This is a genomic window from Leucogemmata humicola (assembly GCF_055379415.1).
Window position 1 is genome coordinate 917,170 of the sequence record NZ_AP040875.1, and the last position, 57,671, is coordinate 974,840.

Below are 57,671 nucleotides of genomic sequence, written 5' to 3' on the forward strand. Positions count from 1 at the left end.
ATTCGCGTCGACAACGAAGACCTGGCCGTTCTTCACCGCCGGGAGCTCCGACCACCCCTCGCGCTGTGACAGGAGTGGAAGCTGCTTCAGCGCATCGGCGACGCCGAAGCCGCAGGGCGCAACGACGATCGTCTCTGGCGCTGCGGCGATGACGTCGTCCCACGATACGCGCACCGATTCGCCGGCCGGACGTGCGAGCGGATCGACGCCGCCAGCGAGCGCGATCATCTCCGGAACCCAGTGTCCTGCGCAGTAGATCGGATCGACCCACTCGGCAAAGAACACCCGTGGACGGCGAGTCGTTTGCGCGACCAACTGCGCCACGGCGTTGATACGTCGCTCTGCGTCGGCGACGATGGCGTCCGCGATGTCGCGTGAACCGCTCGCGTCCCCGAGCGTGCGTAAATCGCGCCAGACGTCGGCTAGCACACGCGGCGCGAAGTACATGACCTCTGGAGACCGAGCGAGCGATCCGAGCAGGCGTGTCACGTCGTTGCCCGACGGTGCGCACACCTGACAGAGATCCTGCGTGAGGATCAAGTCCGGATCGAGCGAACGGAGAAGGGCTTCGTCGACGGCGTAGAGGCTTTCGCTGGCGTGCAGGTGACTGCTGACAGCGACGTCGATGTCACTCGGTGTGAGCGCCGCGAGCTCGAGCGCGGGGCGGACGACGGCGGGCTTGGTGCGGGCGACAGCAGGAAAGTCGCACTCGTGCGAGACTGCAACGAGCTGCGCCTCGAGGCCGAGGGCGCAGGCCATTTCCGTCGCGGCGGGTAGGAAGGAAACGATGCGCCGCGACGGGACGTGCGTCACGCGCGCTACTCCGTCACGAACGCCGTGTAGCCCTCGTCGGCGATGGCTTCTTCGATTTCGTCGACGCTCGTCTGGTTCGGGTCGAAGTCGAGCGTTGCCGTACCAATGCCAACGTCGCTGACCTTCACGCCGGGGGTGTGCTCCAAGCGTCCACGGACCGCGCGCAGGCAGTGCTCGCAGGTCATGCCTTCAATCGTCAGAGAAAGGTGCTCCATCGCCATTTCGGTTGGGGGTTCCGAAAGCTAGCCGTCAGCGTAAGAGAATGTGCAGCGCGACGTTGAAGTAGATGATGAGGCCAGTGAAGTCGACGAACGTGGCTATGAACGGCGCCGACGCGCTCGCGGGGTCGAAGCCCAATCGACGGAAGATGAACGGCAGCATCGATCCGACGAGCGTTCCGAAGATCACCACGCCGAGGAGTGAGACCGCGACGGTCAGCGCCAGGAGATGATGCAGACCTGGGTGGAACACTTTCACGCCATTGACGATGCTGGTGTTGTAGTCGTGGCCGATGAATTGAACTCCGTGGTCCGCCAGGGTCTGCCAGAGTTCGATTCGGACGAATCCGATCAAGGCGAGGATCAAGCCGAGCGTGATGCCAGTCGCCAACTCGCGTCCAGCCACGCGCCACCAATCGCGGAGCGTGACCTCACGCAGGGCAAGCGCACGAATGAGAAGCGAGGTGCCCTGCGATCCCGAGTTACCACCGGAGCTGATGATCAGCGGAAGGAATAGGGCGAGCAGCGTCTGCCGGTCGATTTCCGCCTGATAGACGCCGAGCACCGTTGCCGTGAGCATTTCGCCAAGAAAGAGCGCGCTGAGCCAACCCGCGCGCTTCTTGATCATGTTCCAGAAAGAGATGGTGGAGTACGGCTCATCGAGCGCCTCCATACCGCCCAACTTCTGGACGTCTTCTGTCTGCTCTTCCTGAATGGCGTCGATGACGTCGTCGACCGTGATGACGCCCATGACGTGCCCGGACTCGCTGACCACCGGCACGGCGACCATGTCGTAATTGGCGATCACGCGCGCGACTTCTTCACGGTCGGCGCTCGTGCTGACGCTTACGACTTCGGTCCACGCGATATCGCCGATTCTGGCACCCGGCGGTGCCGCGAGCAGCTCGCGCAGCGACATAACGCCGGCCACGCGACCCTGAGAATCGGTCGTGTAGATCGCGTACATCGCCTCCTTCTTTCCCGATCGAGCGACCGCTCGCACGTTCTCGAGCGCCGCTTCTACGGTCATTTCTGCCGACACCGAGACAAACTCGGTGGTCATTAGACCACCGGCAGTATCCGCGTCGTACGCGAGCAGCTTCTCGGTCTCGAGTCGCGCCTCGGCAGGAATCTCGGAGAGAATCTCCTCGACGCGGACGTCGCTGATCTCCTCGAGCGTGTCGGCGCGATCGTCCGGCGTCATCTCCGAGACGAGCTCGGCGGCCTGGCGCGGGGTGACCGACTCGAGGAACTCGGTCCTCAGCTCTTCGTCGAGGTACTCGAGTACGTCGGCAGCACGAGCAGGCCCGAGCGCCGCGAGGAACTTCTGCAGCTGGTCTGGCTCGAGGAGCTCGGCGACACCAGCGAGATCGGCCGGGTGGACCTCCTCCGTTTCGACGGGGATGTCCGACGGCGACTCATCGAGGAGCGCGATAATGTCGGGCGCGAGCAGAGTCGCGACCGGACGGTCCTCCGGATTTCGCTGCGATGGAGTCATTGGCCTTGTAATCACCGGTGCGCGCGGCGTCAACATACCCAAGCCAAGTGCGTCGAGACAACCCTGAAGCGAGCGAAAATCGCACAAGATTCCGACGTGTTACGCGTGGTAAATTTCTAGTCTCACCCAACCTTTCAGAGCGCTGGACTGTCTCAGGTTCGGAGCGCGCGATCGAGGACTCATCGCGCCCCGCCGGATGTGGTTTGCGCCGGCCGACGTACCGCTTCACCCACCCGCCCACAGATGTCTGTCGTTGTTCGTGGTTTTCTCGCCACGGCGCTCATAGCGCCGGCGATGCTGCTTGCCCAATCCGAGCGTGCGTCCGCGCACTCGAGCATCTCGATCGTTCCCGACGTGCGATCGACCGCGACGGTTGCCGTCGCAGCTCGCGCCATCAAAGCGCCCGTCATCGACGGTAAGGGCGACGACGTTGTGTGGGCGAGCGCCCAGATCATCGACGGTTTCCGCATGTTCGATCCCGCGGAGAATGGAGATCCGCGCTACCGCACCGAGGCGCGCGTGGCGTACGACGCACACAACCTGTATGTGCTCGTCCGCGCGTTCGATCCGCATCCCGATAGCATCGTGGCTCTGCTCAGCCGACGGGACGTGCGTACGCAGTCTGACTGGATCAAGATCATCATCGATGGCTACCACGATCGGCGAACGGGCGTGGAGCTTTCGGTGAATCCCGCGGGTGTGAAGCGCGATTTCGCGATTCTCAACGACGGTGAAGAAGACGACTCCTGGGACGGGGTGTGGGACGTTGGCACCCGCATCGACTCGGCGGGTTGGGTCGCTGAGTTCCGCGTGCCGCTCAATCAGCTACGCTACGGGAGTGGCGAGCGACACACCTTTGGCTTCGGTATTTGGCGCGATGTGGCTCGGTACAACGAGCGCTACGCGTGGCCGATGTACTCGCGGTCCAAGAATGGACTCGCCTCACAGCTCGGTGATCTCGGCGGTATCGATGGTATCGCGGCGCCGCGCCGGCTCGAGCTCTCTCCATATACGGTCGCGAAGACCTACAACGCGCCAACGGCCAACGGTTTCGCGCAGCGAAGCCAGTCGACGATGGGCGCCGACCTCAAATACGGCATCACATCCAACCTCACGCTCGACGCCACGGTGAATCCGGACTTCGGCCAGGTTGAGGCCGATCCGTCGGTCGTGAACTTGTCGGCGTTCGAGACGTTCTTTCCCGAGAAGCGACCGTTCTTTCTCGAGGGGCAGGGACTGTTCCGCTTTGACGTGAACTGCAACGACGGCGCGTGCTCGGGCCTGTTCTACTCGCGACGCATTGGCCGCGGACCGCAGCTCTCCAGCACGTACGACGATCCGTCGAACGCAACGTCGTCGACAATTCTTGGCGCGACCAAGCTCACGGGTCGCCTTAGCAACGGCATCTCGGTCGGATTGCTCGATGCGGTGACGCAGCGCGAAACGGCGCCGGGCCGCGAGACGATCGAGCCGCAGACGAACTATTTCGTCGGCCGCCTGCAGCGCGATTTCCGTCAGGGCGCGAGCGGCATCGGTGCGATGATCACCAGCGTGCATCGCAATCTCGATGGGTGGACGTCGGACTACCTGCGATCGAACGCGCTCGCGGGTGGTCTCGATTTCCGTCACCAGTTTCACGACCGCAACTTCCAGGTCACGGCGTACGTGGCGGGAAGTCAGGTTCAGGGCTCAGCGAAGTCGATTGCGCAAACGCAATTGAGTTCAGTGCACAACTATCAGCGTCCCGACGACGGCATCGCTTTCGATTCGACGCGAACGAGCCTTGGCGGATATTCGGCACAGGTGGCGCTGTCGAAGCGTGGCGGAGGTTCGACGCTGTTCAGCACGAGCCTCCAGATGTTGTCGCCTGGCTTCGAGATCAACGACGTTGGTTTCCTCTCTCGCGCTAACTCGAAGAGTCAGTCGCTGTGGTTCCAGTATCACGAGAACACGCCGCGCGGCATCTATCGCTACTGGAACTACAACATCAACCAGTGGTCGAACTACACCTGGAACAACACGCGCACTGATCTCGGCGGAAACGTCAACGCGCACATGCAGTTCAAGAACAGCATGTGGCTTCACGCAGGCGAGGGTGTGAACGCGGGTGCACCGTCGTACTGCGATGATTGCACGCGCGGCGGACCCGCGTTGCGCCAGGAACGATCGACCTGGGGCTGGGCGTCGATCGAGGGCGACCCGCGACACACGCTGGTTCCGTATTTCAACGCCAACTGGATGGCCGGCGACAGAGGTCGTTCGCACAGTTGGGGTGTTGGACCCGCTGCCGACTTCCGAGTCACGAGCCGAGTGACTGGAAGCGTGTCGTACAACGTAGGTCGCAGCGTGAATGCCACGCAGCCAAACGGGAATTATGGCGACGTGAGTTCCGACACGACGCACTACACCGTCGCACGTCTCGATCAAACGACGAAGTCGATGACTGTTCGCATCGGCGTGACGGCGACGCCGAACCTTTCGCTACAGCTATACGCTGCGCCGTTCGCGACGCGCGGCAACTTCAGCGATTGGCTACAGGTGGCCAATGCACGCGCCGAGCGTTGGAGCGATCGGTACACGCCGTACGACGGTGGTGATCCGGGTGCGTTCGACTTCAAGCAGTATCGCTCGAACACGGTTGTTCGCTGGGAGTATCGTCCGGGTTCGACACTGTATTTCGTGTGGGCGCAGGAGCGAACGCTGAGTCTCGACGGTACCGACGCGCGCGCCGCCGTCGCTGACCTCGGGCAGCTGAAGTCCGCGCACCCTGCGAATGTCTTTCTCGTGAAGGGCTCCTACTGGCTGTCGTACTGAGGTAGTGGAGAGGGAAGTGGGCAGCGCCGCTTCCCTATTCCCGCGTCGCCCTGCCATCTTCGCTGCATGACTCTTGATTCCTTTTCGCTCGCCGGCCGCGTCGCGGTGGTCACGGGCGGGTATGGTGTGATTGGCGGATGCATTGCATCCGCCCTCGCTGAATCCAAGGCGCGTGTGGTCATCCTCGGCCGTCGTCGAGAGGTGGCTGAGGCGAAGGCGCAGGAGATTCGACAGGCTGGCGGCGACGCGCTCGTCGCGGTTGGCGATGTGCTCGACGAGGCGCAGATGCGTGCGGCGCGCGACGAGATCCTCGCTGCGTGCGGCCACGTCGACATCCTGTTCAACGGTGCTGGCGGCAACGTTGGTCGAGCGCGCAACGATACCAAGCCGATCTTCGATGTCCCGATCGATGCGTTCGACGAGGTGCTGAAGCTCAACCTGCACGGAACGCTGATCCCGTCGCTGGTCTTCGGCGAGTCGATGGCGGCGCGCGGGTCGGGGTCGATCATCAATGTTTCGTCGATGGCGGCCACGCAACACCTCAGCGGCGTACTCGGCTACTCGGTCGCCAAGGCCGGCATCGACAGTCTCACGAAGTGGCTCGCCGTCGAAATGGCGCGGAAGCATTCTGGCGGCGTGCGTGTGAACGCGATCGCTCCGGGCTTCTTCGTGTCCGAGCAGAATCGCCACGTGCTCGTCAAACCGGACGGCAGTCCAACGGACCGCGCGCGCACGATCATGGGTAAGACTCCAATGGGCCGGTTCGGAAATCCGGACGAGCTGATCGGCGCCGTGCGTTGGTTGTCGAGCGACGCGGCGTCTTTCGTGACCGGAGCGATCATTCCGATCGATGGCGGGTTTAGCGCGTTTAGCGGAGTCTAAAGATGGGCACAGCAGCGGGTAGCGCCGAACGAACGCGCTTCGATCCGTCGAGCGGCGCGGGGCCGCGGTCGGGATATCGATGGACGATTCTCGCGCTGCTCTTCTTCGCGACGACGATCAACTACCTCGATCGCCAGGTATTCGGCCTTCTCGCGCCAACGCTGCAGCGAGATCTCGGGTGGAGCGAAGTGGACTACGGGAACATGGTTTCCTGGTTCAGCTTCACCTACGCGATCGGAATGCTCGGCATGGGTCGGTTGCTCGATCGGATCGGAACGCGCCGCGGCTTCGCGTTGGCGATCGTGGCGTGGAGTGCCGCTGCGATGGGTCACGCGCTCGCGCGATCTGCCGCGGCGTTCTCGTTTGCCCGAGCCAGCCTTGGCCTTGGAGAGTCGGGAAACTTTCCGGCGTCGATCAAGACAGTTGCCGAGTGGTTTCCAAATAGCGAACGGGCCCTCGCGGTCGGCATCTTCAACGCGGGTAGCAACGTTGGCGCCGTGCTCGCGCCAATCCTCGTTCCGTTCATCGCACTGCGATGGGGATGGCAGTGGGCATTCATCGCTACCGGAGCGGTCGGATTCATCTGGCTGATCTTCTGGCTGGCGGTATATCGCGAGCCAGCTGAGCACCCGAAGGTATCAGCGGCGGAGCTCGACCTGATTCGCGGTGATCGCGTCGTCGAACCACCGAGAATGCCGTGGGTGCAACTGCTGCGCTATCGGCAGACGTGGGCGTTCTTACTTGCGAAATCGCTCACCGATCCGGTGTGGCTCTTCTATTTGTTCTGGCTTCCAAAATTTCTCGACGCTGGTTGGGGCGTGAAGCTCGCCGGCGTCGCGGCCCCGCTCGTTGCGATTTATGTATTTGCCGATACTGGATCCGTCGCGGGCGGCTGGTTCTCGAGCACGCTGATCAAGCGCGGCTGGAGTGTGAACAAAGCGCGAAAAACGGCGATGCTCGTTGCCGCGCTATTGATCGTTCCCACACTCTTTGCGCCGAGCGTGAGTAGCATGTGGGGCGCGGTCGCGTTGGTGAGCGTGGCGGCGGCGGCGCATCAATGGTGGTCGGCGAATCTCTTTACGAGCGTCAGCGACATGTTTCCGCGGAACGCCGTGGGTTCGGTGACCGGCATCGGAGGATTCGCGGGCGCCATGGCGGGGGCAATTTTCCAGCGATCGACTGGCTCCATTCTCCAGGCGACGGGCGGAAACTACGGCGTCATTTTCGCGATTTGCGGTGTGGCGTATGTAGGAGCGTGGGCGATCTTTCAGGGCCTCGTACCCAGGATGGACCGGGTAAGGGATTGACGCTCTAGAGCTTAGGGCAGGTGGGCGGCGTTCGCGCAATGCGCGGGTGCCGCTTTGATTTTGGATACGAGCGCCAAACCCCAGCTCAAGAGTTCTTGACAGCCTCACCAGGCCGCCACACCTTCTCTAAGTGATAAGGTCAATTTATCTCGTTGTATCATCATGAAGATCACCGACATCCGCGCGACCCCGGTCACCGTCCCCCTCGAAGCTCCTTTGCGACACGCAAATGGGTGCCATTGGGGTCGTTTTGTCCGCACAATCATTGAAGTCGAGACCGACGAGGGCCTGATCGGCCTCGGCGAGATGGGTGGTGGCGGCGAAACAGCGGTTGCAACCGTTCAAGGGCTCAAGTCCTACCTCCTCGGACATGACCCGGCGCAGCTCGAAAAGATGCGCTTTCTGATCGCCAATCCGACCGCGTCGCTCTACAACAATCGCACGCAGATTCTCGCCGCGTTGGAGTTTGCCTGCCTCGACATTCTCGGTCAGAAATGGGGCGTTCCGGTTCACGACATCCTCGGTGGAAAAATCCGGGATCGCGTGCCTTTCGCGTCCTATTTGTTTTTTCGCTATGCAAATCCGCGTGACGGGTCCGGCGAGGTTCGGACCTGCGACCAGCTCGTCGCTCACGCGCTCGATTTAAAGAAGACCTATGGCTTCGCGTCGCACAAACTGAAGGGCGGTGTCTTCGCGCCGGCGTACGAACTCGAATGCTATCGTGCTATCGCCGAGGCGCTGCCGGGCGACAGTCTTCGCTTCGATCCGAATGGCGTGTGGTCGACCGAGCAGGCGATCTGGTTCGGCCAGCAGATCGAGGGATTGAACAACGATTATCTCGAGGATCCGGTGTTCGGATTGCACGGCATGCGTCGCACGCGTGAGAAAGTGCGAATGCCGTTGGCGACGAACACGGTGGTCGTGGGTTTCGAACAGCTGGCCGCGAACATTCTGCAGACCGGTGTCGATGTCATTCTGCTCGACACGACCTTCTGGGGCGGCATTCGTCCCTGCGTGAAGGCCGCCGGAATCTGCGAAGCGTTCCAGCTTGGTGTTGCGGTGCACTCGTCGGGTGAATTGGGCATTCAGCTCGCGACGATGCTGCACCTCGGCGCTGTGTTGCCGAATCTCTCATTCTCGGCCGATGCGCACTATCACCATCTGACCGACGACGTGATCGTTGGCGGGAAGATGCACTACTGCGGTGGAACGATCGCTGTGCCCACGGCACCTGGACTCGGCATCAAGCTCGATCGCGATCGTATGGGAGAATATCACGAGCTGTTTCTGCGGCTCGGTGGATATCCGTACGATCAGGATCCGCTCCGGCCGGGTTGGACGCCCACCATTCCGAATCAGTCGTGGGCCGATCCGAGCGACGCGCGCACGCCGGCGATTCCGTTCTAGGACTGTGACGTTCGAGGAGTAGGACGCGATGATGCGCACCAGACTGATTCGAGCGTGCATGCTGTGTGCGCTCGTCGCATGGGCCGCGCCGGCGACTGAGTCTGCGGCCCGTTCGGCCGCTCCAGTCGAAGACGGGTACGACCTGTGGCTGCGCTATCGCCAGCTCGCGAACGGCGCGCGGCTCACCGAATATCGGTCGACGCTCGCGCGTATCGTTGTCGACGCAACTTCGCCGTCGATCGACGCAGCGCGCGACGAGTTGACGCGCGGTCTTCGCGGCCTGCTCGGCGCGGCGATTCCGGTCGACAAGAGTGTAACGTCGAACGGCGCCATCGTTCTCGGGACTCCGAAGTCGTCTGCCATCGTTGCATCGCTCAAGCTCGACGCGGCACTAAAGAGCGCCGGCGCCGAGGGTTTCGTGCTTCGCTCCGTGACGGTCAATGGCAAACACGCCACTGTGATCGCCGCGAACACTGACATTGGCGTTCTGTATGGTGCGTTCGATCTGCTGCGTCGAGTGCAGACGTTGCAGAGCGTCGCGAACCTTGCGGTCACGAGTGCGCCGCGCATTCAGGTGCGCATGCTCGATCACTGGGACAATCTCAATCGCACCGTCGAGCGCGGATATGCGGGGCAGTCGCTGTGGGACTGGCCGCATCTGCCCGACTCGCTGCCTGAGCGCTATCGCGACTACGCGCGCGCCAACGCTTCGATCGGCATCAACGGAACGGCGCTCACGAACGTCAACGCGAATGCGAAGTTTCTGACGCCAGAGTATCTGACGAAGGTTGCGGCGCTCGCTGGCGTCTTTCGTCCGTATGGTGTGAAGGTCTATCTCACTGCACGCTTCAGCGCGCCGATCGAGATCGGCGGTCTCAAGACGGCTGATCCACTCGACTCGGCCGTACGCGTGTGGTGGAAGCACAAGACCGACGAGATCTACAAGTACGTGCCCGACTTCGGTGGCTTCGTGGTGAAGGCGAACTCCGAAGGTCAACCGGGGCCACAGGACTACAAGCGCACGCACGCTGACGGCGCGAACATGCTGGCCGATGCGGTGGCTCCGCATGGCGGCGTCGTGATGTGGCGTGCGTTCGTGTACAGCAACGAAGTGCCGACCGATCGCGTGCGTCAGGCGTATGACGAGTTCAAGCCGCTCGACGGACAGTTCCGCGAGAATGTGTTCGTTCAGGTGAAGAACGGTGCGCTCGACTTTCAGCCGCGCGAGCCGTTCCATCCGCTCTTTGGTGCAATGCCAAAGACGCCGGTGATGGCGGAATTCCAGATCACTAAAGAATATCTTGGGCAGGATACACATCTCGTGTATCTGGCGCCGTTGTTCAAGGAAGTCCTCGACGCCGACACGTATTCAAACGGCAAGGGGTCGACAGTCGGGAAAGTGCTCGACGGCACGCTACAGAAGCAGACGCGAACCGGAATTGCCGGAGTCGCGAACGTCGGCACGGATCGCAACTGGACGGGTTCGCAGTTCAACCAAGCGAACTGGTATGCGTATGGCCGTCTGGCGTGGGATCACGATCTCACGTCGGCCGGCATCGCTGACGAGTGGATTCGGCGGACGTTCACGAACAACGACGCCGCGGTCGCATCGATCCGAAAGATGATGCTCACGTCGCGCGAAGCCGTCGTGAACTACATGACGCCACTCGGCCTCGCGCACATCATGGCAACGGGGCACCACTATGGTCCCGGGCCGTGGGTGAGCAACGCCGGTCGTCCCGACTGGTCGCCAACGTATTACCATCGCGCCGACACGCTCGGCATTGGGTTCGATCGAACCGCGACGGGGAGCAATGCGGCTGCGCAGTACTTTCCGCCCGTGCGCGATCGCTTTGCGGGCGACGCGGCTCCTGATTCGGTCCTCCTCTGGTTCCACCGTGTTGGCTGGAATCAGAAGCTCAAGAGCGGCAAGACGCTGTGGGAGGAACTCGCGCGCCACTACTACGCCGGTGTCGATTCCGTTCGATCGATGCGTCGCACGTGGGACGGTGTAAGAGGCTCGGTCGATAGTGCGCGCTTTGCCGATGTACAGGGCTTCCTGACGATCCAGGAGAAGGAAGCGATTTGGTGGCGCGATGCGGCCCTGCAGTATTTCCAGACGTACTCGAGACAGCCGATCCCGTCGGACTTGGAGCGGCCTGCACATCCGTTGGAGTTCTATCGCGCCTTGAGATGTCCGCCGGTCCTACCAAAACCGCGCTGTGAGGCGGTGTACTAGGCAGCGTGGTATTCGAAGGGCTGAAGTGTCTTTATCAAACTCGTAGTGGCCTCCAAGCCACGACACACTAGAGCACTAGGAAACTCGAAACATGGCAACGTCCGACGCATACACCCCGAAGCCCGAACACCACTTTACCTTCGGCCTGTGGACGGTCGGCAATCCCGGGCGCGATCCATTCGGCGATCCGGTGCGTCCGCCGATCTCGCCCAACGAAATCGTCCACAAGCTCGGCGAGCTCGGCGCCTATGGCGTGAACCTCCACGACAACGATCTCATTCCGCGCGACGCGACCACCGCTGAGCGTGACAAGATCGTCCGAGAGTTCAAGCAGGCGCTGAAGGACTCTGGCGTCCGCGTGCCGATGGCGACGACGAACTTGTTCGGCGATCCGGTCTTCCGCGATGGCGCGTTCACGAGTAACGACGCGCGCGTTCGCTCGTATGCGTTACAGAAGACGATGCGTTCGATGGACCTCGGCGTGGAGCTTGGCGCTGACACGTACGTGTTCTGGGGCGGCCGTGAGGGCGCCGAAACGAACGCCGGTAAGAACGTCGTCGAAGCGATGAAGTGGTTCCGCGACGCGCTCAACTTCCTGTGCGAGTATTCGATCTCGCAGGGCTACAAGCTCAAGTTTGCGATTGAACCGAAGCCGAACGAGCCGCGCGGCGACATCTTCCTTCCGACGATCGGTCACGCGCTCGCACTCATCTACACTCTCGATCATCCGGAAATGGTTGGATTGAATCCGGAAGTCGCGCACGACACTATCGCCGGACTCGATTTCTCGCACGGCGTTGCACAGGCGCTCGAGGCGGGCAAGCTGTTCCACATCGACCTCAATGGTCAGAAGCCGGGCCGCTACGATCAGGACCATCGCTTTGGCAGCGAGGACGTGAAGGGTTCATTCTTTCTCGTCAAACTGCTCGAGGACTCGAAGTGGCCAGGCATGCGCCACTTCGACAGCCACGCGTATCGCACCGAAGATCAAAAGGGTGTGTGGGATTTTGCCGCCGGCAGCATGCGCACCTATCTCATCTTCAAGGAGAAGGCCGCGCAGTTCAACGCGGACAAGGAGATTCAGGCACTGTTGGCCGAGCTCAATGCGCGTGGTGCGGAGCCGGGCAAGCGCGTGAAGTTCACCGCCGACGGAGCGAAGGAGCTGAAGGAGCGTTCGTTCGATCTCCCCGCCATTCGCGCGCAGGGATACGCGTATGAGCGTCTCGATCAGCTGACGATGGAGCTAATCCTCGGAGTCCGCTGACGTGATGGAGTCCTGTTTCCTCGGCATCGATGTCGGGACGAGCGGCGTCAAAGCGATTCTCGTCAGCCAGAACGGCGAGGTCGAAGCGAGCGCGGTAACCGCGCTGCAGATGTCGACGCCGCACCCCGGGTGGGCGGAGCAGGATCCCGAAGCGTGGTGGCAGGCGACGCTCGCGTCGATTCGCACGCTGCTCAGCGCAAAGCCGGGCGTACGCGTGTCGTCGATTGGAATTTCAGGGCAGATGCACTCGTCGGTGTTTCTCGACGCGAAGGGCAGTGTCATTCGCCCGGCGCTGTTGTGGTGCGATGGACGCACGACCGCTGAGTGTCAGGAGATCACAAAGCGCGTAGGCGGCGAGAGCCGTCTGCGCGATCTCGCATCGAATCCAGCGCTCGAAGGGTTCACACTGCCCAAGGTGCTCTGGCTCCGCAATCATGAGCCCGGTGCGTTTGCACGTTTGTCGACGGTGATGTTGGCGAAGGATTTCATTCGCTATCGGCTTACCAACGTCCTCGCGACGGAGCCATCTGACGCATCAGCGACGCTGATGTATGACACCGCGCACCTGCGTTGGAGCACGGAGATTCTCGATGCGGTCGGTCTGCCGCATTCGATCGTGCCCGATGTCGGTGGTTCGTCAGAAGTCCTCGGGAAGGTGACTGTCGAGGCGGCGGGACTCACGGGATTGCAGGTGGGGACGCCGGTCGTTGGCGGCGGCGCGGACAACGCGTGCGGCGCCGCGGGTGTTGGCGCGGTGGTGCCAGGTGAAGCGGTGACGAGTTGGGGAACGTCGGGCACTGTGCTCGCGCCAACCGCCGATCCGCGTGTCGATCCCGGGCTTCGTGCGCACACCTTCTGTCACGTCGCACCTGGCATGTGGTACCTCATGGGCGTCGTGCTGTCAGCCGGCGGCGCGTTTGCCTGGTACCGCGATCAATTGGCGCGCGACCTCGTGAGCACCGGCGAAGCAAACGAGCGACTCAACGCCGAGGCGGCGTCGATTCCGCCGGGCGCCGAAGGGGTGACGTTCCTTCCGTATCTCCAGGGCGAACGCACGCCGCATCGTGATGCATCGATGCGCGGCGCGCTGCTCGGCCTGAGTCTCGCCCACTCGCGCGCACATCTCACACGCGCGGTGATCGAAGGCGTGTGCTTCGCGCTGCGTGATTCAGTCCAGATTCTGGCCGAGTTGGGACTGTCGCCGCGGGCCATGCTGCTTACCGGTGGCGGCGCGCGCAGTCCGTTCGTTCGACGTCTGCAATCCGAGATCTTCGGCGTACCGGTGTGCACCGTGGACCGAGAAGAGGGGCCGGCCTATGGCGCGGCGCTACTCGGCGCTGTTGGTATCGGAGCTTTCTCCGATCTGGCGTCAGCGGCGCGGGCGACGCTCACGCGCGGCGCGCTCGAGGTCCCCGATCCTGCTGTCCACGCCGAATACGAAAAGCACTATCAGCGCTTTCGCGGGTCTTATGGTGCGGCGCGTCAGGTTGCAACTTCGTGATCTGACGTTCCACGCAAAATCTGCCCCGCCTCGCTTTTCGCTGAATGCGCGACGCTATCCGAAAGATCGTTGGTTCTCAGGAGACGGGACTGGTCGTCGTGCTGGCGATCGTCGCTATCTCGCTGACGCTGCTCGCCGGTTCGCACGTCGACCGCGCGACGGGAGCATCGGTCAACAACTTCTGGAATTCGCACACGCTCATTCAGACCGCGACGGATGCGAGCTTTTTCGCCGTCATGGCGATTGGCGCGACCGTCGTGATCATCTCCGGCGGCATCGACCTGTCGGTTGGATCGATCTATGCGCTGAGTGGAGTGTCGATGGCACTCATGCTCCGGTCCATGGGGTCGATGAGCGGCGCTGCGTCCACGGCGGTGGGATTGTTGGTCGCGTTAGGCGTTGGCCTGGCGTGCGGTCTGTTGAACGGTGCATTGGTCGTTGGCCTTCGCGTGCACCCGTTCATCGTCACGCTCGGTACGATGTGGATGCTGCGCGGTATCGCGTTCGTTGCCACGCGCGCCGAGAGCATTTCGGTGCCGCCGTCGGTCACTGCGGTGACGAAGGCGTCGCTGGGTTTGGGCGGCGGTCTGTATCCCGTGCCAATGCTGGCAATGCTGGCTGTGACGGTGCTCGGCGGGATCTATCTCACGCGAACAGTCATGGGTCGCCACATCTTTGCTTTTGGCGGAAATCTCGAGGCGAGTCGGTTTGCCGGGTTGCCGCTGTCGCGGATTCAGTTGGGCGTCTTTGCGGTTTCCGGGCTCACCGCAGGTTTCTCGGCATTTCTTGGCGCGAGTTTCTACGGCTCGGCGTCGTCGGGCGATGCACAGGGTTATGAGTTATACGTGATCGCGTCGGCCGTAGTCGGCGGCGCGAGCTTGATTGGAGGAAAGGGCAGTGCCCTGGGCGCGACGCTCGGCGCACTGCTCATCGTGCTGATCCGTCAGTCGATTCGCACGCTGCACTTCGACCAGAACTACGAATGGATCGTGATTGGCTGTGCGATCATCATTGCGGTTGTCGTGGATCAATGGAGTACGCGTCTTACCGCACGGCGGCTCGCGTCAGCGGCATCGGCGACGCGATTGGCGACCTGACTTCGAGGGAGAGGAGAGAATTCTGATGACCAAGACTGGGACCTGGATGCGCGTCGCGGCTGTGACGTTGGCCCTCGTGGCGTGCAGTAAGGGCGAAACGGCGAAGACCGACACCGGCGCTCCGAAGCAGGCGGGCGCCGCGACGGGCAAGAACAAGATCAACATTGCGGTGATCGCCAAGAGCTCGACGAATCCCGTGTTCCTCGCCGCGCGTACCGGCGCCGAAGCCGCGGCCAAGGAGCTCTCCGAGAAGAACGGAATTCAGGTCACCGTTTCGTGGCTCACACCGCCGCAGGAAGACGGGCAGGTGCAGGCGCAGCGCATTCAGCAGGCCGTGAATGATGGCGCCGACGCGATCCTCATTTCGTGCTCCGACGCCGGCAAGGTGACGGGCGCGATCAACGACGCGGTCGATCGCGGCGTGGCCGTGATGACGTTCGACTCGGACGCGCCGCAGTCGAAGCGATTCGCCTACTATGGAGTAGACGACATCAAGACCGGTCAGCAGACAATGGCCGAGCTGGCGACGCTGATGGGCGGCAAGGGCAAGGTTGCGATTCTCGCCGGCAATCAGAACGCACCGAATCTGCAGCACCGTGTTCAGGGCGCGAAGGACGAAGCCGCGAAGCACCCTGGGATGACAATCATTGGTGTGTTCAACAACATCGAGACGCCACAGGACGCTGCCGCAGAAGTGATCCGCGTGAATAACGCGTATCCGGACATTCAAGGTTGGGCGATGATCGGCGGATGGCCGCTGTTCACGAGCACGCTGCTCACCGATCTCAATCCGAACAAGATGAAGGTTGCTTCGGTCGACGCGCTTCCCGAGCAACTCCCCTACGTGGACAAAGGCGTGGTGCCGGTGCTCCTGGCGCAATCGGTGTATCTGTGGGGCGACATCGGCGTTCGCACGATCGTAGACAAGCTGCACTTCAATAAGGAAGTGCCGCAGATCATTCCGATGGAACTCGTGAAGGTCACCAAGGCGAACCTCAATGACTGGGGCAAGCAGCTCAAGACGTGGGGTTTCACGAACGTCGATCCGAAGTATCTGAAGTAGTTCCGAGAGCGAATGGCCGAACCCGCGGTCCGATTCGAGCGCATCACGAAGCGTTTTCCCGGCGTGCAGGCGTTGAGCGATGTATCGCTCACGATTGCCGCCGGTTCGTGTCATGCGCTCTGCGGCGAGAACGGCGCTGGAAAGAGCACGCTCGGTAAGATTCTCGCCGGCGTCTACACGCCGGACGACGGCACTCTGTACATCGATGGGAAGCCAACGCGCTTCGAAGGGCCGCGCGATGCGCTGGCGGCCGGCGTCGGGATGGTCCATCAGGAACTCGCCTTTTGCGAGAACCTCACCGTCGCCGAGAATCTGTGTCTTGGCGCGATTCCCACTCGACGCGGTTTAGTCGATCACGCCGCGATGGACGCGCGCGCGACCGCGATGCTCGCCGAAATCGGTGCGGAGCTCGACGTCACGCGTCGGCTCGGAGAGCTGCCCATCGCGCAGCAGCAGGTGGTGCAGATTGCGGTGGCTGTTGGCGGTGGCGCGCGGATCATCGTGTTCGACGAGCCGACAAGTAGTCTCAGTCAGCACGAAACGGATCGGTTGTACACGCTGATTGATCGGCTCAAGGCGCGCGGCGTGACGTGCATCTACATCTCGCATCGGATGCCCGAGGTCTATCGGCTGTGCGACACGATCAGTGTGCTGCGCGATGGACGGCACGTCGCTACGAAGGCGGCGAGCGAACTGTCGGAGGGCGAGCTCGTGCATCTCATGATCGGACGTCCGATCACCGAGTATTTGCCGCGACACGTGGACGTGGCGTCGAGTGAAGAGATGCTGCGGATCGAAGGGCTGTCGCTCAACGAGCGCTTCGAGGACGTATCATTTTCGCTGCGCGCCGGCGAGGTCGTTGGGCTCGCGGGTCTCGTAGGCGCAGGGCGGTCGGACGTTGCCGCGAGCATTTTCGGTGTCGAGCCAGCGACGTCGGGCAAGATCTTTGTGCGTGGACACGAAGTGCGTATCAACGGGCCGCGCGACGCGATTCGTCTCGAGATCGGGCTCGTGCCAGAGGACCGGAAGCGTCAGGGACTGGTCCAATCGGAAAGCGGCCGTCGAAATACGTCGCTGCCTTTGCTCGAGCGTCTATCGACGCTGAAATGGGTTCGTCAGGGCGAAGAGCGAGAGCTCGTTCGTGAGCATTTTCATATGCTCCGTGTGCGGACACCGAGCATCGAAACGCCGGTTGCTGGTTTATCGGGTGGCAATCAACAGAAGGTCGTGCTGGCGCGTTGGCTTGCGGCGCGCGCCAAGATTCTGATTCTCGACGAGCCCACGCGTGGCGTCGACGTCGGAGCCAAGGGCGAAATCCACGCCTTGATTGGCGATCTGGCCGCGCGCGGTGCGGCCGTCCTGCTGATCTCGAGCGAATTGCCCGAGCTCCTGAGCCTATCGACCCGCATTCTCGTGCTCCGCGCCGGGCGACTCGTCGGCGAGGTGCCCGGCGCGTCGGCAACTCAGGACGGGTTGCTGCGGCTCATGGCCGGACTGCCGAATCGATGAAGTCGACCTCGGATCGGCCTGCGAATGAACTATCCGCGACCACTGCGCACAGTGGCAGCGTCGCCGAGGCCGCGCCTCGAGAAGCCGCTCCGCGTCGAGTGCACCGGCTGTTCGCGGCGCGCGAATTCGGCGTGCTCGTCGCACTCCTGACGCTCTGCGTCGCGCTCTCATTCGCGAGTCCGTATTTCTTCACCCTGCGCAACATCTTCAATGTTCTGCAGGGGATGAGCACGATCGGAATCATGGCAGTCGGCATGACGATGGTGCTCATTTCTGGAGGCCTCGACCTTTCCGTCGGTTCGGTCCTCGCGGTTGGCGCAGTGCTCAGCGCGCGCCTCATGACGTATTCCGGACTCAATCCGTGGTTGGCCGTTGCCATCGGTCTCGCAGCCGGAGTCGCGATAGGGTTCGTGAATGGCATCCTCGTCACGCGCGCCAAGATCGTCCCGTTCATCGCCACGCTCGGGACACTCAGCATCGCTCGCGGATTGACGTTCGTGCTTGCGACGGGTGGTGCGAACTCGGTCGCCAGCAACGTTCCCATGCGCGATCCAGGCGTCGCTTATCTCGGCGCCGGCTATATCGGTCCCGTGCCTGTTCCCGTGCTGTTGATGTTGGTACTCGTTGCGGCCGCCGCCGCGTTGCTCGGCAACACGGTGCTCGGCAGGCAGATCTACGCCGTGGGCAGCAATCCGCGCGCGGCGCGACTCTCAGGTGTTTCGGTCGAACGAGTGCAGCTGATCACGTATCTCGTCGCTGGTGGTCTCAGTGCGCTGGCGGGTGTCGTCACGACCGGACTCCTGGCCACGGCGTCGACGAATCTCGGACAGGGTGTCGAGCTCGACGTCATCGCTGCGGCAGTCATCGGTGGCACGAGCCTCAGTGGCGGCGAGGGCAGCGTCGTAGGAACGCTGATCGGCGCGGCAATCATGGCCGTCGTCCGCAACGCCTTCGTACTGCTCGGTCTTCCGCTGCACCTCCAAGTCATGATCATCGGCGTGGTCATTCTCCTTGCTGTCGGCCTCGATCGGCGCCGGCGATGAGCACTCTCACATCACACGTTCCTCGAGCCGTCATGTCACGCGTTCAACGTTCGTTTGCGATCGCTCCCCTCGTGTTGTGTCTGTTCGGTAGCGCGTGCAAGAAGGAAGGCGCGCCCGACAACGCGAAGCCGTCAGGGCGCCCGGCGAACGCGCCGGCATTTACGTCGTCAGGAACTGTCGCCGATGAAGGCACGGTGACGCCGGTTGCGCAAAAAGCCGCCAAACCGCTGCGCATCGTGGTGCTCGGGATGGAGAACAGCCCGTTCTGGATTCCGGTGAAGGCCGGCGTCGAGCGAGCGGGCCGAGAGCTCGCACCGATGGGTGCGACCGTGGAATGGATCGTCCCGGGAGAAGTGCACACCGCGGACGTGTTCGGGCGCGGAATCGATGGAGCGCTCGCAAAACAGTACGATGCGATCGCAACGATCGCAGGCGACGCTGGCGTCGCGGCGTACATCGATCGCGCATCACAGGCCGGAGTTGCCGTCGCGACGTTCAACTCGGAAACAGAGACCCCGAATTCGCGCCTGTTCTTCGTTGGCGCGGACAGCTATGCGCAGGGCCAGGCTGCGGGTGAGTTGATGTGCAAACTCGTTGGGCCAGCCGGAAAGGTCGGCGTCATCACTGGCTTCCTTGCGGTCGAGGCGCACCAGGCGCGTGTGAAAGGATTTGAGGACGCGCTCAAGAAGGGTTGCCCGCAATCGTCAGTCGTCGGCATGGTCGAGAATCAAGACAAGGCGGAAAACGCCTATCAGCAGGCGAAGGACTTCATGACGGCCCATGCGGATCTGGGCGGCATCATCGCGATCGCCGGATCACCGTTTGGTGCCGCGCGTGCCGTCGAGGAAGCGAAGAAGGCAGGGAAGGTGCATCTAGTGACGTTCGATGCGGTCGACGAGACGCTCGACTACGTCAACAAGGGCGTGATCGACGCAACGATCGGCCAGGATCCAGACGCGCAGGGACACGATCCGGTGATCCGCCTCTACAACTATCTCGCCGCCGGACAGTTGCCGCCGTATGGCCGGCTGCTCACCCGCGCCGAAATGATCACGAAGGAGAACTCGGCGAAGTTTAGAATCAAGCCGAAATGATCCAGGCCGTGGCCGCGCCGCTGTTCTCTGCGGAGAACGTGCACAAACGCTACGGCGGTGTGCACGCGTTGCGCGGTGTGCACCTCGACGTTTGCTCCGGCGAGATTCACGCGCTGGTCGGTGAGAACGGCGCGGGCAAGAGTACGATCATCAACATCCTCGCCGGTGCGGCGAAGCGCGATGAGGGTCGTATCCTCTTGGACGGTCGCGAGGTCGACTTCCACTCGCCGGCAGAATCACAGGCAGCCGGCATCGCCGTCATTCATCAGGAACTGGCGACGCTCCCGACGTTGAGCATCGCCGAGAACGTTTGTATGGGGCGGATGCCGACGAAGGGCATGTGGCTCGATCGTCGGGCGATGAACGCTCGTGCGCGCTCGCTACTCGATGCCGTCGGACTCGACGTCGATCCGGGAGTTGTCATGCGCGAGCTCAGTCTCTCGCAACAGCAGCTCGTCGAGATCGCGAGAGCGCTTGGAGCGGGTGCGCGGCTACTCGTCATGGACGAGCCGACGGCGTCGCTCACCGAGCACGAGGCGTTGCGGTTGCATGCGCTCGTACGCCGGCTTCGCGAACAGGGAACGGCGATTCTGTTCGTGTCGCACCGGCTGTCGGAAGTCTTCGCCATCGCAGATCGCATCACGGTGTTTCGCGATGGAGCGCACGTCGCAACGATGGCTGTTGAGTCAACGACGCTCGAGCGTGTCGTGGAGCTGATGGTTGGTCGCGCGATGCCGGTCGATTCGTTGCGTGCTCTTGTGAACGAGAGCGGTCCTGTCGTTTTGGAGGTGCGCGATCTGAGGCGACACACTGCGACGGGTCGCGGGCCGCGCCTCGACCGGGTGAGCCTGACAGTGCGTCGTGGAGAGATAGTTGGACTCGCCGGACTCGTCGGGGCCGGACGCTCGGAGTTGGCGCGCGCGATCTTCGGTGAGGACTCGTTCGACGAAGGCGACGTGCTGCTCAACGGAACGCCGACGCACTTCCGTTCGCCCAGCGAGGCGCTGCGTGCCGGAATCGCGATGGTGCCTGAGGATCGAAAGGGACTCGCGCTGTTTCTCGAGCAGTCCGTTCGTTCGAACATCTCGATGGCAGTTCTTCCGTGGTTACGCACGCGCCGGATCATTTCGCGCCGCGCCGAGCGCACGTTGGCGAATGACTATGTGGGTCGGCTTCGCATCAGTACGCCGACCGTAGAAACCCCGGTGCGCGCGCTGTCGGGCGGCAATCAACAGAAGACCGTTTTGGCTCGATGGCTGGCGACGAAACCAAAGCTGCTCATCCTCGACGAACCCACGCACGGCGTAGACGTCGGGGCCAAGGCAGAGATCTACGAACTCATTCGTGGCCTGGCGCGCGAGGGGATTGCGATTCTCTTGATCTCGTCGGAGTTGCCGGAGGTGCTTGCCCTGAGTTCACGCATCGTGGTGATGCGTGAAGGGCGGGTTGCAGCGATGCTCACCGGCAATGAGGCGAATGAGCGTATTGTGATGCTACACGCTACGGGGAGCGTCTAGCTGATTTGATCATCTCGGTGCTCCCGTGATGACCGTCTTTCCACTCTGCATACCGTCTGCCGTTGCGGTGACCACGATTCGCCCACTCTGACCGGGCTTGGCGCGAACGATCACGAGCGCCATTCCGCTGAACGCGCGACGATCGTGCGATGGGAATGCTTGCATGTCCGTGGGATCGCCGTTGTCAGTCGCGACGATTTCGCCGGGACCCTCGACGGAAAAGCGAATCGTATCGCTCGCACGCGGCACGAGCGTTCCTTTGGCGTCGAGCACACGCACACTCACGAAGGCGAGGTCTCGTCCGTCGGCTCGGATGGTCGAGCGGTCTGGTGTCGCCTCGAGTCGATTCGCCGCTCCCGCTGTCGCGACACGATCGGTCGCCCACTTCTTTCCGTTCTTGTACGCAACGACCTCGAGAGTGCCTGGCTCGTAAGTGACCGAATCCCAGCGCAGCCGATATTCGAATTCCCCCTTCCTGCGCTTGCCTAGAGATTTCCCGTTCAAGAACAGCTCGGCCTCGTCGCCCGATGTGAACACGTGCACCGGCGTGACCTGACCGACGCGCTCGGGCCAGGTCCAGTGGGGAAGGATGTGCGCCATCGGCAACTCCGGCCGCCAATGTGCCTGATATAGATAGAAGCGATCCTTCTTGAAGCCGGCGAGATCGATGATGCCGAAATAAGAACTTCGTGATGAGTAGTACGGCGTGGGCTCACCGAGATAGTCCCAGCCCGTCCATACGAACTCGCCGCCGACGTATGGATTCTTGTCCTGCGACAGGAAGACACGATCGGCCGACGACCCGAAGTCGGCTGCGTGCAACTCGTACGCGCTCACCTGGTGCGTGATGGAATCGCCACCCGATCCTTGGCGCACTGGTCCGGTGACCGCGCTCGCCACAGGAAAGAGGTAGACGCCACGCGTGCTCAGTGCCGCGGCGACTTCGCTGCCGAGAATGAGCTTGTTCGGAAAGGCGGCGTGAAAGTCTGGATACTTGCCCGGGATGGTGCGAATCCCTGCACCTTGGTAGTTCAGACTGATCACATCGACCGCACCGGGCAATGTCTGATTCGGCTGCGACCAATTCATCGCCGTTGTCGTCGGACGCGAGTCTTCTTGATGGACGATGTTCACGAGACGCTGTGCGACCGCGGTGCCAGGATCGCCTGTCATCTGTTCGCCGACTTCGTTGCCGATGCTCCAGAGAATGACGGACGGATTGTTGCGATCGCGTCGCAGCATCGCGCGAAGGTCCTGCTCGTGCCACTCGGGGAATACGAGATGGAAATCGAACGGTGTCTTTTTCTGCTCCCAGACATCGAACGCCTCGTCCATCACTAGAAAGCCGAGACTATCCGTGACGGCGAGCAGTTCTGGCGCCGGCGGATTATGGCTCATGCGAACAGCATTCACCCCGAATTCTCGTAGTCCGGCGAGCTTGCGCTCGGCGGCGCTTCGATTGAACACCGCGCCGAGTGCGCCGAAGTCGTGGTGTTCGTTGACGCCTTTGAGGTAGATGTGCTCACCGTTCACGAACACGCCTGAGTCACCCGTATATCGGACATCGCGAATCCCGAAGCGCGTCTCGTACCGATCGACGACTGTCCCTGCCTGTGCGACTTCGGTGACCGCTTCGTAGCGATTCGGCTGCTGTGTGGGCGGCGGTCCCCAGAGCTTGGGACGCGGGATCGCGACGGATCCGCTGACTTTTAGTGTCCCGCCGGCGCGCACCGATCCGGGCGTGGTGGCAAAGCTGGCCGCCGGCGACGCTGCACGTTTGCCGTGCGTGTCGAGTGCGTAGATGCGCGTCGTGACGGTAACGGGGACGTCGCGCTTGGAGGCGTTGTCGACGTTCACGTCGAGATCCACGGTCGCCGATGCGCGCGAAACATTCCGTGTGCGCACATACGTACCCCACTGTCCGACGTGGACGGGTGCTGTCTTTGTCAGCCAGATGTCGCGATAAATGCCGCTGCCCGGATACCAGCGCGACGAGTTCTCTGGGTTGTCGAGACGGATCGCGAGTTGATTCACACCGCCGGGAACGACGTACGGCGTGAGGTCGACGCGCCACGATGCGTATCCGAATGGCCAGCCACCAACGAGACGTCCATTCATCCAGACGGACGAGTAGGACATCGCACCGTCGACGTCGAGAAAGATCGAACGGCCTGCGTCGCTCGCCGGAATATCGAGCTTTCGTCGATACCAGCCGACGCCTGGGCTTGGCAATCTGCCCATGCCGCCGCCAGGTCCGCCTTCAGTAATGAATGGCCCGGCGATCGCCCAGTCGTGCGGCAGGTCGACGCGTTGCCACTGGGTGTCGTCGAAATCGGCGCGTGAGTACGATGGCATCGCGGCCACGCCCTCGCCGGGAGTCGTAAACCAGCGCGATGAATCGCGAATGAACGAGTTGCCGGTCGGAAGAATCCACGGCTTGAGCGAGTCGTACGACAACCGCGGGTCGCGATCCGCCGAGGCATCGTTTCGCTGAAAGCGCCAGCCGTCGTCGATGGAAATGCGTTCGCGCGGTGGACGCTGCGCGCCGAGATCCGCCCAACAAATGACAATCGCGAGGCTGGCGAGAGATGTTCTGAGAAGTCTCATGACGCTCTGATGGTAGGGGGCTCGACGGCGCAAACTTGCGATTTCGTGCGTGGTGTGTCCAACAACGCCTCGCCGATCGATCTGGCGCGGCACTAAGATCTTGACCGCCGGACGACGTGACGCTCCGGCGGTGCAGTGGGTTGGTAAGAAACGCCGGAGCAAGATCCCCCTCCTTGTCCGGTGGACAGTTGGCTAAAGCCGCAGGCGGAACGCGGCTGCTCTCCCCCTGTCGGCCAGTGCGCCGACGGCGGCGGCCCTCCGGGTTTGCCGCGAGACCGATCGGTCACAACGACTCGACGGCCAAGTAACGGTCCCGGACAATTTGGTATTGACAGCTTTCAACTAAGCGGTAGAATCGTGTGGCGATCGTGTCACCTTATGACTTTCTAGTCCCGGGATACGGTCATCGTATGAATTAGCCGGCGAGGGAGACGAACTGGCAAGACTGGCTGACCGGATCAAGGCGCCAGGCCGCTGTGAGTAGCACCGTCCTCTTCGTGGACCCGGATTTTGTCCGACCGTTGTGCAATTGCGAGTGTTTTGTCGCAGTGCCGTACGAACCCCTACCGCTCTACGGAGGAAAAACTGATGGGACGCAGGACTCTCCTAGCGATCCTCACGCTGTTCACGGCCGGCGCCGTCGCCCAAGCACAAGGAGTCGGGCGGATCACCGGCAGGGTCATGGCGGCAGAGGGGCTGTATTTGCCCGGCATTCAGGTCACGGTCATCGGCGCCTCGCGTGGCGCCGTTTCTGACACGGCCGGCCGGTTCACGATCACCGACGTACCAGTGGGCCAGCGCGTCGTGCGCGCGGCTCGTCTTGGCTACACGCCCACAACGCAGACCGTGACCGTGGTGGCCGGCCAAACGGCTACGGTCACCCTGCAGCTCACGGCGACCGCACTGCAACTCGATGGTGTCGTCACCGTCGGCTACGGCTCGCAGAGCCGTCGCGAAGTCACGGGTGCCGTCTCCACCATCAAGGCTGACGCGCTGCAACAGGTCGTCGGCGGCAACGCACTCGATGCTATCAAGGGGAGAATCCCCGGCGTCGACATCACCGCCACGAGCTTCGATCCCGGTGCGACGCAGAACATTCGCATCCGCGGCATCCGCTCCATCAACGCGGGCAACAGTCCGCTCTTTGTCGTGGACGGCGTGCCGATTACTGGCGACCTGCGCGACATCGATCAGAACAGCATCGAGAGCATCGACGTGCTCAAGGATGCCTCGGCCTCCGCAGTCTACGGAAGCCGCGGCGCCAACGGCGTCGTCATGATCACGACGAAGCGCGGCGGATTGTCGGGGAACACCGAGTTCACCGTCAACACCACGTACGGTGCGTCGCGAATCCGCCAGGAAGTCCCGATGATGAACGGGCAGGAGTTCGCGAACTACCGCCGCGAGTCATATCGCAATTCCGCCACGGCTTCGTACGCGACCGCCTGCGCCAACTATGCCTCGAGTCCGGCGACCTGCGACGCAGTGGCGCTCGATCCGACGATGCGAGCCAACCTCGCCGCCGGCGTGAACACGAATTGGCAGGACCTGATGCTGCGCGACGGCAACTTGCAGAACACGCAGCTCGGCTTCACCGGTGGCAATTCACAGACGCGCTTCCGCGCCGGGTTCGGCTACCTCGGCCAGAACGGCATCAGCATCGTGCAGGGCTATACCGCCCGCACCGGCTCCTTCAACCTCAGTCACAATCAGGGCCGCCTGAGCCTGCAGCTCGGAATTCAGGGCGCGCAGAACCATCGCGACGTCGGCCGCGGCTCGGTCATGTGGGATGAAGCGCTCTTCAATCCGGCGCTCGGCCGCAACATCGATTCGCTCGGCAACCAGGTCTTCCTGCCGACCGAAGACGGCCTCCTCGTGAACCCGGTCATGGCCGCCAAGGCGTATCAGCGTGGCGTCGATCGGACCAACGTCCTCGGTACGCTCACGGGTTCGTTCGAGTTGGCTCAGGGCATCAAGTACAACGTGGCCTTCGGCCCGCAGTACAACAATCAGACGGATGGTCAGCTCGTCGGCATCTATACGCGCCAAAAGCGCGGCACCGGTGCTCCTGATGCGACGGTCGCCCGAAATCAGAACACGAGCTACACGTTGTCGAACTTCGTGGACCTCGACCGCAGCTACGGCGAGAACCATTTCCAGGTCACGGCGCTCTACGAGGTTGCGAACTTCAAGAGCGTGTTCGATAGCGCAACCGCGAATCAGCTGCCGTTCGACAGCCAGCTTTGGTACAACCTGGGTACAGGTTCCACCCCCGTGCTGAATGGTTCGTTGAATCGAACCGCGCTCCAATCGGGCATGGGTCGCGTGAACTACACGTTCCGTGATCGTTACACGTTGTCGGCCATGGGTCGCTACGACGGATCCAGCGTGCTGGCGGATGGGCACAAGTTCGCGTTCTTCCCGGCGGCATCGCTCGGCTGGCAGATCGGCGACGAGTCGTTCATGAAGCGCGTCCCCTCGCTCACGGACCTCAAGCTTCGCGTGAGCTACGGCCGCGTCGGCAACAGCGCGATCGGTGCCTACCAGACGCTTGGTCTTCTGAGCCGCACGTGGTACGCGAGCGGAACGAACTACTTGACCGCGTTCGGCCCGGGCTCGATCCCAAATCCAGGTCTCAAGTGGGAAACGACCGACAAGTTCAACGCCGGTCTCGATTACGGATTCTTCGACCAGCGCATCTCGGGTAGCCTCGACGTCTACCGCGAGAACACGAGCAACCTGCTGCTCTCACGCGCGCTGCCGTACACCTCGGGCTATTCGAGTGTACTCGAGAACGTGGGCGCCACGCAGAACACCGGTGTCGAAGTCGGCATCACCACGCAGAACTTGCGGAACTACCACGGGTTGGGTTGGACGACTGACCTCAGCTGGTCGACCGACAAGAACAAGATCGTCTCGCTCTCGAGCGGCCTGACCGCTGACGTGGGCAACCTTCGTTGGGTCGGTCAGCCGATCAACGTCAACTACGACTACAAGTACGTCGGACTGTGGCAGATCGCCGACACGGCGCTGGCTCGTACGATGTGCGGTTGTAAGGCGGGCAGCGTCCGCGTCGCAGACCTGAACGGCGACGGCAAGATCAACTCCGACGATCGCCAGATCATTGGCCGCCACTACAACTTCCCGAAGTGGCAGGGCAGCATCAACAACCGGTTCACGTTCAAGAGCCTGGATGCGTCGGTGCTCACCACGGCGCGTATCGGCTTCACGATCAACGATGCGTTCACGGCGGCGTACGACGGCTTGTCCGGTCGCTTCAACAACATCGAGACGAACTACTGGACGCCGGAAAACCAGACTGGTACGGATCCGCGTCCGAGCGTCGACGGCTTGGGTAACTTCGCCAGCGCCCGCAACTATAAGGACGGGTCGTTCGTGCGCATCCGCGACATCACCGTCGGCTACACGCTGAGCCCCAAGCTGGCCAGCAAGTTCGCGTCGAATGGTGCGCGGTTGTACGTCCGGGCGCAGGACCCCTTCATCTTCACGTCCTACAAGGGATGGGATCCAGAAGCGGGCTACAGCGTCGGCAATCCGAACACCAGCGCGTCACAGGTCGACCAGGGCGGTCCCGCCTCGCGTTCGCTCTTGTTCGGCGTCGACGTCCGGTTCTAATCCGCTACCCTTACGCATACGGCATAATCATGATGCATACACGATCGGCCCTCGCACTCGCCGCCCTCGTGGGGGTGGCGAGCTGCACGGACCTCAAGGAATACCCGGTCACGGGTGTAACATCGAGCTACTTCCAAACTCCAGCCGGCGCCGAGGCAGCAACGCTCGGTACCTATGCTGGGCTCCGCGGAATCTTCGGCGGTGAAGCCGAAGTTCGCCTCTTCATGGTCGGCACGGACTCATGGGAGAAGGGCGAGCAGTTCGACGCCAGCGGCGCAGGCTACTTCAACGACTACACGGCGCAGTTCACGCCGTCCGTCGGTGGTAGCGTGCAGGACATGTGGGCGAACTCGTATTCGGCGATCAATACCGCCAATACGGCCATCGCTTCGATTGAAGGGTCCAGCCTGCCAACGGCGACGAAGAATATCCGGCTTGGCGAAAATCGATTCCTGCGGGCGCTGTACTACTTCAATCTTGTCCGCAGCTACGGCGCGGTGCAGCTGAACCTGAAGCCGACCGAGGGCGTGTCGATTCAAGCCCATCGCGCGCCGGTCGATTCGGTGTACTCCGTGGCGATCATTCCCGATCTCGAATTCGCGATCGCGAATCTTCCGCTCAAGGGCGCGACGTCCGACTACTTCCGCGCCACCAAGGGCGCAGCGGAAACGCTGCTGTCCGAGGTCTACTTGACGCGCGCGGCGGCTGGCGATTTCGACAAGGTGGTCACGCTCACCAACGATGTCATCGGGTCCGGCAAGTACACGCTGAATTCCAACTTCTCGGCGCTGTTCTGCGCGACGTCGACGACGAGCGGTGCATGCGACTACGCACCGTCGCAGAAGACCGATCCTGAGCTCGTGTTCTCCGTGACGTTCACGGGCGACAACGGCACGGACGCCTTCGGCAACAACATGCACCTCTATTGGGTGATGTGGTACGACAACTCGGCGTACACCAACCCTGGTCTCGCGAGAACCCCGGGCTATGGTCGTCCGTATCGCCGAACTCGGCCCACGCGTCACCTTCTCGACCTGTACAACCGCACGACGGACAGCCGGTACAACTCGACCTTCCAGACCGTCTGGCTGCGCTCGGCGACCGACACGGCGATCTTGCTCACCGGATCGGCTACGGCAGAGACGTCGCCGTCGGCACGCTTTGGCAAATACGGCGAGCCGCAGTACACCAACGGTCTGTTTCCGACATTGAAGAAGTATCTCGACCAGACCCGCACGGACGCGAACGTATTCCCCGGGCACCGCGATCGGCAGCTGTGGCGGTTGGCCGACGTCTATCTCATGCGGGCTGAGGCGAACATTCGTGCGGGACGTGCTAGTGCCGCGATCGCCGATATCAACGTCATTCGCGAGCGTGCGGCGATCAATCAGAGCAACAAGACGTCGAATGACGTGGACGTGGCCGCATTCAACACGAGCCCGATCGACTACCTGCTCGATGAGCGGGAACGCGAACTGGCCGGCGAAGAGCTGCGGTTCTTCACGCTGACGCGTCAGGGATCCGACATCTTCCTCCGCCGCGTGAAGGCGAACAACTCCACTGCCTCGGCAGTGCAGGCGTACTTCATGTTGCGGCCGATTCCGCAGACCCAGATCGACAGAACGGATGGTGGAAAGACCGCGTTCCCGCAGAACCCAGGGTATCCGTAAGTTTGAATGAGTCGGCGCTCTCCTGTCCGGTCAACATCACGGCCGGGAGAGCGCAGGCGCTGGACTAGAAGGGCATCGAACGTGCTCCCCGTGTTCGACCATGCGCACTCCATGCAGCTGCCGGACAGCAGTACGCGTCCTTGGTGCGATTGCCATTTTCGCACAGGCAGTCGGATGTGGTGCGCCCCGGGCACAGCAGACTCGTCGCCTCGACCGAACGGTGATCACCCGCGAGCAGATGGTCTCGGGGCACTATGCGACGGTCTACGACGCAGTCGTCGCAATGCGCTCGACGTGGCTACGGACGCGGGGGGTGGACAGCTTCCTCTCACCCAGCGTCATCTGGGTCTACGTGGACGGAACACGCTTGGGCGACGTGAGCACGCTGCAACGGATGCAGCCGGATCTCGTGAACACCGTGCGGTTCTATGACGGTGTTTCCGCAACGAGCCTGTGGGGCGTTGATCACGGAGCTGGTGTCATCCATATCTCGACCTGGTCGGATGGGGCAGCCGGCATTCCAGTTCCGGACAGCACTCGTCGTACGCCCGTACCGCCTCGCACGCGAATCCCCGACAGCGCTCAGTAGTCCTCGCGCGGACAGCTGCGGCACTGAGAAGACCTCGAACGATTGTGCGCAGTCTCCACCAATAATTTGGCTCGGTCGGACGCAGCTCCTGCCGGTGCATGACAATTTTGGAAACCACCACCCGGCCACGGTCGGCGTGATGCACGCGCCGACGGTTCGTTCGCCTGGCCGCGGAGCAGCGCCTCCGCGGCAATTCGGACAACGATGATCGATGCGACTGGTGATGCCGTCCGTTCATTGAACGCGACGGTTGGCGATGCTCCTTATCGCGATCCGCGAGTGCCGGCCGACAAGCGCGTGGCCGATCTCCTCGCGCGGATGACGCTCGAGGAGAAGGCCGCGCAGATGATGTGCGTCTGGCAACAGAAGGCCGACAAGCTTGTCGACGCTGCGGGCAACTTCGATCCCGCCAAAGCCGCAGCCGCGTTTTCCGATGGGAACGGCATTGGGCAGGTTGGTCGTCCGAGCGACGCGGGCGGCGGCAAGAGTGCGCGCGGCCAGGCGGAACTCACCAACGCCATTCAGAAGTTCTTCATCGAGAACAGCCGGCTCGGTATTCCGGTCATGTTCCATGAGGAATGTCTGCACGGACAGGCCGCGCCAGAGGGCACGAGCTTTTCCCAGCCGATCGGACTCGGTGCGACGTTCAATCCGGATCTCGTCGAGTCGCTGTACGCGATGACGGCGGAGGAAGCGCGGTTGCGGGGAACGCACCACGCGCTCACGCCCGTTGTCGACGTCGCGCGCGATCCGCGTTGGGGACGCGTGGAAGAGACGTTCGGTGAAGATCCATATCTCGTCGCGCGCATGGGCGTCGCGGCGGTCAAGGGCTTTCAGGGCGACCGCTCGTTCTCCGACAAGAAGCACATTCTCGCGACGATGAAGCACTTCGTCGCGCATGGGCAGCCGGAATCTGGGATGAACTGCGCGCCAGTGAACGTTTCGGCGCGCGTCCTCCGCGAGACATTCCTGCAGCCGTTCAAGGACGCGATTCTCGAGGGCGGCGCCGTGAGCGTGATGGCGTCGTACAATGAAGTCGATGGCGTTCCGTCGCATGCAAATCGTTGGTTGTTGCGCGACGTGCTCCGCAAGGAATGGGGCTTCGACGGTTTTGTCGTTTCGGATTACTATGCGATTTGGGAGCTGAACGATCGCCCCGATACGCATGGGCATTTCGTCGCGGCCGACAAGCGCGAAGCGTGCGTACTCGCCGTGCGAGCCGGCGTGAACATCGAATTCCCAGAGCCCGACTGCTATCTGCATCTCGTCGAGCTCGTGCGCGATGGGACGCTTCAGGAAGCGCAGCTCGACGATCTCGTCGCGCCAATGCTGCTCTGGAAGTTTCGCATGGGATTGTTCGACGATCCGTACGTCGACCCAGCGCAGGCTGAGCGAGTCGTTGGTTCGGAGGAGAACCGCGTACTCGCGCTGCAGGCGGCGCGCGAGACCATCACGCTGCTCAAGAACGACAACGGCGTGTTGCCCCTCGCGCCGGAGAAGCTGAAGACACTCGCTGTGATCGGGCCGAACGGCCATCGCAGCCTACTCGGCGGCTATAGCGGCACACCGAAGTACGACGTGACGGTGTTCGACGGAATTCGCCAGCGCATTGGCGAGCGCGTGAACGTCATCTACAGCGAAGGCTGCAAGATCACGCGGCCGGGCGGTTCGTGGAGCCTCGACGAAGTATTCCCGAGCGATCCCGATGAAGATCGCCGCCAGATCGCGGAAGCGGTCGAAGTCGCGAAGCGTGCGGACGTCATCGTACTCGCCATTGGCGGCAACGAGCAGACGTCGCGCGAGGCGTGGAACCTCAAGCACATGGGCGATCGCACGAGCCTCGACCTCATTGGCCGGCAGAATGAGCTGGTCGATGCCATGGTCGCGCTCGGCAAACCCATCGTCGCGTTGCTGTTCAACGGGCGTCCGCTCGCGATCACGGAACTCACCGACAAGGTGCCGGCGATTCTCGAGTGCTGGTATCTCGGCCAGGAAACGGGCAACGCCGTGGCCGACGTTCTGTTCGGGGATTTCAATCCGGGCGGCAAGCTCGCGATTTCGATTCCGCGCTCCGCTGGCCATCTGCCGTCCTTCTACAACTACAAGCCGTCGGCGCGTCGAGGCTATCTCTTCGACGACGTGACACCGCTCTATCCGTTCGGCTTCGGGCTCAGCTATACGAATTTCAAGATCTCTAACGTTCGTTTGGCCGACGAACGAATCGGCATCATTGGCGCGACGCGCGTGTTTGCGGACGTGACCAACACCGGAGCGCATCGCGGGTCGGAAGTGGTGCAGGTGTACATCCGCGATCGAATCAGCTCAGTCACGCGCCCAATCAAGGAGCTGCGTGGTTTCAAGAAAGTCTGGTTGAATCCGGGCGAAACCGTGACAGTCGAGCTCTCGATCTCACCGGCGTCGCTCGCGTTCTACGACATCGACATGAACTACGTGGTCGAGCCTGGCGAATTCGCGATCATGGTTGGAACATCATCGCGCGATTCAGATCTCCAAACCGTGACGTTGCGCGTCGACGACGCGGCGCACGGACGACACGCTTAACAAGGACCTATCGTCATGGCTCGATCCAGCGAACGGCTTTCGTTCATCGAGAAAACGGGATATAGCCTCGGCGATGCCGCGGCGAATTTCGTCTTCATGACGATGATCCTGTTTCAGTTGAACTTCTATACCGACACGATGGGTATCACCGCGGCCGCCGCGGGCATGATGCTTCTCGTCGGCCGTTTGTGGGATGCGTTTTTCGATCCTATGATGGGCGTGCTCGCCGATCGCACGAATACGCGCTTCGGCAAGTTCCGCCCGTGGGTGCTCTGGACCGCGATCCCGTGGGGCATCGTGATGGTGCTCGCGTACACCGTGCCGGCGTCGTTCGGTTCGACGGCCAAGATCCTGTACGCCTGCATGACCAACATCTTCCTCATGACGCTGTACTCGGCGAACAACACGCCGTATTCAGCAATGAGTGGTGTGATGACGGGCGACAGCGACGAGCGCACCGTGCTGTCGTCATATCGGTTCGTTGCGGCCATGCTCGCACAGTTGATCGTCGGCGGATTCACGCTGCCACTCGTCGCCAAGTTTGGTCAGGGCAACAACGCCGTCGGCTGGCAAAAGACGATGACCCTATGGGCCGTCGTCTGCGTCGTGTGCTTCGTGATCACGTTCCTCACGACCAAAGAGCGCATCGCTCCGCCGCCGCAACAAAAGTCCAACCCGCGCGAGGACTTCAAGAACCTGTTCAAGAACGGTCCCTGGATCGCGATGTTCATCGTGACGCTGTCGCACTTCATCTTCGTGGCGATGCGCGGCGGTACGATGTTCTACTACTTCAACTACTACGTCGATAAGGCGAAGCTCCTCGAGTTTCTTCAGGGAATCGGTCTGCCGCAGGCGACGGCTGCGTCGCCCGATGGTGGCCACTACCTCATGAATGTGCTCGGGCTCATTCTCGCCGCCGATCGGTCGAACGTCGCGTCGGTTGGATTCAGCTTGTTCAACATCGCGAGTCAGGGCATCACAGTCATCGGTGTCGCCCTCTCGACTTTCCTTGCCATGCGGTTCGGCAAGCGCGGTGTCGCACTCGTCGGCTTCGCGTTGACGACGGTGTTTCTCGCCTCGTTCATCCTCATGCCGGCTACGTCGATCGGCGGGACGTACACGCTCGAGCTAGTGCGCGCGCTCTGCTACGCGCCGACCATTCCGCTGCTCTGGGCGATGTTTGCCGACACGGCGGATTACGCCGAGTGGAAGACGGGGCGTCGAACGACGGGAGTGGTGTTCGCGACGATTCTGTTTGCGCTCAAGACAGGATTGAGCATCGGCGGTGCACTCGCCGGATTGCTGCTGTCGGGTTACGGCTACCAGCCGAACACGACGCAGACCGAACACGCGTTGATGGGCATTCGCCTCACGGTGAGCGTATATCCGGCCATTTTCCTCGTCATCGTGGTCATCTGCCTGTTCCGCTATCGCATCACGCGTGCGGTTGGCCTGCAAATGTCGACCGAGCTCGAGGAACGCCGTCGTGGCTACACGGCTGGTGTGTCCGCGCCTGGACTTCCCGATCGCGGAGGGGCTGTTGTTGCAACGAACTAAGCATCGTAGGTCGGTCGCGCTTGGAGTCATCGCACTCGGAGCGCTCGCTTGGGCGAATCCCCAGTCGTTGGGCGCGCAGTCGGCGACGACACTCAAGGAAGCCTTCGCCGGTTATTTCCGTGTCGGCGCGGCGCTGAATGAGAATCAGTTTTCTGGTGCCGATGCCAAGGGCGCGGCGCTGGCGAAGGCCCAGTTCAACACCATCTCTCCCGAGAATGTGCTGAAGTGGGAAAACGTACATCCACGCCTCGGAACGTACGACTTCGCGCCGTCGGACAAGTACGTCGCGTTCGGCGAAGCGAACGGAATGTTCATCATCGGCCACACGCTCGTTTGGCATAGCCAGGTGCCGCGATGGGTGTTCCAGGACGCCGAGGGCAAGCCGTTGACGCGCGACGCGCTGCTGGAGCGTATGCGCGAGCACATCACCACAGTGGTCGGACGCTACAAGGGTCGGATCCAGGGGTGGGATGTCGTCAATGAAGCGTTGAACGAGGATGGAACGCTGCGCGCGTCGCCCTGGAAAACGATCATTGGGGACGACTACATCGCGAAAGCATTCCAGTTCGCGCACGAAGCCGATCCCAAGGCCGAGCTGTACTACAACGACTACAACCTCGAAAACGCGGCGAAGCGCAATGGCGCCGCGGAACTGGTGAAGAAGCTCAAGGCGGCGGGCGTGACGATCACCGCCGTCGGCTCGCAGGCGCACGACAAGCTGTGGCTACACAACGTCGCGATGCACGACACCACGATCGGGGTGCTCGGCGCGCTGGGTGTGAAGGTCAACATCACGGAGCTCGACGTTGACGTGCTGCCCGCAGCGACCCGGAATCGGACGGCCGACGTAAGTGTTCGCGTCCAGCCGGAGGCCGGGGGCGCAAGTGCGGTCAATCCGTACGTGGCGGGCTTGCCCGACTCGCTGCAACAGGCGCTGGCCACGCGCTACGCCGATTTCTTCAAGGTTTTCATGAAGCATCGTGGAGTCGTCGACCGCGTGACCCTCTGGGGCGTGGGCGATGGAGATTCGTGGCTGAACAACTGGCCGATGCCTGGCCGGACCAACTACTCGTTATTGTTCGATCGGCAGGATCTGCCGAAGCCTGCATTCGCTGCCGTGATGGATGTGGCGCGCCAGGCGCGCGCGGGCATCAGACCATGATGGTCAGCTTGATTCCTGATCGAAGCGCGTGGATCACTCCCGCGCCGGAGACCGCCTCATGAGAGATGCGTTCGGCCCTGTCCTAAAGCAGAGCCTGTCCGACAAGCTTGCGCAGCGTATTCGCGCGATGATTCAGAAGGGCGACTACCAGCAGGGCGATCGCCTCCCTCCGATCATGGAGATGGCGCGGCGCTTTGGCGTTGGCCATCCGACCATCCGCGAGGCGCTCAAGAAGCTCGAGACGATGGGCTTCGTCGAGATCCGTCACGGGTCTGGCGTGTACGTCACGCGCAGCGAAGAAGTACTCGTGCTGGCGAGCCCTGACTATGCGGGCACCGTCACGAAGAAGCTGTTGCTCGACCTCATTCGGGTTCGCGAACCGCTCGAGACGCAGTCGGTCGCTGATGCGTGTAAGAACGGAACGCTCGAGGATCTCGTCGAGATGCGGCGCCTGTTGACGACCGCGGCTCAGAACCTTGGCAACGACCCGGTGCTGAACGAAGTGAACATGGGCTTTCACCGGCAGATCGCTCGCGCGTCGGGCAACACCGTGCTCGCTCAGTTGCTCGACGTCCTGCACGACCTGTTCACTGACGAGCAGCGCCTGATTCTCGGCATCTTTGGATCGCGCGACCGCGATCACCAGGAGCATCTGGCGATCCTCGACGCGCTCGAGCAGCGCGATGAAAGCGTCGCTGTCGAACGAATGCGCAAGCATCTGAGCGGCGTCCAGGACGCCATTCTGCGCTGGAACCCCGAAGACCACCCGGTCGCGTGATGCTTCGAACGGACGTATGATTCCGTCCGTTCGAAGTTCTCTTCGGAGTTTGCTGGCCTAGCTCCCTTCCGGACAAACTGGAGGCAGTGCCATGCGCGCGGTTCCTACCGTTCGTCTTCTCGTCACGCTCTGCTTCGCCGCCGCCTCAACGCTGGGAGCGCAGGCACCGAGGTCGTCGGCCACGGTCAATGGCTTCGCGACCGATCGTCTCGCGCGGATCGACTCGGCGCTTCAGCGCTACGTGGACGACAACCGGATTGCCGGCGGCGTGGGCCTCGTGATGCGCGACGGCAAGGTCGTGTACGAAAAGGCGATCGGCTGGTCGGATCGCGAAGCGAACAAGCGCATGACCACCGATGCGATCTTTCGCATCGCGTCGCAGTCCAAGGCGATCACGAGCGTCGCGGCGCTCATGCTCGTCGAAGAAGGGAAGATCAATTTGTCGGATCCGGTGAGTCGATGGATTCCCGCGTTCGCCAAGACGACCGTAGCCATTCGCCGCGATTCAACGAAGCCGGCGAGCGACTCCAATCGCGTCATCGTTGCGGCGCGTCGTCAGATCACGGTGCGTGATCTTCTCACGCATACGTCGGGCATGTCGTATGGCGGCGAAGGCATGCTGCTCCGCATCTACGACGAGAAGAAGCTCGGCTATGGCGGCAACGCGTACGGATGGTACACGGCCGACAAGGACGAGACGATCTGCACGACGATGGAGCGTCTCGCCACGCTGCCGTTCGTTGCGCAGCCCGGCACGGCGTGGGTGTACGGCTACAATCTCGACGTGCTCGGCTGCGTGATCGAGCGCGCGAGCGGCAAGCCGCTTGACGAGTTCATTCGCGAGCGCATCACCAAGCCGCTCGGCATGAACGACACGTATTTCTTTCTGCCTCCGGACAAGCGCGCGCGGCTCGCCGCCGTGTACACACCCGACGAATCCGGCCGAGTGTCGCGGGCGCCAGACGGTCCGAAAGGGCAGGGGAACTACGTCGATGGCCCGCGTCGCAACTTTGCCGGCGGGGCGGGGCTGCTGTCGACGGCGCGCGACTATGCGCACTTCCTCGAAATGCTGCGCAACGATGGTGCAATCGACGGTCGTCGGTATCTCGCTCCGCACACGGTTGCATTGATGCGCACGAATCAGGTCGGCCTGCTCCACGCGGCAGATGGTGGACTCGGATTCGGCCTTGGTTTCGAAACTACGGAACGATATGGCGCCAACGGGATGAGTTCCGTCGGCACATTCTCGTGGGGCGGTGCCTATGGCTCGACGTACAAGGTGGATCCGAAGGAGCGCCTGGTCATTTGTCTGATGGTGCAAGTGGTTCCATCAGCGAGCGGCGGAATCAAAGAGGCGTTTGATACCGCGGTGTATCAGGCGTTGGTGGATGATCTGAGGCGTTAGGCACTAGGCGCTCGGCGCTAGAAATTCGGAAGAGTTTTATTTGGTGATTCCGTGGACGACGGATCGCCGCGTCGTAGTCACAAACACAAAGAGGGGGCGCGGCAACCGCCGCGCCCCCTTTCCGATTCTCTAGCGCCCAGTGCCTAGCGCCTAGCCCCCAAAACCCTAGCGCCTTGCCCCCAACACCCTAGCGCCTAGAGCCGATTTCCACCGTCTTATTCAAACGAATGTCCGCCGCCGACGCGCCAATCTGCAGATTCACCTGATCCGGTTCGACGGTCCAACCGTGCGTATCGGCGTTCCAATACGCGAGCGACGACGCCGGCAGCTTGAACGAGACCGTTTTCGTTTCACCTGGCTTGAGCGATACGCGCTGATAGCCGCGCAGATCCTTGTTCGGACGATCGACTTTCGATCCCAGGTGCTGCGCGTAGAGCTGCACAACCTCGTCGCCCGCGCGCTTGCCCGTGTTCGTGACGTCGACGCGCACCGTCATCGTATCCGTCGCGCCGAGCTTGTCACTGCTCGTCCGAAGGTTCTTGTAGCCGAACGTCGTGTAGCTCAAGCCATGACCAAACGGGTACAACGGCTCGCCCTTGAAGAAACGATATGTGCGGCCCGTCATCTTGTAGTCCTCGAACGCCGGCAGATCGTTCACACTTTTATAAAACGTTACCGGCAGGCGACCGCCCGGGTTGTAGTCGCCGAACAACACGTCGGCAATCGCTGTTCCTGCGGCCTGTCCCGGATACCACGCTTCGACGATCGCCGGCACGTTCGACTGCGCCCAGTTTACGGCGAGCGCACTGCCGTTGAGTAGCACGACTACAGTCGGCTTCCCGAGCGCAGCGATACGTTCGAGCAGCTTTTCCTGCGGTTCTGGTAGGTCAATACTCGTGCGATCGCCGCCGCGGAATCCCGGCACCTGCACGCGCATCTCCTCGCCTTCCAATCGCGCCGTGAGGCCAAGGAACATCACGACGGCGTCAGCCTGTTTGGCGATCGCTTCTGCTTCGCCGAGCAGCGCTTCGTGCGGCGTCGACCAGAGCATCTGCAGCTGCGCTTCGCCGTACGTCTCGCGACCGATGACGCGAATCTTGTAGTCGTGTCCGCCCTGAAGCTGCATCGGCTCCGTCTGATTCAGCCGCGGGTCGGGATATTCGCCATCGTGCGTCGGATAGAACGAACGAGTGACCAGACTGTCGTCGAGGTACATCTCGAACTTCACCGTGCCGATGAGCGCGAGTCGATACGTGCCGGTCTGCGGTGGGCGGAAGGTACCGGTCCAGCGAACGCCGAAGTTGTCGACGTTCATTCCCTTGCGTGGGGCGCCTTCTTTCCAGTCAGCGTCGATCGATGAATCGGTCGCCGTCGCGACGGGTGTGCCCTCGGCAGCGCTCGTCGAGAAGTACTCGACCTTCAACCCGCGCTTCCCTTCCGGTGTCTGCAACACACTCGGCGGAACGCGATCGAGCACCGGGAAGCCGTCGGCGAGATCAGAGCCACGCGCATACAGCACCTTCGTGTTAGGTACTGCTGCACGGATGCCGCGCAGCGGTGTGATCGGATCTTTCGGAATGCCGTTGTAGTTGCCGAGCAGCATCTGCGTCTGATCGGAATTCGGTCCGATCACGGCGATCGTCTTCAGAGTCTTCTTGAGAGGAAGGACATTGCCCTGATTCTTGAGCAGGACCATCGACTCGCGCGCTACACGCGTCGCGAGTGCGCGATTCGCCGGCTGATCGACGACGCTGTACGGGATCTGCGCCCACTTCACTCGCGACGTCGAGTCGAACATGCCGAGCTTGAAGCGAGCAAGGAACAGCCGCTTGAGTGAAACGTCGATCTCCTTTTCGGTGATCAGGCCCTGCTTCACTGCGTCGACAAGATTCGGGTAGACGCGACCGCAGTCGAGGTCCGTGCCCGTCTTGACTGCGAGCGCCGCTGCGGCCGCGGCCGTCGGCGCGACTTTATGCCTCAGATAGATGTCGTCGATCGCACCACAATCCGAGACGATGTAACCTGGGAACTTCCATTCGTCGCGCAGGATGTTCGTGATCAGCATATCGCTGCCGCACGCCGCTTTGCCATCGATGCGGTTGTACGCGCACATCAGCGAGTACGCTTTGCCTTCGCGAATTCCCATCTCGAAATGGGGGAGATAGGTCTCGCGGAGGTCGCGTTCGCTCACCACCGCATCGAACGAGTGACGCTCGGGCTCGGGTCCGCTGTGCACCGCGAAATGCTTGACCGTCGCTACCGTCTTGAAGTACTTCGGATCATCGCCCTGCAGTCCGCGAATGAACTGCACGCCAAGTTTGCCGGTGAGGAATGGATCTTCGCCGTACGTCTCCTGGCCTCGGCCCCATCGCGGATCGCGGAAGATGTTGATGTTCGGCGACCAGAAAGTCAGGCCCTGATAGCGTTGGTGGCTGTTCTCCCGCAGATACTGCTGGTGCTTTGCGCGAGCTTCGTCGGAGATGACGGTCGCGAGGCGGAACATGAGATCATCGTTCCACGTGGCGGCCATTCCGATCGCTTGCGGAAAGACAGTCGCGAGGCCGGACCGTGCGACGCCGTGCAGTGCCTCGTTCCACCAGTTGTACTCCGGAACGCCGAGGCGCGGAATTCCTGGCGCGACGTCCTTCATTTGCTGAACCTTCTCGTCGAGCGTCATTCGACCTACGAGGTCGGCGACGCGCTCGTCGAAGGAGAGCGACTGGTTCTGATACGGAAGCGTCTGCGCCCTAGCCACAGTCGCAACGAGCGAGGCGGTGGCCGCCGCTGTCACAGTGAGAAGCAGGCGTCGCATCAACGGGCGTCCTAGTCCGGGAAGCAGGCGTGTCATGCGTGACGGTCCGGCAGCTGGTTGGAGAATTTGTAAATCGTTCTCGACCGAAGTTCCTGGCCAGGCTCGAGAATCGTCGACGGAAAGGCGGGCTGATTCGGCGAATCGGGAAAATGCTGCGTCTCGAGCGCGAGCGCGCACCGGCGTCCATAGACGCGCCACTGCTTTCCCACGACGTGGTCGTCGAAACCGTTTCCAGAATAGAACTGAATGCCCGGTTCGGTCGTGTAGATCTCCATCACGCGGCCGAAGGTCGGCTCGTAGACACGCGCGGCGAATGCCAGATCTTCTCCGTCCTTACGGTCGATCACGAAGTTGTGATCGTACCCACCGCCGAGTCGGAGTTGGTCGTCGCCTTCTTCGTCGATGCGCGCACCGATTGCGCACGCCTCGGTAAAGTCGAACGGTGTGCCGCTCACGGCGCGCAGCTCGCCCGTCGGAATCCGCGTCTCGTCGACGGGCGTATAGCGCGACGCATTGATCGTCAGCCGATGATCCAACACATCGCCCCGGTCGTGGCCGGCGAGGTTGAAGTACGCGTGTTGCGTCATCGTTACCGGCGTCGCCGCGTCGGTGGTCGCCGTGTAATCGACGACAAGCGCATTGTCCGCAGTCACGGTGTACTCCACGCGAACGCTCAACGAGCCGGGATAGCCGTCGTCCTCGGGGCGTGCAACGTGCGTGAGCGCGGCGCCGACGTCCGTGCCACGAGTGAACGTGTCGCAGCCCCAGACGGCGCGATGGAAGCCGTTCGGTCCACCGTGCAAATGGTTCGGCGGATCGTTGATTGCGACGTTGTATTCTCGGCCTGCAACGACAAAGCGTCCCCTCGCAATGCGATTGGCATACCTGCCAACCAAGGTGCCGAGAAAGTGCGCGTCGGCGCGGTAGTCATCGAGCGAATCGTAGCCGAGTACGACGTCGTCGAGCGTGCCTTCGCGGTCCGGTACCATGAGCGACGTGATGATGCCGCCGAACGTGATGAACCGAAGCCGAAGCCCGCCGGCACCAACGAGCGTGATCGCGTCAACCGTTCGACCGTCCGGCAGATCGCCGTACCACTCTCTCTCGACGCTACTTCGATCCAACACGTGTGGCTCCGGAGTGCGCGTACAGCCCGAACAGTGTTCCGACGAATCCGCCAGCCTTCTTCGTGCTGAGGATCGATCCGTCGACATCCTTGGCGAGCAGCGTCCACTTGTTCGGTTCGCGACTGTAGTAGAAGTCGTACATTGGTCCGCGTGCCTGAATCTTGAGAAAGATCGTCGCGTCGCGCGCCGCTCCGCGCGGCGCAGACGCAACGATGTCGGTCGCGCCTTTCGCTCCACCGATCACCGACTTCTCCAACCTGACTACCGGTGCTCCGTTCTCGTTGGCCACGGCGATCAGGTAGAAGTGGTCGTCGTTCTGGAATACCGTGAGTCCAGCTTCGTCACCAGGCGCGCTTGGCGTGTAGCGCATCGCCGTCGAGGCAGACGCAGTAAGATGTTGCTGGCGTCTCCCAAGGAATGACGGCTGGCCGAGCTCGCCCAACTTCTCCGATCGCGCTTTGATCGTCAGCCAGCCCGGTGTCGACGTGAGATCGTACCATTTTTCGTGTGGCGTACGAATCATCATCCACTGATACCGCAGGTCCTTCGCATCGAAGTTGTCGCGATCGACGAAGTTGCCGGACATGGGCGGAATGGCCGCGGCCTGTCGCGGGAGATTCGGTCGCTTCACCGTCCACGGTACCGTCGCGTTGCCCTCGAGGATGATCGGCCAGCCATCGCGCCACTGCACCGGCAGCATGAAGGTCTCACGGCCGGTGTTGTACGTGTCTCTCGTATACGGACGCGCGCCGAGAAAAACGGCCCACCAGTCGCCATTTTGCGTTTCTACGAAATCGGCGTGGCCGGTGGTCGTAATCGGAAATGGCCGCGATTCGTCGAGCTGCCGTTGCGTGAGGATCGGATTGCCTTTGAACGGAACATACGGGCCGAACACCGAGTCGCTGCGGAACACGACCTCAGAATGCTGGTCTGCCGTTCCGCCTTCGGCACAGATCAAGTAGTACTTGCCGCCCTTCCTGAAGATGTGCGGCGCCTCGATCCAGATCGGATTCTTCGACAGGTCCACGCCACCGTTGACGATCACTTTGCGCGGACCAACCATCGCGTTTGACGCGCGATCCCACTGCTGAAGCCAGATGGCGCGATGGCCGTTGTAGCGCGGCGTCTCGACCGGCGGACCATTGTTCACGATGTAACTGCGACCGTCGTCGTCGAAGAAAAGCGACGGATCGATGCCGTCGAACTTGAGCCACATCGGATCCGACCACGGTCCCGCCGGATTCTTCGCGGTCATGATGAAGTTGCCGCCCGCGTCCGCCGCCGTGGTGATCATGTAGAACGTGCCATCGTGCACGCTAATCGCGGGCGCAAAGATGCCACGCGAAATCCCGAGGCTGTCGAACTTCAGCTGCGTCGGCCGGTCGATCACGTTGCCGATTTGCGTCCAGTTCACCAGATCCTTGCTGCGGAAGACCGGAACGCCAGGGAAATATGCGAAGCTCGAGTTGACGAGATAGTAGTCGTTTCCGGACCGCACGATGCTCGGGTCGGGGTAGAACCCGGCGAGGATCGGGTTCGTATAACTCCCCGCGTCTGTCTTGAGCGTTTTATAAATCGAGTCTGATCCCTCGTAGGCGAACCAATCGAACCGCGGATCAGCGCTCGCGGCAACTCTGCCATCGACAGTCGCTGAATTGGCGGTGGAGCACGCGGCGAGGGCGATCGCAAACGGAACGGAGCACGCGAGTGTGCAGAGCTGACGGACGCAGGACATCGTTCTGGGTGGGTGAGAACGGACTGGTGGCAGCGCGAGAGAACGCGCCGAGTTATTCTGGCGAACGACCGGACGATCCACTCAAGCGTGCGGTTGGCGATGCCCCCGCTCGATGGTAGCTCTCCGGCGGACCGAGGTAGCTCGGCGCAATGTCGCGCGCCTCGATCACGATCTTCTGCAGCACAACGCCGGCGTCGACCATCCAGAACTTGAGCACGTGCTGTCCGCCGCGCGCGAGCGTGTGTTGCGTGAACGTCGAACTGATGTTGTCCGCGACGAGCTTTTCCCAGCCGCGCGTCGACGTGTCCGTCTGTACGGTCATGAACTGCGGCGCCTGATCGTCGAAGGACACGGCGTACCGCAGTCCGTCCTTGGTTCCGGAGAAGTTGAGCGTCGGCGACAGGAGCACGTTCACCTTCACGGCGCCGGAGTCGAAGAGGAATACCGGATACTCGAGATGTGGCGAGTTGCCGCCCGGTGTCTGTATCGCGGCGGTGACCGGCATGGCGGTCACACCGGAGAGCGTCTTCCCGAGGTCCGGGATCGTCAGCCAGCTGATGGCGCCGCTGCCGATCGCCTTGCTGTAGTGCTCCGCCTCCATCGACACATAGCCGTTGCCTTCGACGAAGCCAACGATCGAATCACGCTTGGGCGACGCAGGGTTGCTCACCACCGCCTGGATCACCGATTTAAAACCGCTCGGGCCGGTGAACGTGATTGGCACCCTTCGCTCGCCGACCGGTGCACGCGTCCAGTCGACACTCACGGCAACGCGCGTCTCTTTGTCGATCGTTCCACTCGCCGGCACGACGTTCACCCACGGCTCTGCCGCCTGCGCCGCGAACGTGAACGAAGCCTGGCCCTTGTTGTACACGTCGACGTGAAAGATCTGACGCTGATATGTGTCGAACGTCGGCAGCGAGACTTCGCCGCGTCCACCGACCACGAATCCCGGCGGAGGAGCACCGCGTCCGCCACGTCCGTTGAACGGAACATGATTCTGCTCGACGACCGAGACGCCCATGCTCGCCGCGGCGCCGATCTGGATCACGTCGACACGCGGCATGGTGTTGCGCGGTGGTTCCTGCCAGTACGTGTAGCCGATGTGGGTCTGATCCATCATGTGCGCCCACTTTCCGCCAGCCAACGCTGTGTTGTAGTACTTCGAGATCTCGGCGTCTTGATCGAATAGCTCGCGGGTTCGCCATGCGAAGTCATTCGTCGACGCGCGTCCCTCGAGCGCGTACGCGCGGTTCTTCGCTGCCATCAAATACATGCCGTTCATATTGGCCGCGGCCTGCACCGGATGGAGCACGAGTTCGTAGAACGCATCGCGATACTGCGGCGGGAGCGCGACGTTCACCTTTTGTGTGCGAGCCAGAAGCGCGTTGTAGTCTTCGACCACCCGCTCGAATTCGCGGTAGTTCGTCAGGCTGTACGTGGCGGTGTCGAGAAGCTCTGGCTTTCGACGCCCAGCGTACTTGAGGTAGGTCGTCGTGATGTCGGCAATCTCCGACGCTTGCGCTGCGCCGAACTGCTGTGCCGCCCACTGCCGCGTGTACTCCGGCAGCCGCTCTGCCGGAATTGCTTTGGGGTTCCACGCATAGTCGAGGAAGAACTGAATCGGGAATTCCATCGGCTTTAGATCGCCGGTATTCACGACCCAAATACGATTCGCGCCCGACTCGTACGACAGGTGCATCTGCTCCCAGACCCGCGCGATCGGATTGGTATTGATCCACTTGTAATTGCGCGGTCCGCCGACGTAATCGAAGTGGTAATACACGCCGAATCCGCCCGGACGATTTCTGTCTGCCGCCGTGGGTAACCGCCGAACATTGCCCCAGTTGTCGTCGGCAAAGAGCAGCGTGACGTCGTCGGGGACGCGCATGCCCTTGTCGTAGTAGTCCTGCACTTCTTTATAGAGCGCCCAGAGCTGCGGCGTCTTCGATGCATCCTTCTTCGTCACGTCGGCAATGATCTTACGCTGATCGGCGACGATCTCTTCGAGGAGCGCAATGTTGCTCTCGCCGTTCGTCGTCATGGGCATGTCACCATCGCCGCGCATGCCAACGGTCACGATGTTCTCGCGTGGCGCACCGTTGTTCAGCATCCGTTCGATCCCGAATCGCCAGAAGGCCCGCAACGTCGAGTCGTTCACGCCATAGTCCCACGCGCCTTTGCCGTAGCGCTTCCATTCCTGCTGCGCGCGTGTCATTGGCTCGTGGTGCGACGTGCCCATGACGATACCATATTCGTCGGCGAGACGCGCATTCAGAGAATCGTCATCGGCAAACGCGTTTCCCCACATGGCGGGCCACAGATAGTTGCCCTTCATCCGGAGAATTAGCTCGAACATCTTCTCGTAGACGAGATGATTTACGCCGCCGAACTTCTCCTTCGTCCATCCGGAGAACGCCGGCGCTTCGTCATTGATGAAGATGCCGCGGTACTTCACGGCAGGCTCGCCCTTGGTGTGCAAGCCCGCCGCAACGAACAACTCTGTCTGATGCGCGGTGGGCACGTCGGCCCACCAGTACCAGGGCGAGACGCCGATCTCACCGGATACGTCGTACACGCCGTAGATCGTGCCGCGCTTGTCGCTGCCGGCAATCACGAGCGCGCGGTCGACGCCGGGCAACGGCTTCTCCACCGGCTGCACGATGAACGCTTCCCATTTTCCCGCGAGCGCAGAACCGTCGATCTTCTTTTCGCGAACGAGGCGGTCGATGATCGAGCTCTTGCCAAGGGTACCGACAATCACCACCTGCCCCGACGGCGCCGAATCTGCCACGACGCGCGACGCAGCGCCGGTGACGCGTTCGACATCAGCGCGCAGATCGTTCGCCGCGCGAATGACGCCAGGAAAGTCCTTCCCGCTCACGTAGATCGTTGCCGAACGTCCACCCGATGCGAGCGCAAAGCTGCCCGGTGTGTTCTTGGACGCGACGTACGACGAGGACTGCTTCGCCGAGGTTTGCGTGACGTTCTGTGCGGCGATCGACGATGATGCGCACGCGATCGCAAGGAGCGCGCGGCGAACGGGAAGTCTGTTGGTCATGGTCGCTGATCAGCGGCCGATGGCCGCGTCGAGACGAGAATGGCGCCAGCCCCGTGATCCAGTCCCCACCGCGCAGTCGCCGCCACGCCGTCGAAGTACTTCAGGTACGAAATGCTGGTGATCGGAATGGTGCGCAGTGACGCCGTATCGCCGAGCATCACCGCATCGAGGTACACGCGCACCGCACTCGGGTGCGAAAAGCTGTCCGGTCCTTTCGTGTTGAACCAGTTCGCCCGGAGCGCCGCCACGGCGTCGTACGCCGTATTGAAGTGGTACTCGCTGAATTGCGCCTGGGTGATCAACGTCCGGTCCGCAGCCGGCGTCGTCCGCTCCCTCGGCGTAGCCGAGCAGGCGATGGCGGTCAGAACGACAGCCATCGCACCCAACGTTGTACGCACTCCGGTTGCCGGCATACGATTTAGTCCGGTTAAGTGATAATATGATGTGGTCACTATGACCCTCCCGCAAGATCAGATCGATTCGACCGGCCGCCTGCCACGCTGTCGCCGGCCGCTAGCTCTGGCGACCACCCCGGGTTAGCCTGAATCGTGGCTATCCCTTCCGTTGAACCGCCGTTCCCATCCACTCGGCAGCTGACTCTCGACGAGGTGCTGGCTGCCGAGCTCACGCATCTCCGAGACCGCGACCGCGAACGAATCCTCCGTAGGGTCGGCAACCGCCGCGGCGCCGTCGTCGACACGGAATTTGGCTCCGCCGTCGATTTTAGCTCCAACGACTATCTAGGCCTGGCGTCGGATCCGCGCATCGGAGATGCTGCGGCCCGCGTCGTCGCCGAGCAAGGAGTTGGTGCCACGGCGTCGCGGCTGATTGCCGGGAACCACCCGGAGCACGAGCGCCTGGAAGCCACCTTGGCCGAGCTGTTCGTTGCCGAGCGTGCGCTGACCTTTTCGAGTGGCTACGCGGCGAACGTCGGAATCATTCCGGCGCTCGTTGGGCGGGGCGATGCCATCTTCTCCGACTCGCTCAATCACGCATCGCTGATCGATGGATGCCGGCTGAGCCGCGCCGACGTCCACGTCTTTGCGCACGGCGACGTCGACGAACTCGCCGCGCTGCTCGATCGACATCGTGGCGCGTCGCGACGTGCGCTGATCGTCACCGACGGACTCTTCTCGATGGACGGCGATTTCGCCTCGCTCGCCGAGATCGTGGACCTCACGCGTCGGTTTGACGCGTGGACCTACGTCGACGACGCGCACGCTGTCGGTGTGGTCGGCGATGCCGGACGCGGAACGCCAAGCCTGCTCGGACTCCACGGCCAGATCGACGTCACCGTCGGCACGCTCGGTAAGGCATTCGGCGCCGCTGGCGCGTTCGTCTACGGGTCGGCGACGCTCGCGCAGTTTCTCGTCAACCGCGCGCGCTCGTTCATTTTTTCGACGGCCATGCTTCCGGCACAGGCTGCGGCTGCCGAAGCCGCCCTGCGCATCGCTGCCACGGAGCCGGAGCGCCGTGACCGTGTGAAGCACAATCTGGGACTGCTGCACGATGCGCTTCGGACTGCCGGCGTGCCGATCACGGCCGCCGCGGGCGCGAGTGGGACGCACATCGTGCCTGTCCCGGTTGGCGATGACGCGCGCGTTGTACGTATAGGAAGGGAACTCGCGCAGCGCGGCTTCCTTGTTGGCGCCGTTCGGCCGCCGACGGTCCCAGTTGGTGGCGCTCGACTTCGCATCACGCTCAGCGCCGCTCACACCGCCGAGCACATTGCCGCACTCGGCGACGCGCTGGCCATCGCCCTTCGTACATGACGCCCGACTTCGACGTCAACGCCGCCGACGCGCGCTTCGTTTGGCATCCGTACACCCAACACGGTCTTCCGGACGCGCCGGTCGAGATTGCGAGCGCCAATGGCGCATATCTGATCGACCGCTCTGGTAAACGAATTCTCGACGCGATCTCGTCGTGGTGGGTGACGCTGCACGGTCACGCACAACCAGAGGTCGCCGAGGCGATCGCTGAGCAAGCGCGGACGCTGGAGCAGGTGATCTTCGCCGGGTTCACGCATGAACCAGGGGCGCGACTCGCCGCAGAACTGATCGCGCGAGCTCCGGCCGGACTCCAGCGTGTCTTCTTTTCCGACGACGGATCCACTGCGGTGGAAGTCGCCGTGAAGATCGCGCTCCAGTACTGGCAGAATCGCGGCGAGGATCGGCGGCTGATCGCGGCGCTCGAGAACGCGTATCACGGCGATACGTTCGGCGCGATGAGCGTGAGCGATCGCGGACTGTTCACCGACCCATTCGCGGCGAAGCTCTTTGAGGTCGCACGATTGCCGGATCCCGTCGCCGGCGATGTAGTTGGTGCGCTCGAGCGATTGCTCGCCACACGCGGCAAGGAGCTCGCGGCTGTCATCGTAGAGCCGCTGCTGATTGGAGCCGGCGGAATGCGCATGTGGCCGGCGTCGGTGCTCCGGGAGATGCGGGAGCTCACGGCGGCGCGTGGCATTCTGCTCATCGCCGACGAAGTGCTCACTGGCTTTGGCCGCACGGGTCCGATGTTCGCGTGTATGCACGCCGGCGTGTCACCCGATTTGATGTGTCTCTCGAAGGGCCTGACCGGCGGCTTCGTTCCGCTCGGCGCCACGCTGGCGACTGAAGAGCTCTTCGCCGCGTTCCGGTCGGATGATCGTACAAGAACGCTCTTTCACGGACACTCATTCACGGCCAACCCGATAGCGTGTGCCGCGTCGCTTGCGTCGCTTGCACTGCTCGACGACAAATCCGCCGCTCGGCGTGAGGCGATCGAGCGTGAGCATCGTAAAGCCGCCGCGACGCTCGCTGCGCTACCGGGCGTGACGAACACGCGTGTTCTGGGAACCGTGCTCGCGCTGGAACTGGATGCCGGGCGCAACGGCTACCTGAGCGAAGTCGGTCCCGCGCTCCGCCGCTTCGCGCTCGAGCGCGGGGTTCTACTCCGACCACTCGGCAACACGGTGTACGTTCTTCCGCCGTATTGCGTCACGCCGGCGGACCTCGCCTGCGCGTACGATGTGATCGGCGAGTTCGCGGAGGCGCGGTGATTCGGATCGGCGTCACGGGAACCGACACTGGCATAGGCAAGACCGTGGTGTCGTGCGCGCTCGCCCGAGCGTTTGCGCGTCGCGGTCTGCGCATGTGCGCCATGAAGCCGCTCGAGACGGGTGTGTCGCCGGAGGATCCATCGCGCGACGGTGCTCGGTTGGCTCGCGCCGCGGGCGACGAGCGGCCTTTGTCTGTGGTCGCGCCAATCACCTTCTCGCATCCGAGTGCGCCGATTGTCGCCGCTCGCCTGGCGGGCGAACGAATCGATTTCGAGGCGCTCGACGAGAGTGTACGCCAAGCATCGGCCGGATACGACGTGCTGCTGGTGGAAGGCGCGGGTGGGCTGCTCGTGCCGATCACCGAAGATGTGTCGTTCGACGGGCTGTTTGCCCGGTGGGCGCTGGACTTGGTGGTGGTCGCAGCGAACCGCCTAGGCGTCATCAACCACGTCCGCCTTACACTCTCCGCGGCGCGGGTGGCGGGCCTTCGCGTGCGTTGCGTCGTGCTCAATCAGGTGACGCCGTTACAAGCCGATTCGTCGGTACCAGACAACGCGCATGTGATCCGCGAGTTGGAGGGCGTGACGGTCGTCGAGCTTCCGTGGATGGCCGACCCGAACGATCTTGATGCAATAGCGACCGTCGCCGAGCAAAGTGGATTGGTGGAGTTGATCGCGCCGATCGCCATGCCGAACCCCGTTTAACTGCTGTCATGCTGACTGCGTCGACCAACTGGAACGAGCTCGCCGACCGAGCGCTTGCTGGCGAACTGCTTTCGCGCGATGATGCCCGCGCGGTGCTCTCGGCTCCCGACGAGCAACTCCTCGATCAACTTGCGGCCGCGTATCGCGTGCGTCGCCAGTATCACGGCAATCGCGTTCGCCTGCACTTTCTGCTCAACGCGCAGAGCGGGCTTTGTCCCGAAGACTGTCATTACTGCTCGCAGTCGTCCGTGTCGGGCGCCGAGATCGAGAAGTATCCGTTCATGGCGCGCGAAAAAATTCTCGCTGCGGCCGAACGTGCGTCGAACCTCAAAGTTGGCACGTTCTGCATGGTGATTTCCGGGCGTACGCCGGGCGGACGCGTCTTCGACAAGGTGCTCGATGCCGTGCGCGAAGTGAAATCGCGCTACGACATGAACATCTGCGCATGCCTCGGACTATTGACCGAGGATCACGTTCGTCAGCTCGAGGAAGCGGGTGTGGATCAGGTGAATCACAACCTGAATTCGTCGGCGCGCTTTCACGACGAGATCGTCACGACGCACACGTTCGACGATCGCGTCGCTACCGTCGAACACGTCGCGCGCTCAAAGATGAAGACGTGCTCCGGCGGCATCATCGGCATGGGCGAGAGCGACGAGGACGTGATCGACCTCGCGCTGTCGCTGCGCGAGCTCGACGTCCGCAGCGTTCCGGTGAACTTCCTGATTCCGATTCCCGGCACGCCATTCGAAGCGCTCGGCGCACTCGACCCGCGCCGCTGCCTGCGTGTGCTGGCGCTCTATCGGTTCATCCTGCCGTCGCAGGAAATTCGAATCGCCGGCGGCCGCGAGGTGCACCTGCGTTCGATGCAGTCGCTCGGGCTCTACGCGGCGAACTCGATCTTCATCGGCGATTACTTGACCACGCCGGGCCAGAGCGCGCGCGCCGACTACGAAATGATCCGTGACGCCGGTTTCGTTCTGGAAGCGCCTGACGGAACGGCGCTCGATGAGGCGGCCATGGAGGAATGGCTCCTCGCGGCGGGCAAGAACTAGGCGGCTAGACGACCCGCAGCACCCGACGGTCGGTTTCGGACGCGCCGACGGCGTACCCGGCGACCGCGATCGCGTCCCGGAGCTGGTCGGCGGTCACGCGACCGTCGTGCTCCACCTCGATCGCCCCAATCGAGACATCGGCCCGGGTGATCCCGTCCACGGCGGTGAGCGCGGTAAATACCGCCCGCACGCAGTGCTGGCAGCTCATTCCGTCGACGCGGGCTCGGGTGATCATGCACGAAAGATAATGACGGCGTATTTTCCTTCGCATGAACATCGCCTTCCTCGGCCTGGGTGCGATCGGTCGCCCAATGGCCAGCCGCATCGTCGGCGCGGGCTTTTCCCTCACGGTGTGGAACCGCACCGCCGAACGAGCTGAGTCCTTTGCGCGCGAGTCGGGTGCGAAGTCGGCACCCACGCCCGCCCAAGCGGTGCGCGACGCGGACGTGGTCATCACCTGCTTCTCGACGTCTGCCGACGTCCACTCCATCCTCGATGGGGCTGACGGCGTTCTCGCTGGCCTCAAAAAGGGTGCGACGGTCGTTGACTGTACTTCGGGCGACCCGCAGACCTCGCGCGTCATCGCCGAGGCGCTCGCCACGAAGGGCGTCGGTTTCCTCGACGCTCCGGTGAGCGGTGGCGTGATCGGGGCGGAGAAGGGAACGCTCACCGTCATGATCGGTGGCGATGCTGCAGTGGTCGAACGCGTGCGGAAGGTGATCGAGAGCTTTTCGCAGAAGATCGTCCACTGCGGCCCGGTTGGCGCCGGCGATGCGGTGAAGGCAGTCAACCAGGCCTTCCTCGCCATTCACCTGCTGTCCACGGCCGAGGGATTGGCGACGCTCGTGAAGCAGGGCGTGGATCCGAAGCTGGCGCTCGACGTGATCAACGCGTCGAGTGGCCGTTCGAATTCGTCGATGAATTTGATTCCCGAGCGTGTGCTGACGCGTGCCTTTCCGCGCACCTTTCGTCTGGCGCTCCTGGAGAAGGACATCGGCATCGCCGCGGAGCTGGCGCGACAGAACAAGGTTCCGGCGCCCGTCACGCAGTTGACCGCCGAGTTGTTTCGTATCGCGCGCGGCGAGCTGGGCGAGGTCGCCGATCATGTGGAAGTTGTGAAAATGGTCGAACAATGGGCCGGAACGGAGATCGCATGAGCGTCACCATGGTCGATACCTCAACGAACGTTGCGTCGGTCGAGGCAATTCGCTCGAACTTTCCGGCGCTCGCCCGAATGCACTCCGGTCATTCGGTTGCCTACTTCGATGGACCGGGCGGCACACAGGTTCCGCGGTCTGTCGTGTCGGCGATGGACGACTATCTGTTCCATCACAACGCCAACACGCACTGGCGGTATCCGACGAGTGAGGAGACCGACGCGCTGATCGCGAGCTCACGTCAGGCGCTCGCCGATTTCGTGAACGGCCGTCCCGATGAAATCGTGTTCGGTCAGAACATGACGACGCTCACCTTCCATCTCGCCCGCGCGCTCGGCCGTGAGTGGAGCAAGGGCGACGAGATCGTTGTCACCGAGCTCGATCACCACGGCAACATCGCGCCGTGGCGCGAGCTACAGAAGGATCGCGGCGTCACCGTGCACACTGTGAAGCTGCGCACCGAAGACGGCCGACTCGATTGGAGCTCGCTCGAAGCCGCGATCACGCCGAAGACCAAGATGCTCGCCATCGGCGCGGCATCGAACGCGCTCGGCACCATCACCGATGTCGCGCGCGCGGCTTCGTTGGCGCATGCAGTCGGCGCGCGTGTCTTCGTCGACGCCGTGCACTACGCGCCGCACAATCTCATCGACGTCGAAGCGCTGGGCTGCGATTTCCTCGGCTGCTCGGCGTACAAGTTCTACGGTCCGCACATCGGAATTCTCTGGGGCAAGCGCGCGATCATCGAATCGCTCGATGCGCCTCGCCTCGAGCCGGCGCCGCAAGAGTCGCCCGAGCGGCTGGAGACCGGCACTCAGAATCACGAAGGCATTGTTGGTGCGGCCGCCGCGGTGGACTTCCTCGCGTCGCTCACCGGCGGACGGTCGCGCACCCGTCGCGACGCACTTCGTTCGACCTTCGACACGCTGCACGCGCGTGGTGAGCATCTACTCGCGAAGCTCTGGAACTCGCTCGCCGAAATCGATGGCCTCACGCTGTACGGGCCAAAGCCGGGCACGCCGCGCACCCCGACGCTATCGTTCACGCTGAAAGGCCACACGACTGATGATGTCGCGACGTCGCTCGCCAAGCGCGGCGTGTACGTGTCGAACGGTGACTTTTACGCCGCGACTGTCATCGAGCGACTTGGCGTCCTGCCGCACGGACTCGTTCGTGTGGGCTGCTCGTGCTACACGAGCGAAAGCGAAGTGGATCGGTTGATTGAAGGCGTGAAAGCACTTGGCGCTAGGCACTAGGCACTAGAAATTCGGAAGTTGCTATGTGATGAACGGCCCCGCAGAGATGCCTCCGCGGGGCCGTTCATCGTATAAATGTCATTCCGAATTTCTAGTGCCCAGCACCTAGCGCCTAGCGCCCAACGCCTAGCTCTTCTTCCTCGACACAAACGTCTTTTCGAGCGCCGGCATATACACGTCGTAAATCGACCCTGGGTTCCACAACACCCAGCCGTCGTATCCGGCGTCGTACACCGCCTTTTTCTGCGCCTCGAGCTGTTCTGCGCCGTAGGCCGGCTGCCCGAGTGAGAACGCCTGTAGCCACGGCCGCACGTGCTCCGGTTCTGTGATGCCGAGCTTCTTGTCGCGCGCATGCGCGCTCGAAATCGCCTTGAAGACTACCTGATACGGTTCGGCATTCGGCCGCGCGATTCCGAGCTCGCCATGAGGATAGTGTGATGGGTACACCATCGGCAGAACGACGTCGAGTTGCGGCGACACGCGTTCCCAATGCTGCGCCACTTCGAGCGGACCCTGCACCGTGGTCACGAGACCGAAGATGTCGGCGGTCGAGCGCACGCCGAGTTTGTTCAGTCGCGTCTTGGCTTCCTTGAGGTATGCGGCGATCGCGTCGGGCTTCGAGACGTTGTTGGCGTCGGGAAAGACCTGCGGCGGAAGACTCTTGTAGGGCTCGGGAAAGCGGATGTAGTCGAACTGCACTTCGCCGAAGCCCATCTTCACCAGCTCTTCGGCCACGCCAATGTTGTAGTCCCACAGCTCGTGGTGATACGGATTCACCCAGGCGAGCCCCTTCTTGTCGCGCCACACGGAGCCGTCGGTCTTCCGGATCGTCCATTCGGGGTGTACGCGCGCCGTTACTGAATCCTTGAATACGACAATGCGCGCGATGGGCAGGATCTTGTGCGCCTTGAGCGTGTCGAGCAGCGCCGTGACGTTGGCTTTCGTTGCCGTGCCGGCGTTCTTTGCGAACTCTGGATTGGCCGACTTGTAGTTGAGGCCAAACTCGTCCTTCATGTCGACGACGAACCCATTGATCTCCGTTTCGTCGGCTGCGGCGATCAACTTTGCCATGCGCTTCTTGCTCTGCGTCGCCCATCGGTTGACGTACAGCGCCCGAACGGCAGTCGGTGCTGGATCGGCGCGACGCGCGGTCGTTGCGGCAGTGGCAGGAGCCTGCGCCTCGGCGATGGAGCCAATGGCGAAGGTGAGGGCGATGAATTGACGGCGCATGTGACCCTGAAAGAGAACGGACAACAATCTACTACCCCAGTGACCGTGGTTTTGAGCGAGCGCGGGCATGCACTCGTACGCAGTATATTTGCCACGATGCTGGCTCATGTTCGTCGAGCCGCCTGCGCGACCGCGATCGTGCTCGCCGCTTGCTCTGGTTCCCGCGACCGAACCCCCTCCTCGCCTCCACCGCGCGCTGAATTCCTCCTCAGCAGCGCCGATTCCACGTTCTGGGTCGCGACGACGTCTGGCACGACCCGCGTTCGGGGCGCGCCGCTGGTCCTCGCCCGGTACGATGGGCGGTTCTTCGAAGTTTACGGCGCCGATGACGACCGCTCCTTCGACGATGCGCTGCTCGTCGGAGAGCGGATCTACCGCCGGGACCTGATCACCGGCGATTCGGCGCTCGTTTTCGCCGATACGACGGTTCCTCGCCTTGCCGGCGAGTATGCCCGCGCCCATCCCGACCAGCGTCCGCTCAGTCCCGACGAAGAGGGTGAGGCCAACCCCGGTACCTCGGCGACCGCCCAGGTCGACATTCTTGGTCTCTATGGTCCGTACCTCTCGTACGAGTATCACGTCGACGTGGCCCTCCCAGGGCGGCAGCCGTGGCACTCTACGCGTCGTGGCGTCCTCGATCTCCGGTCGGGTAAGGAGAGCGTCGTCGCCGACCTGTTCGGCCGGGAAACGGGCGATCGGATCACCGATAGCGCCCGGAAGGCGTACCAGGCCATTCGCGATTCGATTCTCGCCACGCGAGGATCCATGCGCCCCGAGGAGCGTCGTGCCGCCGATGCGCTCGAACAGCGTCAGTTCGACGACCGCGGCTTCACGCTGTCGGACGACGCCGGCGCCCCGACGATCACCTTTAGCGTTCCGGGCCGCGGGCCAGGGGCGCTGGGCAACGCCATCGAGCTCGAGCCGATCGACGGAGACTCGACCGGGTGGTGGCGCGCTCTGGTGACCACGCTTCCGCTCACCGACGACGCCGGCAACGATCGCTGGACGGGAACGGGCTACCGCGTGCTTGCCCGGTACGACACTTCCGGAGAAATCGCCCGTGTGTCGATTGCCGACACGGTGCGTCGCGAGTGGCCGGTAGCCACGCTGCTCGCGCCGCTGCGTCGCATCGACTGGCTCGACCATCCGGCCGTGGGCGACACCGAGCGGAAGGCACTGATCCGCGCATTCAACCAGGCTGCGACGTACGACCGCACGACGCGCGTCGCGGCGCTGTCCTCTTCATCCCAGTCGAACCTTCAGCTCGTCGCCCGACATGCGTCTCGTCAAAACCGTTCGCGAAAGCCGGCACGAAACGTCCGAATTGATGATGCCCGAACATGCCAACAACATGGGCCATGTGTTCGGCGGCGTCATTCTCTCGATGATGGACAAGACCGCGGCGATCGCCGCCTTTCGTCACAGCCGGGCCGGCGTCGTGACGGCATCGATCGACCGCGTCGACTTCCGCGAGCCGATTCATCCCGGCGACCTCGTAGTGATGCAGGCGAGCGTGAACTACGTCGGTCGAGCGTCCATGGAAATTGGCGTGCGTGTGGAGGCGGAGGACCTGCTCAGTGGTCGCCGGCGACACACCAATTCGTGCTATCTGACCTTCGTTGCCGTTGATCGCAACGGTCGTCCCATCGAAGTGCCCGAGCTAAAGCCAGAAACGGAGGACGAAGTTCGGCGCTACGCGGCGGCGGAGCAACGTCGCCGCCGACGGCTCGAGGAACGAGTGGCCGAAGAGCAAGGTAGAGTCGAGGGTTGAAGTTCCCTCCACCCTAAACCCTACATCCCTGTAGTATTTGTTATGCTGTTTACGCCTGAACATGCGAATCGAACGCTGCCACTGGTTCGGAAAATCGTCGAAGACATCGTGCAGCAGCATCGACGATGGCGTGAGACGATCCTCGAGCTCGACCTGGTCGCATCGACGGCCCGCACGAACGATCCGAAGGATCGCGCCGAGGAGTTGGAGAAAAACGCGCAGGCACTCGCGCGAGAAATCGATGGGTATCAACGTGAGCTCGAAGCACTCGGTATTCAGCTCAAGGATCGCCGTCTCGGTCTGGTGGACTTTCCCAGCGAGATGAATGGCCGTCACGTGCTGCTTTGTTGGCGGCTCGGTGAAGGCGATGTTCAATTCTGGCACGAAGTCGATGGAGGCTACACGAGCCGCCAGCCGCTGTCGCCGGAACTCGTGAGTTAGACTTTAGTCCCAGAGCGAATCCCACTCATGGCAAAGAAACGAATTTGGCGCGCGCCCGACGGAAGCGATTGGATCGTCGACGTCGATTTGCCTGGCTCCAGCAACGCGATGGTGATCTTTCATCATCCGAATGGCGTGAGCGCGCGACTCGATCGATACAATTGGTTCATCAGCAACGGCCCCGAAGCGCGCAGTGTGACGTCGCGACTATCTAGGACCAAAGTCCTAGAAGGGTTGACCAACGACGATCTCGCCGTCTTATATCGACGGTCGATGAAAGTGTCGCGGCCGGATCCACTGTTGCCGGCCGACGCGTCGAACGGCTGACGGTTCGAAGGCGGTTCGTTAGACGGGCGATGGTACGTCCCGAAATGGGACGTCGACTTCCAATCCATCTTTTCCAATGAGCGTGCGAGCGAAGATCTGTTTCGCTTCACGCTCCAAGTCGCCCGCGTCGCGCGAGTAGCGCGCCGAGAAATGTGTGAGCAGCAACCTGCTCACGCCTGACTCTCGCGCCACGAGTGCGGCCTCACGAGCCGTCGAATGACCCGTCTCTACGGCACGCTCAGCCTCTTCGTCGCCGAACGTCGCTTCGTGGATCAACAGATCCGCGTTGCGCGCGGCATCGGCCGTCGCCGCGCATGGACGCGTGTCGCCGGTTATCACGACGGTGCGCCCTGGACGCTTGTCGCCCACAAGGACGCGTGGTTCAATCACGCGTCCGTCGGGCAACGTGACGGCGAGCCCGCGATGGATCTGTCCCCACATCGGTCCTTCGGGGATTCCCAATTCGCGCGCGAGATCCGGATTGAATCGTCCTTTGCGTTCTTCTTCAATGAGAGCGTAGCCGAGCGAAGACGATCCGCGGTGGTCGACGGGAAAGGCGAGGATGGCGTAGCCGGTTCGTTCAAGTCGTTGGCCGGCTTCGAGCTCCAAGATCTCGAGCGGAAAGGTGGTGCGTTCGAACCCGAGGGCCTCGGCGCGTTTGAGAACTCGCCCTGCACCTCGCGGCCCCCACAGGCGAAGACGCTCGGTCCGACCCTGCAG

Annotated in this window: 42 protein-coding genes (2 of these 42 only partly in view); 30 read left to right on the forward strand and 12 right to left on the reverse strand. The window is 62.5% G+C overall.

The annotated features are described in order from the left end of the window. The 3 genes in view from AC6H4Z_RS03865 to mgtE are tightly spaced (at most 34 nt apart) and all read right to left on the reverse strand, a layout consistent with a single transcriptional unit that may run on beyond the window. On the reverse strand, window positions 1–813 hold the 5' portion of the coding sequence (locus AC6H4Z_RS03865) for a BtuF-related (seleno)protein (RefSeq protein ID WP_497545424.1). 120 nt of this gene lie to the left of the window's left edge; only the first 813 of its 933 coding nucleotides appear in the window; its start codon is at window positions 811–813; the stop codon falls past the left edge of the window. Between the two features lie 5 nt (window positions 814–818). After that, on the reverse strand, window positions 819–1,028 hold the full coding sequence (locus AC6H4Z_RS03870) for a heavy-metal-associated domain-containing protein (RefSeq protein ID WP_497545425.1): 210 nt from the start codon (window positions 1,026–1,028) through the stop codon (window positions 819–821). A gap of 34 nt (window positions 1,029–1,062) precedes the next feature. Continuing rightward, window positions 1,063–2,529, reverse strand: coding sequence for a magnesium transporter (gene mgtE, locus AC6H4Z_RS03875; protein WP_497545426.1), 1,467 nt, complete (start codon window positions 2,527–2,529; stop codon window positions 1,063–1,065). 243 nt (window positions 2,530–2,772) lie between these two features. Here mgtE and AC6H4Z_RS03880 point away from each other — a divergent pair, with 243 nt between their 5' ends. The 13 genes from AC6H4Z_RS03880 to AC6H4Z_RS03940 all read left to right on the forward strand — a co-directional run bounded on the left by AC6H4Z_RS03880 (window position 2,773) and on the right by AC6H4Z_RS03940 (window position 21,266). After that, a complete protein-coding gene (locus AC6H4Z_RS03880; protein ID WP_497545427.1) occupies window positions 2,773–5,343 on the forward strand; it encodes a DUF5916 domain-containing protein in 2,571 nt (856 codons plus the stop codon). A gap of 66 nt (window positions 5,344–5,409) precedes the next feature. Continuing rightward, complete coding sequence (locus AC6H4Z_RS03885; RefSeq protein WP_497545428.1) at window positions 5,410–6,225, forward strand: SDR family oxidoreductase; 816 nt, start codon at window positions 5,410–5,412, stop codon at window positions 6,223–6,225. A 2-nt stretch (window positions 6,226–6,227) separates the two neighbouring features. Further along, a complete protein-coding gene (locus AC6H4Z_RS03890; RefSeq protein ID WP_497545429.1) occupies window positions 6,228–7,532 on the forward strand; it encodes an MFS transporter in 1,305 nt (434 codons plus the stop codon). Between the two features lie 162 nt (window positions 7,533–7,694). After that, entirely contained in the window at window positions 7,695–8,939 is a 1,245-nt protein-coding gene (locus tag AC6H4Z_RS03895) for an enolase C-terminal domain-like protein (protein ID WP_497545430.1), read from the forward strand. Window positions 8,940–8,970: 31 nt separating this feature from the next. Then, a complete protein-coding gene (locus tag AC6H4Z_RS03900) occupies window positions 8,971–11,178 on the forward strand; it encodes an alpha-glucuronidase family glycosyl hydrolase (RefSeq protein WP_497547007.1) in 2,208 nt (735 codons plus the stop codon). A gap of 91 nt (window positions 11,179–11,269) precedes the next feature. Continuing rightward, window positions 11,270–12,442 carry a xylose isomerase gene (xylA, locus tag AC6H4Z_RS03905; RefSeq protein ID WP_497545431.1) on the forward strand — a complete coding sequence of 391 codons (1,173 nt, stop codon included), beginning with the start codon at window positions 11,270–11,272 and terminating at the stop codon, window positions 12,440–12,442. A 4-nt stretch (window positions 12,443–12,446) separates the two neighbouring features. Next, window positions 12,447–13,943 (forward strand): xylulokinase, encoded by a 1,497-nt coding sequence (xylB, locus tag AC6H4Z_RS03910; RefSeq protein ID WP_497547008.1) that lies wholly within the window; start codon window positions 12,447–12,449, stop codon window positions 13,941–13,943. Between the two features lie 44 nt (window positions 13,944–13,987). Continuing rightward, a complete protein-coding gene (locus AC6H4Z_RS03915; protein WP_497545432.1) occupies window positions 13,988–15,040 on the forward strand; it encodes an ABC transporter permease in 1,053 nt (350 codons plus the stop codon). Between the two features lie 25 nt (window positions 15,041–15,065). Continuing rightward, the gene (locus AC6H4Z_RS03920; RefSeq protein ID WP_497545433.1) at window positions 15,066–16,103 is read left to right on the forward strand and encodes a substrate-binding domain-containing protein; all 1,038 of its coding nucleotides are present in this window, start codon (window positions 15,066–15,068) and stop codon (window positions 16,101–16,103) included. A 12-nt stretch (window positions 16,104–16,115) separates the two neighbouring features. After that, entirely contained in the window at window positions 16,116–17,612 is a 1,497-nt protein-coding gene (locus AC6H4Z_RS03925; RefSeq protein ID WP_497545434.1) for a sugar ABC transporter ATP-binding protein, read from the forward strand. Beyond that, window positions 17,609–18,655 carry an ABC transporter permease gene (locus AC6H4Z_RS03930; protein WP_497545435.1) on the forward strand — a complete coding sequence of 349 codons (1,047 nt, stop codon included), beginning with the start codon at window positions 17,609–17,611 and terminating at the stop codon, window positions 18,653–18,655. The genes AC6H4Z_RS03925 and AC6H4Z_RS03930 overlap by 4 nt, the downstream gene beginning before the upstream one ends. Before the next feature lie 32 nt (window positions 18,656–18,687). After that, complete coding sequence (locus AC6H4Z_RS03935) at window positions 18,688–19,749, forward strand: sugar ABC transporter substrate-binding protein (RefSeq protein WP_497545436.1); 1,062 nt, start codon at window positions 18,688–18,690, stop codon at window positions 19,747–19,749. Beyond that, window positions 19,746–21,266 (forward strand): sugar ABC transporter ATP-binding protein, encoded by a 1,521-nt coding sequence (locus AC6H4Z_RS03940; RefSeq protein WP_497545437.1) that lies wholly within the window; start codon window positions 19,746–19,748, stop codon window positions 21,264–21,266. Before AC6H4Z_RS03935 ends, AC6H4Z_RS03940 begins: the two co-directional genes overlap by 4 nt. A 9-nt stretch (window positions 21,267–21,275) precedes the next feature. Here the strand turns inward: AC6H4Z_RS03940 and galB are convergent, their stop codons facing one another. Then, window positions 21,276–23,873: a beta-galactosidase GalB gene (gene galB / locus AC6H4Z_RS03945; RefSeq protein ID WP_497545438.1), complete on the reverse strand. Its 2,598-nt coding sequence runs from the start codon at window positions 23,871–23,873 to the stop codon at window positions 21,276–21,278. 588 nt (window positions 23,874–24,461) lie between these two features. Here galB and AC6H4Z_RS03950 point away from each other — a divergent pair. From AC6H4Z_RS03950 to AC6H4Z_RS03985, 8 genes are all read left to right on the forward strand, one after another. After that, a complete protein-coding gene (locus tag AC6H4Z_RS03950; RefSeq protein ID WP_497545439.1) occupies window positions 24,462–27,509 on the forward strand; it encodes a SusC/RagA family TonB-linked outer membrane protein in 3,048 nt (1,015 codons plus the stop codon). A gap of 29 nt (window positions 27,510–27,538) precedes the next feature. Beyond that, entirely contained in the window at window positions 27,539–29,179 is a 1,641-nt protein-coding gene (locus AC6H4Z_RS03955; protein WP_497545440.1) for a RagB/SusD family nutrient uptake outer membrane protein, read from the forward strand. Between the two features lie 220 nt (window positions 29,180–29,399). After that, a complete protein-coding gene (locus AC6H4Z_RS03960) occupies window positions 29,400–29,768 on the forward strand; it encodes a hypothetical protein (RefSeq protein WP_497545441.1) in 369 nt (122 codons plus the stop codon). A 204-nt stretch (window positions 29,769–29,972) separates the two neighbouring features. Next, complete coding sequence (locus tag AC6H4Z_RS03965) at window positions 29,973–32,330, forward strand: glycoside hydrolase family 3 N-terminal domain-containing protein (RefSeq protein ID WP_497545442.1); 2,358 nt, start codon at window positions 29,973–29,975, stop codon at window positions 32,328–32,330. Between the two features lie 15 nt (window positions 32,331–32,345). Then, window positions 32,346–33,887 (forward strand): MFS transporter, encoded by a 1,542-nt coding sequence (locus AC6H4Z_RS03970; protein ID WP_497545443.1) that lies wholly within the window; start codon window positions 32,346–32,348, stop codon window positions 33,885–33,887. Then, window positions 33,871–35,049, forward strand: a complete 1,179-nt coding sequence (locus AC6H4Z_RS03975) for an endo-1,4-beta-xylanase (RefSeq protein WP_497545444.1) — start codon at window positions 33,871–33,873, stop codon at window positions 35,047–35,049. Before AC6H4Z_RS03970 ends, AC6H4Z_RS03975 begins: the two co-directional genes overlap by 17 nt. A gap of 58 nt (window positions 35,050–35,107) precedes the next feature. Beyond that, window positions 35,108–35,827 carry a FadR/GntR family transcriptional regulator gene (locus tag AC6H4Z_RS03980; RefSeq protein ID WP_497545445.1) on the forward strand — a complete coding sequence of 240 codons (720 nt, stop codon included), beginning with the start codon at window positions 35,108–35,110 and terminating at the stop codon, window positions 35,825–35,827. Between the two features lie 91 nt (window positions 35,828–35,918). Further along, on the forward strand, window positions 35,919–37,232 hold the full coding sequence (locus tag AC6H4Z_RS03985; RefSeq protein WP_497545446.1) for a serine hydrolase domain-containing protein: 1,314 nt from the start codon (window positions 35,919–35,921) through the stop codon (window positions 37,230–37,232). Window positions 37,233–37,419: 187 nt separating this feature from the next. Here the strand turns inward: AC6H4Z_RS03985 and AC6H4Z_RS03990 are convergent, their stop codons facing one another. From AC6H4Z_RS03990 to AC6H4Z_RS04010, 5 genes are read right to left on the reverse strand one after another with little or no spacing between them, the layout of a single operon-like run. Further along, complete coding sequence (locus tag AC6H4Z_RS03990; protein ID WP_497545447.1) at window positions 37,420–40,044, reverse strand: beta-glucosidase; 2,625 nt, start codon at window positions 40,042–40,044, stop codon at window positions 37,420–37,422. Between the two features lie 32 nt (window positions 40,045–40,076). Beyond that, a complete protein-coding gene (locus tag AC6H4Z_RS03995) occupies window positions 40,077–41,171 on the reverse strand; it encodes an aldose epimerase family protein (RefSeq protein ID WP_497545448.1) in 1,095 nt (364 codons plus the stop codon). Continuing rightward, complete coding sequence (locus tag AC6H4Z_RS04000) at window positions 41,155–42,906, reverse strand: glycoside hydrolase family 43 protein (RefSeq protein ID WP_497545449.1); 1,752 nt, start codon at window positions 42,904–42,906, stop codon at window positions 41,155–41,157. Before AC6H4Z_RS04000 ends, AC6H4Z_RS03995 begins: the two co-directional genes overlap by 17 nt. A gap of 52 nt (window positions 42,907–42,958) precedes the next feature. After that, on the reverse strand, window positions 42,959–45,967 hold the full coding sequence (locus AC6H4Z_RS04005) for a glycosyl hydrolase 115 family protein (RefSeq protein ID WP_497545450.1): 3,009 nt from the start codon (window positions 45,965–45,967) through the stop codon (window positions 42,959–42,961). Then, a complete protein-coding gene (locus AC6H4Z_RS04010; RefSeq protein WP_497545451.1) occupies window positions 45,964–46,344 on the reverse strand; it encodes a hypothetical protein in 381 nt (126 codons plus the stop codon). The genes AC6H4Z_RS04005 and AC6H4Z_RS04010 overlap by 4 nt, the downstream gene beginning before the upstream one ends. A gap of 171 nt (window positions 46,345–46,515) precedes the next feature. Between AC6H4Z_RS04010 and bioF the strand changes: the two genes are divergently transcribed. From bioF to bioB, 4 genes are read left to right on the forward strand one after another with little or no spacing between them, the layout of a single operon-like run. Beyond that, window positions 46,516–47,739, forward strand: coding sequence for an 8-amino-7-oxononanoate synthase (bioF, locus tag AC6H4Z_RS04015; protein WP_497545452.1), 1,224 nt, complete (start codon window positions 46,516–46,518; stop codon window positions 47,737–47,739). Then, window positions 47,736–49,010 (forward strand): adenosylmethionine--8-amino-7-oxononanoate transaminase, encoded by a 1,275-nt coding sequence (locus tag AC6H4Z_RS04020; RefSeq protein ID WP_497545453.1) that lies wholly within the window; start codon window positions 47,736–47,738, stop codon window positions 49,008–49,010. Before bioF ends, AC6H4Z_RS04020 begins: the two co-directional genes overlap by 4 nt. Then, window positions 49,007–49,714, forward strand: a complete 708-nt coding sequence (bioD, locus tag AC6H4Z_RS04025) for a dethiobiotin synthase (protein ID WP_497545454.1) — start codon at window positions 49,007–49,009, stop codon at window positions 49,712–49,714. Before AC6H4Z_RS04020 ends, bioD begins: the two co-directional genes overlap by 4 nt. Window positions 49,715–49,722: 8 nt before the next feature. After that, entirely contained in the window at window positions 49,723–50,769 is a 1,047-nt protein-coding gene (bioB, locus tag AC6H4Z_RS04030; protein ID WP_497545455.1) for a biotin synthase BioB, read from the forward strand. A gap of 4 nt (window positions 50,770–50,773) precedes the next feature. On the opposite strand, the gene AC6H4Z_RS04035 is transcribed toward bioB, so the two are convergent. Then, entirely contained in the window at window positions 50,774–51,004 is a 231-nt protein-coding gene (locus AC6H4Z_RS04035) for a heavy-metal-associated domain-containing protein (RefSeq protein WP_497545456.1), read from the reverse strand. Window positions 51,005–51,038: 34 nt separating this feature from the next. Between AC6H4Z_RS04035 and AC6H4Z_RS04040 the strand changes: the two genes are divergently transcribed. Both AC6H4Z_RS04040 and AC6H4Z_RS04045 read left to right on the forward strand, forming a co-directional pair. Further along, on the forward strand, window positions 51,039–51,926 hold the full coding sequence (locus AC6H4Z_RS04040; protein ID WP_497545457.1) for an NAD(P)-dependent oxidoreductase: 888 nt from the start codon (window positions 51,039–51,041) through the stop codon (window positions 51,924–51,926). Beyond that, window positions 51,923–53,182 (forward strand): cysteine desulfurase-like protein, encoded by a 1,260-nt coding sequence (locus AC6H4Z_RS04045; protein WP_497545458.1) that lies wholly within the window; start codon window positions 51,923–51,925, stop codon window positions 53,180–53,182. Before AC6H4Z_RS04040 ends, AC6H4Z_RS04045 begins: the two co-directional genes overlap by 4 nt. A gap of 126 nt (window positions 53,183–53,308) precedes the next feature. Here AC6H4Z_RS04045 and AC6H4Z_RS04050 read toward each other — a convergent pair whose 3' ends face one another. Beyond that, on the reverse strand, window positions 53,309–54,412 hold the full coding sequence (locus AC6H4Z_RS04050) for a putative glycoside hydrolase (RefSeq protein ID WP_497547009.1): 1,104 nt from the start codon (window positions 54,410–54,412) through the stop codon (window positions 53,309–53,311). A gap of 1,276 nt (window positions 54,413–55,688) precedes the next feature. On the opposite strand from AC6H4Z_RS04050, the gene AC6H4Z_RS04055 reads away from it, so the two are divergent. From AC6H4Z_RS04055 to AC6H4Z_RS04065, 3 genes are read left to right on the forward strand one after another with little or no spacing between them, the layout of a single operon-like run. Then, window positions 55,689–56,183: an acyl-CoA thioesterase gene (locus tag AC6H4Z_RS04055; RefSeq protein WP_497545459.1), complete on the forward strand. Its 495-nt coding sequence runs from the start codon at window positions 55,689–55,691 to the stop codon at window positions 56,181–56,183. A 42-nt stretch (window positions 56,184–56,225) separates the two neighbouring features. Continuing rightward, window positions 56,226–56,624, forward strand: coding sequence for a DUF2203 domain-containing protein (locus AC6H4Z_RS04060; protein WP_497545460.1), 399 nt, complete (start codon window positions 56,226–56,228; stop codon window positions 56,622–56,624). 27 nt (window positions 56,625–56,651) lie between these two features. Then, window positions 56,652–56,951 (forward strand): hypothetical protein, encoded by a 300-nt coding sequence (locus AC6H4Z_RS04065; protein ID WP_497545461.1) that lies wholly within the window; start codon window positions 56,652–56,654, stop codon window positions 56,949–56,951. An 18-nt stretch (window positions 56,952–56,969) separates the two neighbouring features. On the opposite strand, the gene rnz is transcribed toward AC6H4Z_RS04065, so the two are convergent. Continuing rightward, window positions 56,970–57,671: the 3' portion of a ribonuclease Z gene (rnz, locus tag AC6H4Z_RS04070; protein ID WP_497545462.1), read on the reverse strand. It continues 234 nt past the right edge of the window; 702 of the gene's 936 nt are visible here — the last part of the coding sequence; its start codon lies beyond the right edge, outside the window; the stop codon is at window positions 56,970–56,972.

Excerpts from the sequence above, each read along its gene's own strand:
- AC6H4Z_RS03870 (WP_497545425.1), bottom strand. The coding sequence starts at position 1,028 with ATGGAGCACCTTTCTCTGACGATTGAAGGCATGACCTGCGAGCACTGC.
- mgtE (WP_497545426.1), bottom strand. The coding sequence starts at position 2,529 with ATGACTCCATCGCAGCGAAATCCGGAGGACCGTCCGGTCGCGACTCTG.
- AC6H4Z_RS03880 (WP_497545427.1), top strand. The coding sequence starts at position 2,773 with ATGTCTGTCGTTGTTCGTGGTTTTCTCGCCACGGCGCTCATAGCGCCG.
- AC6H4Z_RS03885 (WP_497545428.1), top strand. The coding sequence starts at position 5,410 with ATGACTCTTGATTCCTTTTCGCTCGCCGGCCGCGTCGCGGTGGTCACG.
- AC6H4Z_RS03890 (WP_497545429.1), top strand. The coding sequence starts at position 6,228 with ATGGGCACAGCAGCGGGTAGCGCCGAACGAACGCGCTTCGATCCGTCG.
- AC6H4Z_RS03895 (WP_497545430.1), top strand. The coding sequence starts at position 7,695 with ATGAAGATCACCGACATCCGCGCGACCCCGGTCACCGTCCCCCTCGAA.
- AC6H4Z_RS03900 (WP_497547007.1), top strand. The coding sequence starts at position 8,971 with ATGCGCACCAGACTGATTCGAGCGTGCATGCTGTGTGCGCTCGTCGCA.
- xylA (WP_497545431.1), top strand. The coding sequence starts at position 11,270 with ATGGCAACGTCCGACGCATACACCCCGAAGCCCGAACACCACTTTACC.
- xylB (WP_497547008.1), top strand. The coding sequence starts at position 12,447 with ATGGAGTCCTGTTTCCTCGGCATCGATGTCGGGACGAGCGGCGTCAAA.
- AC6H4Z_RS03915 (WP_497545432.1), top strand. The coding sequence starts at position 13,988 with ATGCGCGACGCTATCCGAAAGATCGTTGGTTCTCAGGAGACGGGACTG.
- AC6H4Z_RS03920 (WP_497545433.1), top strand. The coding sequence starts at position 15,066 with ATGACCAAGACTGGGACCTGGATGCGCGTCGCGGCTGTGACGTTGGCC.
- AC6H4Z_RS03925 (WP_497545434.1), top strand. The coding sequence starts at position 16,116 with ATGGCCGAACCCGCGGTCCGATTCGAGCGCATCACGAAGCGTTTTCCC.
- AC6H4Z_RS03930 (WP_497545435.1), top strand. The coding sequence starts at position 17,609 with ATGAAGTCGACCTCGGATCGGCCTGCGAATGAACTATCCGCGACCACT.
- AC6H4Z_RS03935 (WP_497545436.1), top strand. The coding sequence starts at position 18,688 with ATGTCACGCGTTCAACGTTCGTTTGCGATCGCTCCCCTCGTGTTGTGT.
- AC6H4Z_RS03940 (WP_497545437.1), top strand. The coding sequence starts at position 19,746 with ATGATCCAGGCCGTGGCCGCGCCGCTGTTCTCTGCGGAGAACGTGCAC.
- galB (WP_497545438.1), bottom strand. The coding sequence starts at position 23,873 with ATGAGACTTCTCAGAACATCTCTCGCCAGCCTCGCGATTGTCATTTGT.
- AC6H4Z_RS03950 (WP_497545439.1), top strand. The coding sequence starts at position 24,462 with ATGGGACGCAGGACTCTCCTAGCGATCCTCACGCTGTTCACGGCCGGC.
- AC6H4Z_RS03955 (WP_497545440.1), top strand. The coding sequence starts at position 27,539 with ATGATGCATACACGATCGGCCCTCGCACTCGCCGCCCTCGTGGGGGTG.
- AC6H4Z_RS03965 (WP_497545442.1), top strand. The coding sequence starts at position 29,973 with ATGATCGATGCGACTGGTGATGCCGTCCGTTCATTGAACGCGACGGTT.
- AC6H4Z_RS03970 (WP_497545443.1), top strand. The coding sequence starts at position 32,346 with ATGGCTCGATCCAGCGAACGGCTTTCGTTCATCGAGAAAACGGGATAT.
- AC6H4Z_RS03980 (WP_497545445.1), top strand. The coding sequence starts at position 35,108 with ATGAGAGATGCGTTCGGCCCTGTCCTAAAGCAGAGCCTGTCCGACAAG.
- AC6H4Z_RS03985 (WP_497545446.1), top strand. The coding sequence starts at position 35,919 with ATGCGCGCGGTTCCTACCGTTCGTCTTCTCGTCACGCTCTGCTTCGCC.
- AC6H4Z_RS03990 (WP_497545447.1), bottom strand. The coding sequence starts at position 40,044 with ATGCGACGCCTGCTTCTCACTGTGACAGCGGCGGCCACCGCCTCGCTC.
- AC6H4Z_RS04000 (WP_497545449.1), bottom strand. The coding sequence starts at position 42,906 with ATGTCCTGCGTCCGTCAGCTCTGCACACTCGCGTGCTCCGTTCCGTTT.
- AC6H4Z_RS04005 (WP_497545450.1), bottom strand. The coding sequence starts at position 45,967 with ATGACCAACAGACTTCCCGTTCGCCGCGCGCTCCTTGCGATCGCGTGC.
- AC6H4Z_RS04010 (WP_497545451.1), bottom strand. The coding sequence starts at position 46,344 with ATGGCTGTCGTTCTGACCGCCATCGCCTGCTCGGCTACGCCGAGGGAG.
- AC6H4Z_RS04020 (WP_497545453.1), top strand. The coding sequence starts at position 47,736 with ATGACGCCCGACTTCGACGTCAACGCCGCCGACGCGCGCTTCGTTTGG.
- bioB (WP_497545455.1), top strand. The coding sequence starts at position 49,723 with ATGCTGACTGCGTCGACCAACTGGAACGAGCTCGCCGACCGAGCGCTT.
- AC6H4Z_RS04035 (WP_497545456.1), bottom strand. The coding sequence starts at position 51,004 with ATGATCACCCGAGCCCGCGTCGACGGAATGAGCTGCCAGCACTGCGTG.
- AC6H4Z_RS04040 (WP_497545457.1), top strand. The coding sequence starts at position 51,039 with ATGAACATCGCCTTCCTCGGCCTGGGTGCGATCGGTCGCCCAATGGCC.
- AC6H4Z_RS04045 (WP_497545458.1), top strand. The coding sequence starts at position 51,923 with ATGAGCGTCACCATGGTCGATACCTCAACGAACGTTGCGTCGGTCGAG.
- AC6H4Z_RS04050 (WP_497547009.1), bottom strand. The coding sequence starts at position 54,412 with ATGCGCCGTCAATTCATCGCCCTCACCTTCGCCATTGGCTCCATCGCC.
- AC6H4Z_RS04055 (WP_497545459.1), top strand. The coding sequence starts at position 55,689 with ATGCGTCTCGTCAAAACCGTTCGCGAAAGCCGGCACGAAACGTCCGAA.
- AC6H4Z_RS04060 (WP_497545460.1), top strand. The coding sequence starts at position 56,226 with ATGCTGTTTACGCCTGAACATGCGAATCGAACGCTGCCACTGGTTCGG.
- AC6H4Z_RS04065 (WP_497545461.1), top strand. The coding sequence starts at position 56,652 with ATGGCAAAGAAACGAATTTGGCGCGCGCCCGACGGAAGCGATTGGATC.